Source organism: Clostridium sp. UBA5119 (assembly GCF_002414285.1).
In the GTDB taxonomy this organism is placed as follows: Bacteria; Bacillota; Clostridia; order Clostridiales; family Clostridiaceae; genus Clostridium_J; species Clostridium_J sulfidigenes.
On sequence record NZ_DHYX01000056.1, the window covers coordinates 16,427 to 74,097 of the forward strand.

57 protein-coding genes and 2 pseudogenes (1 of these 59 cut by a window edge) are annotated in these 57,671 nt (G+C 29.3%); 9 read left to right on the top strand and 50 right to left on the bottom strand.

Annotated elements, in window-relative coordinates; genetic code table 11:
* Positions 1–324: 324 nt before the first annotated feature.
* The 4 genes from B2671_RS09135 (at position 325) to B2671_RS09150 (ending at position 4,270) form a co-directional block, all read left to right on the top strand.
* Positions 325–1,185, top strand: a complete 861-nt coding sequence (locus B2671_RS09135; protein WP_346870139.1) for a DMT family transporter — start codon at positions 325–327, stop codon at positions 1,183–1,185.
* Positions 1,186–1,422: 237 nt separating this feature from the next.
* The gene (locus tag B2671_RS09140) at positions 1,423–2,517 is read left to right on the top strand and encodes an MGDG synthase family glycosyltransferase (protein WP_346870140.1); all 1,095 of its coding nucleotides are present in this window, start codon (positions 1,423–1,425) and stop codon (positions 2,515–2,517) included.
* The gene (locus B2671_RS09145; protein ID WP_346870141.1) at positions 2,517–3,221 is read left to right on the top strand and encodes a polysaccharide deacetylase family protein; all 705 of its coding nucleotides are present in this window, start codon (positions 2,517–2,519) and stop codon (positions 3,219–3,221) included. The genes B2671_RS09140 and B2671_RS09145 overlap by 1 nt, the downstream gene beginning before the upstream one ends.
* 2 nt (positions 3,222–3,223) lie before the next feature.
* Complete coding sequence (locus B2671_RS09150) at positions 3,224–4,270, top strand: lysylphosphatidylglycerol synthase transmembrane domain-containing protein (protein ID WP_346870142.1); 1,047 nt, start codon at positions 3,224–3,226, stop codon at positions 4,268–4,270.
* Positions 4,271–4,417: 147 nt separating this feature from the next.
* On the opposite strand, the gene B2671_RS09155 is transcribed toward B2671_RS09150, so the two are convergent.
* From B2671_RS09155 to B2671_RS09245, 19 genes and pseudogenes are all read right to left on the bottom strand, one after another.
* Positions 4,418–4,888 (bottom strand): cupin domain-containing protein, encoded by a 471-nt coding sequence (locus tag B2671_RS09155; RefSeq protein ID WP_035130623.1) that lies wholly within the window; start codon positions 4,886–4,888, stop codon positions 4,418–4,420.
* 2 nt (positions 4,889–4,890) lie between these two features.
* On the bottom strand, positions 4,891–5,985 hold the full coding sequence (gene eutH, locus B2671_RS09160; RefSeq protein WP_346870143.1) for an ethanolamine utilization protein EutH: 1,095 nt from the start codon (positions 5,983–5,985) through the stop codon (positions 4,891–4,893).
* 81 nt (positions 5,986–6,066) lie between these two features.
* Complete coding sequence (locus B2671_RS09165) at positions 6,067–6,612, bottom strand: BMC domain-containing protein (protein ID WP_346870144.1); 546 nt, start codon at positions 6,610–6,612, stop codon at positions 6,067–6,069.
* Positions 6,605–6,877: a EutN/CcmL family microcompartment protein gene (locus tag B2671_RS09170; RefSeq protein WP_346870145.1), complete on the bottom strand. Its 273-nt coding sequence runs from the start codon at positions 6,875–6,877 to the stop codon at positions 6,605–6,607. Before B2671_RS09170 ends, B2671_RS09165 begins: the two co-directional genes overlap by 8 nt.
* A gap of 11 nt (positions 6,878–6,888) precedes the next feature.
* Positions 6,889–7,575, bottom strand: a complete 687-nt coding sequence (locus tag B2671_RS09175; RefSeq protein WP_346870146.1) for a TIGR02536 family ethanolamine utilization protein — start codon at positions 7,573–7,575, stop codon at positions 6,889–6,891.
* 22 nt (positions 7,576–7,597) lie between these two features.
* Positions 7,598–8,224, bottom strand: a complete 627-nt coding sequence (gene eutD, locus B2671_RS09180) for an ethanolamine utilization phosphate acetyltransferase EutD (RefSeq protein WP_346870147.1) — start codon at positions 8,222–8,224, stop codon at positions 7,598–7,600.
* 16 nt (positions 8,225–8,240) lie between these two features.
* Positions 8,241–9,020, bottom strand: a complete 780-nt coding sequence (locus tag B2671_RS09185) for a cobalamin adenosyltransferase (RefSeq protein ID WP_346870148.1) — start codon at positions 9,018–9,020, stop codon at positions 8,241–8,243.
* Between the two features lie 72 nt (positions 9,021–9,092).
* The gene (gene eutM / locus B2671_RS09190) at positions 9,093–9,383 is read right to left on the bottom strand and encodes an ethanolamine utilization microcompartment protein EutM (protein ID WP_150846126.1); all 291 of its coding nucleotides are present in this window, start codon (positions 9,381–9,383) and stop codon (positions 9,093–9,095) included.
* 48 nt (positions 9,384–9,431) lie between these two features.
* Entirely contained in the window at positions 9,432–10,910 is a 1,479-nt protein-coding gene (locus B2671_RS09195) for an acetaldehyde dehydrogenase (acetylating) (protein ID WP_346870149.1), read from the bottom strand.
* Complete coding sequence (locus B2671_RS09200; RefSeq protein WP_346870150.1) at positions 10,910–11,590, bottom strand: BMC domain-containing protein; 681 nt, start codon at positions 11,588–11,590, stop codon at positions 10,910–10,912. The genes B2671_RS09195 and B2671_RS09200 overlap by 1 nt, the downstream gene beginning before the upstream one ends.
* 15 nt (positions 11,591–11,605) lie before the next feature.
* Positions 11,606–12,259 carry an ethanolamine utilization microcompartment protein EutL gene (gene eutL, locus B2671_RS09205; RefSeq protein WP_035130583.1) on the bottom strand — a complete coding sequence of 218 codons (654 nt, stop codon included), beginning with the start codon at positions 12,257–12,259 and terminating at the stop codon, positions 11,606–11,608.
* 17 nt (positions 12,260–12,276) lie between these two features.
* Positions 12,277–13,136 (bottom strand): annotated as a pseudogene (gene eutC / locus B2671_RS09210) (ethanolamine ammonia-lyase subunit EutC).
* 12 nt (positions 13,137–13,148) lie between these two features.
* Positions 13,149–14,513: an ethanolamine ammonia-lyase subunit EutB gene (locus B2671_RS09215; RefSeq protein ID WP_346870151.1), complete on the bottom strand. Its 1,365-nt coding sequence runs from the start codon at positions 14,511–14,513 to the stop codon at positions 13,149–13,151.
* A 17-nt stretch (positions 14,514–14,530) separates the two neighbouring features.
* Complete coding sequence (gene eutA, locus B2671_RS09220) at positions 14,531–15,964, bottom strand: ethanolamine ammonia-lyase reactivating factor EutA (RefSeq protein WP_346870152.1); 1,434 nt, start codon at positions 15,962–15,964, stop codon at positions 14,531–14,533.
* A gap of 129 nt (positions 15,965–16,093) precedes the next feature.
* On the bottom strand, positions 16,094–17,518 hold the full coding sequence (locus B2671_RS09225) for a sensor histidine kinase (RefSeq protein ID WP_346870153.1): 1,425 nt from the start codon (positions 17,516–17,518) through the stop codon (positions 16,094–16,096).
* Entirely contained in the window at positions 17,511–18,083 is a 573-nt protein-coding gene (locus tag B2671_RS09230) for an ANTAR domain-containing response regulator (protein ID WP_346870154.1), read from the bottom strand. The genes B2671_RS09225 and B2671_RS09230 overlap by 8 nt, the downstream gene beginning before the upstream one ends.
* A 21-nt stretch (positions 18,084–18,104) precedes the next feature.
* On the bottom strand, positions 18,105–18,536 hold the full coding sequence (locus B2671_RS09235; protein ID WP_035130567.1) for a EutP/PduV family microcompartment system protein: 432 nt from the start codon (positions 18,534–18,536) through the stop codon (positions 18,105–18,107).
* 8 nt (positions 18,537–18,544) lie between these two features.
* The gene (locus B2671_RS09240; RefSeq protein ID WP_346870155.1) at positions 18,545–18,892 is read right to left on the bottom strand and encodes a BMC domain-containing protein; all 348 of its coding nucleotides are present in this window, start codon (positions 18,890–18,892) and stop codon (positions 18,545–18,547) included.
* A 245-nt stretch (positions 18,893–19,137) separates the two neighbouring features.
* Positions 19,138–20,271: a 1-propanol dehydrogenase PduQ gene (locus tag B2671_RS09245; RefSeq protein WP_346870156.1), complete on the bottom strand. Its 1,134-nt coding sequence runs from the start codon at positions 20,269–20,271 to the stop codon at positions 19,138–19,140.
* Positions 20,272–20,764: 493 nt separating this feature from the next.
* Between B2671_RS09245 and B2671_RS09250 the strand changes: the two genes are divergently transcribed.
* Entirely contained in the window at positions 20,765–21,883 is a 1,119-nt protein-coding gene (locus B2671_RS09250) for a hypothetical protein (protein WP_346870157.1), read from the top strand.
* Positions 21,884–21,941: 58 nt separating this feature from the next.
* Here B2671_RS09250 and B2671_RS09255 read toward each other — a convergent pair whose 3' ends face one another.
* The 3 genes from B2671_RS09255 to B2671_RS09265 form a co-directional block, all read right to left on the bottom strand.
* Positions 21,942–22,211: a hypothetical protein gene (locus tag B2671_RS09255; RefSeq protein WP_346870158.1), complete on the bottom strand. Its 270-nt coding sequence runs from the start codon at positions 22,209–22,211 to the stop codon at positions 21,942–21,944.
* 27 nt (positions 22,212–22,238) lie between these two features.
* A complete protein-coding gene (locus B2671_RS09260) occupies positions 22,239–22,631 on the bottom strand; it encodes an SHOCT-like domain-containing protein (protein WP_346870159.1) in 393 nt (130 codons plus the stop codon).
* Between the two features lie 69 nt (positions 22,632–22,700).
* The gene (locus B2671_RS09265; RefSeq protein ID WP_346870160.1) at positions 22,701–22,997 is read right to left on the bottom strand and encodes a DUF2089 domain-containing protein; all 297 of its coding nucleotides are present in this window, start codon (positions 22,995–22,997) and stop codon (positions 22,701–22,703) included.
* 423 nt (positions 22,998–23,420) lie between these two features.
* Here B2671_RS09265 and B2671_RS09270 point away from each other — a divergent pair, with 423 nt between their 5' ends.
* On the top strand, positions 23,421–23,792 hold the full coding sequence (locus B2671_RS09270; protein WP_035130245.1) for a hypothetical protein: 372 nt from the start codon (positions 23,421–23,423) through the stop codon (positions 23,790–23,792).
* Positions 23,793–23,873: 81 nt separating this feature from the next.
* Here the strand turns inward: B2671_RS09270 and B2671_RS09275 are convergent, their stop codons facing one another.
* From B2671_RS09275 to nagA, 10 genes are all read right to left on the bottom strand, one after another.
* Positions 23,874–24,146: a hypothetical protein gene (locus B2671_RS09275; protein WP_346870161.1), complete on the bottom strand. Its 273-nt coding sequence runs from the start codon at positions 24,144–24,146 to the stop codon at positions 23,874–23,876.
* A 76-nt stretch (positions 24,147–24,222) separates the two neighbouring features.
* Positions 24,223–24,978, bottom strand: coding sequence for an exodeoxyribonuclease III (locus B2671_RS09280; protein WP_346870162.1), 756 nt, complete (start codon positions 24,976–24,978; stop codon positions 24,223–24,225).
* A gap of 154 nt (positions 24,979–25,132) precedes the next feature.
* Positions 25,133–26,161, bottom strand: a complete 1,029-nt coding sequence (locus tag B2671_RS09285) for a hypothetical protein (RefSeq protein ID WP_346870163.1) — start codon at positions 26,159–26,161, stop codon at positions 25,133–25,135.
* Between the two features lie 92 nt (positions 26,162–26,253).
* A complete protein-coding gene (locus B2671_RS09290; RefSeq protein WP_346870164.1) occupies positions 26,254–27,687 on the bottom strand; it encodes a HAMP domain-containing sensor histidine kinase in 1,434 nt (477 codons plus the stop codon).
* 4 nt (positions 27,688–27,691) lie between these two features.
* Complete coding sequence (locus B2671_RS09295; RefSeq protein ID WP_346870165.1) at positions 27,692–28,375, bottom strand: response regulator transcription factor; 684 nt, start codon at positions 28,373–28,375, stop codon at positions 27,692–27,694.
* Between the two features lie 124 nt (positions 28,376–28,499).
* Complete coding sequence (locus B2671_RS09300; protein WP_346870166.1) at positions 28,500–29,510, bottom strand: substrate-binding domain-containing protein; 1,011 nt, start codon at positions 29,508–29,510, stop codon at positions 28,500–28,502.
* Between the two features lie 142 nt (positions 29,511–29,652).
* Positions 29,653–30,927 carry an MFS transporter gene (locus B2671_RS09305; RefSeq protein WP_346870167.1) on the bottom strand — a complete coding sequence of 425 codons (1,275 nt, stop codon included), beginning with the start codon at positions 30,925–30,927 and terminating at the stop codon, positions 29,653–29,655.
* A 90-nt stretch (positions 30,928–31,017) separates the two neighbouring features.
* Complete coding sequence (gene truA / locus B2671_RS09310) at positions 31,018–31,758, bottom strand: tRNA pseudouridine(38-40) synthase TruA (RefSeq protein ID WP_346870168.1); 741 nt, start codon at positions 31,756–31,758, stop codon at positions 31,018–31,020.
* A gap of 125 nt (positions 31,759–31,883) precedes the next feature.
* Entirely contained in the window at positions 31,884–32,195 is a 312-nt protein-coding gene (locus B2671_RS09315; protein WP_346870169.1) for a hypothetical protein, read from the bottom strand.
* Between the two features lie 34 nt (positions 32,196–32,229).
* Positions 32,230–33,339 (bottom strand): N-acetylglucosamine-6-phosphate deacetylase, encoded by a 1,110-nt coding sequence (gene nagA / locus B2671_RS09320; RefSeq protein ID WP_346870170.1) that lies wholly within the window; start codon positions 33,337–33,339, stop codon positions 32,230–32,232.
* Between the two features lie 360 nt (positions 33,340–33,699).
* On the opposite strand from nagA, the gene pdaA reads away from it, so the two are divergent.
* A complete protein-coding gene (pdaA, locus tag B2671_RS09325) occupies positions 33,700–34,716 on the top strand; it encodes a delta-lactam-biosynthetic de-N-acetylase (RefSeq protein ID WP_414632629.1) in 1,017 nt (338 codons plus the stop codon).
* A 225-nt stretch (positions 34,717–34,941) separates the two neighbouring features.
* Positions 34,942–36,492 (top strand): PLP-dependent aminotransferase family protein, encoded by a 1,551-nt coding sequence (locus B2671_RS09330; protein ID WP_346870171.1) that lies wholly within the window; start codon positions 34,942–34,944, stop codon positions 36,490–36,492.
* 53 nt (positions 36,493–36,545) lie between these two features.
* Here the strand turns inward: B2671_RS09330 and B2671_RS09335 are convergent, their stop codons facing one another.
* From B2671_RS09335 to B2671_RS09370, 8 genes are all read right to left on the bottom strand, one after another.
* Positions 36,546–38,207, bottom strand: coding sequence for a SulP family inorganic anion transporter (locus B2671_RS09335; RefSeq protein ID WP_346870172.1), 1,662 nt, complete (start codon positions 38,205–38,207; stop codon positions 36,546–36,548).
* Positions 38,208–38,448: 241 nt separating this feature from the next.
* On the bottom strand, positions 38,449–39,639 hold the full coding sequence (hydF, locus tag B2671_RS09340) for a [FeFe] hydrogenase H-cluster maturation GTPase HydF (RefSeq protein ID WP_346870173.1): 1,191 nt from the start codon (positions 39,637–39,639) through the stop codon (positions 38,449–38,451).
* A 21-nt stretch (positions 39,640–39,660) separates the two neighbouring features.
* Positions 39,661–40,710, bottom strand: a complete 1,050-nt coding sequence (gene hydE, locus B2671_RS09345) for a [FeFe] hydrogenase H-cluster radical SAM maturase HydE (protein ID WP_346870174.1) — start codon at positions 40,708–40,710, stop codon at positions 39,661–39,663.
* Between the two features lie 282 nt (positions 40,711–40,992).
* On the bottom strand, positions 40,993–42,369 hold the full coding sequence (locus B2671_RS09350; protein WP_346870175.1) for a hypothetical protein: 1,377 nt from the start codon (positions 42,367–42,369) through the stop codon (positions 40,993–40,995).
* Positions 42,370–42,566: 197 nt separating this feature from the next.
* Positions 42,567–43,601, bottom strand: coding sequence for a M42 family metallopeptidase (locus B2671_RS09355; protein WP_346870176.1), 1,035 nt, complete (start codon positions 43,599–43,601; stop codon positions 42,567–42,569).
* A gap of 182 nt (positions 43,602–43,783) precedes the next feature.
* A complete protein-coding gene (locus B2671_RS09360) occupies positions 43,784–44,206 on the bottom strand; it encodes a GNAT family N-acetyltransferase (RefSeq protein ID WP_346870177.1) in 423 nt (140 codons plus the stop codon).
* A 339-nt stretch (positions 44,207–44,545) separates the two neighbouring features.
* A complete protein-coding gene (locus B2671_RS09365) occupies positions 44,546–45,058 on the bottom strand; it encodes a ferritin-like domain-containing protein (protein ID WP_346870178.1) in 513 nt (170 codons plus the stop codon).
* 97 nt (positions 45,059–45,155) lie between these two features.
* The gene (locus B2671_RS09370) at positions 45,156–45,848 is read right to left on the bottom strand and encodes a Crp/Fnr family transcriptional regulator (protein ID WP_346870179.1); all 693 of its coding nucleotides are present in this window, start codon (positions 45,846–45,848) and stop codon (positions 45,156–45,158) included.
* A gap of 94 nt (positions 45,849–45,942) precedes the next feature.
* Here B2671_RS09370 and B2671_RS09375 point away from each other — a divergent pair.
* Positions 45,943–46,633, top strand: a pseudogene (locus B2671_RS09375) (YjjG family noncanonical pyrimidine nucleotidase).
* A 170-nt stretch (positions 46,634–46,803) separates the two neighbouring features.
* Here the strand turns inward: B2671_RS09375 and B2671_RS09380 are convergent.
* The 10 genes from B2671_RS09380 to B2671_RS09425 form a co-directional block, all read right to left on the bottom strand.
* Entirely contained in the window at positions 46,804–47,181 is a 378-nt protein-coding gene (locus tag B2671_RS09380) for a PH domain-containing protein (RefSeq protein WP_346870180.1), read from the bottom strand.
* A 161-nt stretch (positions 47,182–47,342) separates the two neighbouring features.
* Entirely contained in the window at positions 47,343–48,326 is a 984-nt protein-coding gene (locus B2671_RS09385; RefSeq protein WP_346870181.1) for a lipoate--protein ligase, read from the bottom strand.
* A gap of 53 nt (positions 48,327–48,379) precedes the next feature.
* Positions 48,380–49,759 (bottom strand): dihydrolipoyl dehydrogenase, encoded by a 1,380-nt coding sequence (lpdA, locus tag B2671_RS09390; protein ID WP_346870182.1) that lies wholly within the window; start codon positions 49,757–49,759, stop codon positions 48,380–48,382.
* 159 nt (positions 49,760–49,918) lie between these two features.
* Positions 49,919–51,373, bottom strand: coding sequence for an aminomethyl-transferring glycine dehydrogenase subunit GcvPB (gcvPB, locus tag B2671_RS09395; RefSeq protein ID WP_346870183.1), 1,455 nt, complete (start codon positions 51,371–51,373; stop codon positions 49,919–49,921).
* Positions 51,373–52,713, bottom strand: a complete 1,341-nt coding sequence (gene gcvPA / locus B2671_RS09400) for an aminomethyl-transferring glycine dehydrogenase subunit GcvPA (RefSeq protein WP_346870184.1) — start codon at positions 52,711–52,713, stop codon at positions 51,373–51,375. Before gcvPA ends, gcvPB begins: the two co-directional genes overlap by 1 nt.
* Before the next feature lies 1 nt (position 52,714).
* Positions 52,715–53,110: a glycine cleavage system protein GcvH gene (gene gcvH, locus B2671_RS09405; protein ID WP_346870185.1), complete on the bottom strand. Its 396-nt coding sequence runs from the start codon at positions 53,108–53,110 to the stop codon at positions 52,715–52,717.
* A gap of 2 nt (positions 53,111–53,112) precedes the next feature.
* Positions 53,113–54,228, bottom strand: a complete 1,116-nt coding sequence (gene gcvT / locus B2671_RS09410; RefSeq protein WP_346870186.1) for a glycine cleavage system aminomethyltransferase GcvT — start codon at positions 54,226–54,228, stop codon at positions 53,113–53,115.
* 231 nt (positions 54,229–54,459) lie between these two features.
* Positions 54,460–54,942, bottom strand: a complete 483-nt coding sequence (locus B2671_RS09415) for a flavodoxin family protein (protein WP_346870187.1) — start codon at positions 54,940–54,942, stop codon at positions 54,460–54,462.
* A 90-nt stretch (positions 54,943–55,032) separates the two neighbouring features.
* Complete coding sequence (locus tag B2671_RS09420; RefSeq protein WP_346870188.1) at positions 55,033–56,460, bottom strand: potassium/proton antiporter; 1,428 nt, start codon at positions 56,458–56,460, stop codon at positions 55,033–55,035.
* Positions 56,461–56,645: 185 nt separating this feature from the next.
* Positions 56,646–57,671, bottom strand: partial view of an ABC transporter substrate-binding protein gene (locus B2671_RS09425; protein WP_346870189.1) — the 3' portion only. Its footprint extends 24 nt past the window's final position; only the last 1,026 of its 1,050 coding nucleotides appear in the window; its start codon lies beyond the right edge, outside the window; it ends in the stop codon at positions 56,646–56,648.

The following is a 57,671-nucleotide window of genomic DNA, read 5'->3' on the forward strand; positions in this document are numbered from 1 at the left end:
TAACCACTTTCCCTATTAAACTTAATGTACCTTAAACTATTATTCATTTAACTTAAATTATATACTACTAGCATAACTTATTCAACAATCTTTATGGACTCCATATTAAATAATACATATATAACTTTAGGTTATTAACTATAAATATAAATTAAATTTACATAACATTCGTAAATATCCTTATTCCCTTGAAAAATTTATAAAATAGTGGATAATTATAATTGATAAGTAATATCATTTGAATTACATTTATAACTTTACTATAATACATAAACTGTATTTTAAAATAGTTTATAAAAATTAACTTGAGATTGGAGACGTACTATGAGTAATAGAATTAAAGGAATAATATTAATTATTTTATCTGCCTTTGGCTTTGCAATAATGTCTGCCTTTGTAAAGCTATCTGGAGATTTACCCTCTATGCAAAAGGCTTTTTTTAGAAACATAGTTTCTTTTGTCATAGCTCTTGGTATGATTATATATCACAAAGAAAGTTTCTTTGGCAAAAAAGAAAACCAAAAGCTTCTTATTATGAGATCCACTTTAGGCACATTAGGAGTAATATTAAACTTTTATGCTATAGACCATCTTATTCTTTCAGATGCTAATATGCTTAATAAGCTAAGTCCTTTCTTTGTAATACTTTTCTCTGCTATCTTTTTAAAAGAAAGATTACAGCTAAGGCATATTACTATCATTGCTGTTGGTTTCCTTGGATCACTACTTATTATAAAGCCTGCTTTTAGTGTAAATGTAATTCCTTATCTCATAGGACTTTCATCTGCCATATTTGCTGGCTCTGCCTATACCTGCCTTCGAACCATTGGAAACCGTGAAAAGCATTATACTGTGGTGTTTTATTTTTCTTGCTTTTCTGTAGTAACAATTTTCCCATTTATGATATTTTCTTATACACCTATGACTTTGATTCAATTTACCTACTTAATATTAGCCGGTATCTTTGCAACTATAGGACAATTTGGAATTACTCTAGCCTATAAGTATGCACCTGCAAAAGAAATATCAATTTTTGATTACTCTAATATAATCTTTTCAGCTATTATAAGCATGGTAATATTTAACCAATCCCCTGATATCATAAGTATTTTAGGATACATAGTTATATTTTCTGCTTCGCTTTACATGTTTATGTACAATAAAAAACTAGATAACCTTAAATAATATTTTTAAAAGGGTTGTCTCAAAGTTAATTCTTTTGAGACAATCCTTTTTATTATATATCTAAGGTCTTTCTTTCTCTATTTCATATAGTAATTTATTTTAAATTTATGTTTAGCTTAATAATTCCCTCCAAATCTTTAATAAATCTTAAGATTTATTAAAGGTATTTCTTAAGATTTACCATGTAAAATAAAACCATAGTAAAAATTATGTAGAATTAATGGGGGGTTTTAAAATATGAAAATATTAATTCTTACAGGAAAATTTGGTATGGGCCATTATTCAGTATCTAAATCTTTATGTGAACAAATTCAGTCTAATCACCCTAATGCATCAGTAGTTATAAAGGATGTTTTCGATTATGCATTACCAACTTATTCTAATGCAATTTATAAGGCTTTTAATGTTATGGTGAATAAAGGTAGTGTATTTTATAATCAAGTTTATAAAATTACGGAGAATAGAAAGTATAATATGAATCCTATATTTTTAAAATACTTTCTTCCTAAGCTTGATAACCTAATTAAAGATATAGAACCTAATATTATTATTTCTACTCTACCCTTTTGCTCTCAACTAATATCAAGATATAAGATGAAATATAATCCAGCTCTTCCGCTTATAACTTGCATAACGGATATTAGTAGCCATTCAGAGTGGCTTAATGATAATACTAATTGTTATTTAGTTGGAAGTAACTCTTTAAAAAAGGACTTAATTTTAAAAGGTATTCCTGAAAACAAAATATTTATTAATGGAATACCTGTAAAAGAAGAATTTAAAAAATCTATAACTAATAGTTCTTCTAATGAAAAACAGCTCCTTATTATGGGCGGTGGATTAGGGCTATTACCCAAGTCTATGGAATTTTATAACCAGCTTAATTCTTTAGAAAATGTAAAGACTACAGTTATTACAGGAAATAATACTGAAATCTTTAATATGCTTTATGGAAAATATGAAAATATTAATGTACTTGGATATACTGATGAGGTTTATAAATATATGCAAAAAGCAGATTTGATACTTTCTAAACCTGGTGGAATAACTTTATTTGAAAGTATTTTCTCAGAAACACCTTTAATTGCCTTTAAACCTTTTCTTCAACAAGAAATTAATAATACTAACTTTATATTAAATAATGGTATTGGAAAGGTCCTTGAGACAAGTCCTGATAAATGTTTTGATAAAATAAAAAAAATTATTTTTGATGATGCAATACTAGATAATCTTTCTAATAATATAAAAAATTTTAAAAAACAATTTGATTGTACATCAATTGAAAAAGTATTGCTTACTTTAGAACCTAATATGGATGGAGCGTGTGCTTAATGTACTTTACTACTTTAACAGCTATTATTATAATTATTTTTCTAATTCACTCAATTATACCAACTTTATACAATAAATATATAAATTCAAATATTATTAAACTTACTAATAAAGATAATGAAATAATGCTAACCTTTGATGATGGCCCTGATGAAAGATATACTAATAATCTTTTAGATGTGCTTAAAGAAAATCAAATTAAAGCTACTTTCTTTGTTGTTGCAGAGAACGCTAAGAATAATCCTGAAATAATCTATCGTATGCATAAAGAAGGGCACACTATAGCACTACATTCTTTAGCGCATAAAAATGCTCTCTTTTATAGCTATAAATATACGAAAAAAGATTTTAAGAATAGTATAGAAATCATGAAAAACTTCAATTATCAAATCAACTATTATAGACCTCCTTGGGGACATAGTAATATCTTTACAAACTTTTTTGTTAAAAAGTATAATTTAAAAATGATTTTATGGGATGTTATGGCAGAAGATTGGAGTAAATACGCTACAGTAGATTCTATATCTTCAAAGTTAATACTACGTACTGATAGAAATTCTATTATATGTCTACATGATTCAGGAGAGAATTCAGGGGGTGCATTCGATGCTCCTCTTAAAACCATTGAAGCATTATCTACAGTTTTACCTAAGTTAAAGTTAGTAGGTTATAAATTTATAACACCAGAAAGGTTAGGACAATAATTGTGCAAAAATCTATTAAAAAAAACAAGTTTAACAACTACTATGGAAGTTTAATTTTTATGTTCTTACTCATTGCTATTACTTTTTACTTACTTTTTAAAGATACTTCGATAACTTCACTAATCTCTGTAATAAACACAATTAATCCTATTTACTTATTCATAGCATTTTCTATGATGTGTCTATTTATAATTTTTGAAGCTTATGTTATTTATATTATACTTAAAAATTTAAATAAAAAAGTACCTTTTAAAAAATGTATTGGTTATTCCTTTATTGGATTTTACTTTAGTTCTATTACTCCTTCATCATCAGGTGGTCAGCCAGCACAAGTATACTATATGAAAAAGGATAATATAAATATATCCTATTCTTCTTTAACTTTATTAATAATTGCCATAGTCTATCAATCAGTAATGCTTTTATATGGACTACTTATGTATCTTTTTAAATATACTTTTATAATAAATAATGTACGTGGCATTAAATGGCTGTTAATTTACGGAGTTATAATAAATGTATTTATAATAGGTTTTATATTTGCAGCTATATTTTCTAAAAATTTAGTTGGTAAGTTTATCAAATTTATTGTTGAACTCTTATCAAAATTTAAGATTATAAAAAATACAGAGTATACTCTATCTAAAATTAATGTTCACCTTGATGAATACACTAATGGTGCTAATTATATTAAAAATAATCCTTTACTAATTGTTAAGGTTTTAATAGTTACAGTTTCACAAATCACAGCTATGTATTTAGTTCCATATTACATATATAAATCTTTTGGATTAAATACTTATACCATTATAGATGTACTTTCTATACAAGCCTTATTAACTATAGCAGTATCTTCTTTGCCTTTGCCTGGTGCAGTAGGTGCCACTGAAAGTAGTTTTATGATATTATTTAAAATATTCTTTTCAAAAGAATTATTGCTTTCTGCAATGTTATTAAGCCGTGTAATTAGCTTTTATGCATTTCTATTATTGAGTAGCATAATAACAATAATTATTCATATTAAAGCTAATGGTAAACATAAAATTTAACATAGTCATCTATATTAGTAATAAGCTCTGTTAGAAATTACAGTAATAGAATATTTAATATTCTATTAGTTTATATTTAAACTAAAAATACAGACTACATCTAAATAAAATTTAGATATAGTCTGTATTGGTATGTTAATTAATTTATTAGTTTTGAGTTGCCCAATCTGCTGGATATGTTACATATATGAATCTAGCATAGTTTGGAACTGAGAATTTAATTGTGCTTCCTTTTGGTATTAAAATTAATTCTCCAGCATCTGCTGATACAAGTCTTCCGTCTATTACTATGTCTAGATGTCCTTCTATAACATAATCTATTTCATCATAATTTAAAGTCCAATCGAAGGTTGTTTCTTTCATCTCCATTATTCCACAACCTAATCTCTTACTTTCTTCAAGAGTGAATAAATCTTTTGTATATACTATATCACTGCTATTTCCAGTATCAAGTCTATTTGACTCATCTACTCTAACTGTTGGTAGTTTAACAGAGATAATGCCGCTTGCATCTTTATTTCTTACAAAGTCTACAGAATCATTAGACGCTCCTGTAAGTTTTTCTTCAATTATTTGTCTAACTAATTTTTCTAATAAACTTTTATCTATATTTTCCATCATTATTTAGCCTCCTCATTTTTAGTTGCATTGTTTGCAATGAATATAGCTACAAATATTGCTGTAATTCCTGCAACTAATTTACCTACTATCATTGGTAGTATCATTTCTGAATTAAACCCTGCTGTAAATCCTAAGTGATCTCCAAATACAAAGGCTGCAGATACTGCAAAAGCAACGTTAATTATTTTACCTCTGTTATCCATATCCTTCATCATGCCAAACATTGGAATACTATTAGCAAGAGTTGCAACCATACCAGCTGCTGCTATATCATTCATTTTTAAAACTTTACCTAATCCCATTAATGGTTTTTGGAATACTTTCGTAATCACATATACTAGTGGGAATGCTCCAGCAAGAACTATTGCTATTGCTCCAACGGTTTCAATACCATCAGAAATTGGTGCCATTCCTGGAATTATAACTAGACCTGTTAATTCTTCAATTACTGCTGCAGCTAATCCTAAAGTTATAAGTATAACTACAAATTTTCCAAAAACTGTAAATCCTTTAATTATTGCATTTTCAAATTTCCAAAGTCCTAAAGCTATAAGTGCTGCAATTATTACTATTGGAATTAAGTTTTTTAGCACCATAATTATTGGGAATCCAGCTACAAGACCACCAACAAAAGCTCCTAATGGAATTGTAATAACCCCTGCTAATACTCCCATAGCTAAGAATTTGTGATCTTCTTTTTCTATTATTCCAAGGGCAACTGGAATTGTAAATACTATAGTAACACCCATCATTGAACCAACTATTAATCCACCAAACATTCCTGCTTGAGAATCTACTGCAAGAGCTTGAGAAAGTGAAGCTCCTCCCATATCGTTCGCAAGTAATGTACCTCCGAACATACCTGGGTCTGCTCCTAAGAAATTAAATACTGGTACTATTACTGGTTCTAATATATTTGCAAGTACTGGTGCAAGACAGATAACTCCTATCATTGCAATTGCAAGAGAACCCATAGCCATGAAACCTTCTTCGAACTTTTCTCCAAGTCCAAACTTATTTCCTAAACACTTATCTATGGCTCCAAGGGCCATAAATACAACCATGATATATACAATTATGTCGTTAATTTCCATTGTTTCATCTCCTTAATAAGTTAATTCTTTATTTAATCAATTTATTTATACTGTTAACTGTGTAAACTAAAGTTTAAGCTTTTATGTTAAATACTTAATGATAAGTTCATCTGGTGAAGGTATTACTGATGCATGAACAATTCGTTTTTCTTCTATAGCTTCTTTAGCTATATTTATTCCATGATCTACATCACTAAGCCCACCAGAAATAATATAAACAAGTTTACCACTTATTCCAGATGCCACTTGTAGTTTTACTAAATTTAAATTGGCTCCCTTAAGAGCAATATCTAAAGCTTTAAGACCACTACTTACACTATTGGTCTCCATTACTCCTATGGCCCCATTAGCCTTAGTTACAAACCTGCTTTTCAAAGCTTGTATAATATTATTATGGACACCATTTATAATACAGCTATCTATTATATGCCCCTGACCAGAGATAATCCCGTGGTCAAGGGTTGTTCTTATAGCACCTTCATCTCCTGTTAATATAACCAAAAACCTTCCAGGACATATAGTTTTAAGATATAGTACATCAACATCAGCTTTTTTCACCATTTCATCTGCAACTTCAATGCCTTTAGCTATACTTTTAAAATCAATTGCTCCAATACTTTTACTCATTTTCCACCTCTATTGAATCAATTATTCCTATTATAGTTGCATCCACAGGTACATCTCTTTCTCCTAGTGAAACTCTAGCTGAACCACCTCTAGTTATAAGTACATTATCACCAGTACCTGCACCTACACTATCCGCCGCTACGAAAAAGCCTGTTTCTTCCACATCTACATCTTTTAGTAACCTCACTATTAAAAACTTTTGACCATTTAGCTTTTCATCTTTTCTAGTTGCCCATAATTTACCAACAACTCTACCAATAACCATATTATCCTCCGCTAAACTCTTTTAACTTTCAGATTATGAATTCTTATAAAGTCGTTAGCCAATGGAGTGATTATGCTCTTTTTATCTATTACCACAGATTTCATTCCATTCATAAATGGCTTTCTAAGATCCATCTCACTAATAAGTTTCTTATTTCTAATTTCGAAACTCATCTCTTCTGATATAAAATTTGAAGTTTCTAATATACTAATATCTTCAATTTTTTTATACTCTTCTTTTCTTGTGGTTTTATCTTCAACTTTTTCAATAAACTCAACTATATCAATTCCATACACTTTAAGCTCTCTTTCAAAGCTTAAGTACTTATTATATAGTGCTCTCGGAGCAGTATTTTTATACTTTCTATACTCTAGACCATTTTCAAAGACATATACCTTCTTACCTGCTAATAGCATGTTAATGATAAAGTTTTCTTCTTCATTAATACCAGTTAGCGTAGCTATATTTGCCATGGACTTTATAGATAGTGTAGAAACTATAGCTATGTCAGCTTCTAGTTGTTCTTCATTATATGAAGTCACAGTATATTGTTCATCTAAATTAGATTTAGTAATAGGATCCAGATCTACATCTCCAACTATTACAGCTGTCTTATGTTTTATAGTATTTTTATTTGTTTCTTCTAACTTTTTATAAACTTCTTTTACTATTAAGTCCACAAGTTTATCATAGTTCATTTATATACCTCCCTTTTGAGGCCTACTTAACTATTCTACAAAGAGTTCCCTTCGTAAATCCACAAGCATTAGCCTCATCATAGTCTATATGCATATATGTTCTAAAATCTGGGCTTACTCTTATGACAACATCATCAAATATTAGAGGTCTATTACCATAAACCTTTGCTTGAATGATTTCTTTATCTTTCACACCAAACTTCTCTGCATCTTCTGGAGTTATGTGTATGTGCCTTTTAGCAACAATTACTCCTTTATCTATTGTAAGAGTAGCTCGTTCTGTAGAAATTGTAATTCCAGGAGTATCTTCTATTTTGCCGCTCTCTTTAACAGGAGCCTTAATTCCAAGAACTGTTGCATCAGTTAATGAAATTTCTACTTGCGTAGATTTCCTTGCAGGTCCAAGAACAACAACATTCTTTAGTGAACCCTTAGGTCCTGTTATAGTAACTCTTTCTTTACATGCATATTGACCTGGTTGTGATAAGTCTTTAACCTTATTTAACTGATAATTACGTCCAAATAATATGTTTATATGATCTTCACATAGGTGAACGTGTTTTCCTGAGGCTTCAACTTCTATAAAAGCTTCTTTTTTTACCCTCTTTATTACTTCATCTATGACATCTTCTACTAAAAGATTATTCATATTTCATCCTCCCGCTTTAACTGTATTCTCCAGTTCTATATTTAAATATCATTATCCAAAACAAGGATGATAATCTATTTAACGCCTTTATTATATCCGGCCTTTGAACATCACCATACTCCCCTTTAAATGCGGTATAAGCTAAAAGTTCAGTTTCTCTTATAGTTGTTCTACAGGAATTTAAAGCAACAACAGCCTCACCCATGGAAAACTTTACTGGCTCATGACCAATACCATAGTATTTCTTTGGATAATGAGATTTTTCTCTCAATTCTTCTGGAGTCATACCAAGAAGTTTAAATTCTCCTACTGGTTCATTAACTACTTCGCATCTAAGGATACCTCTTACAAACTTTAAAATTTCTTCAAGGTCTTCTGTTAGCTTTGAAACTCCTAATTTATGAGTAATAACTTGAGTTTCTAATATCTTAGACTCAAGAGAATCTAACTTACCTCTCAGTGCTATTATCTTATGATCTTTAAACACTAATAAGTTTCCATGTAAATGTGTCATATGCTCAGGCTTTTCCATTAATTCAGCACCAAATACAGTTATATATTTACTTTTTTCTTCTTTCATTTGTAACTTTACAGGTACTTCTTCTTTTGCTTCTTTTACTTCATGTACTACTTCCTCTAAAGAATCCACATACTTTAATTTAATATTATTTTCCGACAAAAATGATTTTGCAGATGGTGTTACTATTTGCCCTTTTAAAACTCTAAATTCCGTATGTTCCTTAAAGTCTTTTCCCTTTAACTGTCTTCTAACTTCACTTTCAGTTAATACTGACATATCTTCACATCCCTCATTAGATGTAAGAGACGTATTGCTTATTTTAGCAATACATCTCTACACAAATCTAAATTAAACTGTTTCTGGTGTTTTTGGTAAAACAGTATCTACTTCAAAGTGTGGTCTTGGGATTACGTGAACTGATATTAATTCTCCAACTCTTTCAGCAGCTGCTGCTCCAGCATCTGTAGCAGCTTTAACAGCTCCAACATCTCCTCTTACAAGTACAGTTACAAGACCACCACCAACTTGTTCTTTTCCTACTAGTTGTACGTTAGCAGCTTTAACCATTGCGTCTGCAGCTTCTATTGCTGCTACTAATCCTTTAGTTTCAATCATTCCTAATGCATTTGCGTTTGCCATTATAAATTCCTCCTTAAATTTAACCTATATACTTTGAATTTTATTTTATTATCTTAATTCACTTATTATTTTCTTAACAAGTAAATTGACAAGCTCTTCTGTTTCTACAGATGAAAGTGAACTATTATTTCCATTAACTGAATTGCTACTTCCACCTCTAAAATGTTCAATTTCTCTAACTCCATAAGCTACTTTTTTGATATTTACAAGGTGAAGTGGTCCTACATTATCAGATGTTGCACTTCCACCAATAGCTCCACAACCTAAAGTTAAAGCAGGTACTATATTTAGAGAAGCACCTATTCCTCCTAAAGTACTTGGAGTGTTTACTGGTATTCTTGATACCGGCATACTAAGAGCAAATCTTTTAACTAGTTCCTTGTCTTCACAGTGCATTGAGAATGTGTGACCAGCGCCTTCATTAATAAGTATTTCTCTACACTTAGCTTCTATATCATCTACACTCTTTTCAACATAGAATCCTAGAATTGGAGCTAGTTTTTCTCTCGAATATGGAACATTGTGTCCTACTTCTGTTTCTTCAGCAATAAGTACTCTTGCTGAAGAAGGTACGTTAGTTAAATTAGCAAGTTTTGCAATAGTTTCTACACTCTTACCAACTATTTGTGGATTCATACTTCCATTAGCTCTCATTATAAATTTACCAAGTTGTTTTGCTTCTTCTGGGCTTAAGAAATATGCTCCTTGATTTTTGAATTCAGCCACTACTCTATCTTTAATAGATTCTTCTATAATTACTGATTGCTCAGAAGCACAGATTGTTCCATTATCAAAAGTTTTAGAATCCATTATTCTCTTAACCGCAACTTTAATATCAGCACTCTTATCGATAAATGCTGGACCATTTCCTGGACCAACTCCAAGAGCTGGTGTACCTGAAGAGTACGCTGCTCTAACCATTGCTGAACCACCAGTTGCAAGTATCATAGCTGTATCTTTATTTTTCATTAATTCATCTGTAGCTTGAAGGGTTGGAATTGTAATACATCCAATAACTCCTTCTGGGCATCCAGCCTTTACAGCTGCTTCATTAATAATTCTAACTGTTTCTAATATACTTTTTTTAGCATTTGGATGTGGCGAAAATACTATTGCGTTTCCACATTTTAATGATATAAGAGCTTTATACATAGTTGTTGATGTTGGATTAGTTGAAGGAATTAATCCTGCAATTACTCCCATAGGTACTGCAACATCCATAACTTTTTTCTCTTCATCTTCTGCAACTATACCAATAGTTTTTAGATCCTTGATATAATCATAGATATATGTAGACCCAAAAATATTTTTAATTACTTTGTCCTGCCATATTCCAAATCCAGTTTCTTCAACTGCCATTTTAGCTAGCTTTTCTGCATTTGCTGCAGCAGCCTCAGCCATAGCCTTAACTATTCTATCAATCTCTTCTTGAGATTTTTTAGCCAATTTTGCTTGAGCAGCTTTAGCTGTTTTAATTAGATTTCTAACCTCTTGTATAGACGCTAAATCTTTATCTGTAAGTTCCATTATTTTTCACCTGCTTTGTTATATTCTAGTATAGTTTTAATAAGCACATCCTTTTTGGCAAATTTAATTTGTTTATTTGTCATATTCGGAATTTTTAAAGTTCTAACTAATCTTCTTAACTCTTCCACCTTCATAGAGTTAAAATCTATATGATCTTTGAAATCATTTTTTACAATTTCTTCTATATTGTTTATTTGAGGCTCTTCTTCTTTTGTTTCTTCTTTTGTTTCTTCTTTAGCTTCTGATTTTTCTTCTGTAACTTTTTCTACAATCTCCACTTCAGAAGTTTCCACTTTTTCCTTGACTAAAGCCTCTTCTTTTTTCTTAACTTGAGTTTCTATTTTTTCCTTATCTTTTGTATCACTTTTTTCACTGTATGATTCTATAGATACCTCTTGTGATTTTTTATGTCTTTCAAAGAATAAATCTTCAACTTGTGAATCTACTCTTGGTATCACATGAGCAGTTCTAAAAGTACCTAAACTTTCTACAGAAGCCTTGGCTGCATCAACTGCAGCCTTTACCGCTCCTACATCTCCAATAATTTTAATAGTGGTTATTCCACCTTTTATTTTCTCTAGTCCAATCAAAGTAACATTTGCAGCCTTTAGAGCAGAATCTGCAGCTTCTACTGCTGCAACGTATCCTCTTACTTCTACTAGACCTAATGCTTTACTCACCTACTAAACCTTCGCCTAAAAGTTTACTGGTTGTTGAGCAACTGATTTGACAGCTTCTGCAAAAGCGTCACATGCTGCCTTACATGCTGATTGACTACCTGTAAGTAATCCACCGCCATAGTTTGTTTCAGTTGGAGGTCCAAAGAATTCTTTCATCTCAACATCTGCTGCCTTAAGAGCTGCATCTAATCCATAAATAGCTTCAAGTGGTGGAGCTACAAGATAAGCTATTGCTTCTCCTTCTTTAACTCCTGCTACTTTTGAAAGATAAGTTCCAGTTCTTGAAACACAGTGTGCATAGTAAGCTATAGAGTTATCGTCATTAGCACTTACAAAGTGTGATCCATTTTCCATGAAGTCTATAGTAGCATTTAAACCACTTCTTACTTCTGCTGGACTTGGTCCAGCTATTATTCCAATAACTTCACCAGCAAGTTTTGTAGATGCATTTGCAGCACCTGCATACATTGACCTTGCATATACTACATCAACTTCAGCAGCTTTTGTAGCTTCATCAAGAGCAGTGTAAGTTACGTCATCACTATCAGCAGTAATGATACCTAAACTTTTGTGATGAGGTTGTAATTCTAATTTTTTAACTAGTTCTGGGCTTACATTTGAAATTATTTTAACGCTTAATACGGTTGGACGTAATGCTTCATTAATCACAATAAATTCCCCCTAAATTATATTTTTAAGTTTATTCCTGATGCTTTTTTATCAAGCATTGTCTTTATAAGTTCAGCTATATGTGCTCCAGCTTCAACTGCAGTAGTACCACCTTTATGGATGTTTGATATAACTGTTCTGTTAGCCTCTGGCATGTTAGCTGTTGGTCTATAAGCTATATAAGCACTCATTGATTCAGCAGTAACAAGACCTGGTCTTTCACCTACTAGCATACAAACGACCTCTGCTCCTGTTGCATCACCAATAGCATCCATAGCTCCAACTCTACAATGTTTAATGAATAATATATCTCCAATTTCAATTCCATACATTTTTAATCCTTGTTTAATTGAAGGAACTGAATCTTTTAGGTTAGCTTCAATAGCTGCAGAAGAAAGTCCATCTCCAACTACTACTAACACTTTTTGACCTGAGAACTTATCTTTTATAAACTTAGTAGTTTCTTCGTCAAATTTTCTTCCAAGGTCAGGACGAGTTATATATTGATCTTTATCAACACACATTGTATTTACTGGTATTAAATTATTTTCTTTTATAAAGTCTTCAGATACATAAGAGAATACGGAGTCTTGTGCAGCAGCATGGTCAGCTCTAACTCTTAATTGAGTTATTGTTTTGTATCTTGGACCTGATCTTCCAATACCTATTCTTGCAGGAGTTCTTTCCTTCATTTTTAGGTATCCTTCTCTATCATGAGGGTTTTCAACTAAAAGTTGTTTTTTTAGGTCAATTTCTGTAATATCTGGAATACATCCATTTTTATCTACTGAACCTATTACAGCACTCATTTTATNNATTTTTCTACCATTTCTCCTAATAACTTTTCAACCATTAATTTTAATTCTTGTTCGTTCATCAGTAGTCCCCCTTATCCTAAGAATATTGAAGCGTCGCCAGCTCTTCTGGTTAACTTGCCATTTTCTATAATTCCCATTTTTTCCATCCACTCTTCAAAAGGTTTAATAGGTTTTACTCCTAATAACTCTCTCAATGTAGCTGTTTCTTGATATCCAGTTGTTTGATAGTTAAGCATTACGTCATCACCATGAGGAATTCCCATGAAGTATGTACATCCTGCTGTAGCAAGTAATACTGCTAAGTTTTCTATATCATTTTGATCAGCTTTCATGTGGTTTGTGTAACAAGCGTCACATCCCATTGGAAGTCCTGAAAGCTTACCCATGAAGTGGTCTTCAAGACCAGCTCTTATAACTTGTTTTGCATCATATAGGTACTCAGGTCCTATGAATCCAACAACTGTATTTACTAAAAATGGTTGGAATCTCTTAGCAAATCCATAACATCTAGCTTCCATTGTTACTTGGTCAGCACCATGGTGTGCATCTGAAGAAAGTTCTGAACCTTGACCAGTTTCAAAATACATTACATTTGGACCTGTAGCAGTTCCTTCTTTAAGTGCAAGTTGTCTTGCTTCTTCTATTGTTGCAGCAGTAAATCCAAATGCTTCATTTCCTTTTTCAGAACCAGCAATTGATTGGAATATAAGGTCCGCTGGCGCACCTTTCCTAATTGCTTCCATTTGTGTAGTTACGTGTGCAAGTACGCAAGTTTGAGTTGGTATTTCCCATTTTTCTTTAAATTCATTAAATCTCTTTAAGACTTTTGTTACGCTCTCTACAGAGTCATCAACTGGGTTTAATCCAAGCACTGCGTCTCCAATACCATAGCTTAACCCTTCCATTAAAGATGCAAGTATTCCATCTGGATCATCTGTTGGATGGTTTGGTTGTAATCTAACAGATAACGTGCCTGGCTCTCCTATAGTTGTATTACAATGAGCTGTAACTTTTATTTTCTTAGCTGCGTATACTAAATCCATATTAGACATTATTTTTGCAACAGCAGCCACTATTTCTGATGTTATTCCTCTTGAAGCTCTTCTTATATCTGCTCCTGTAGTATTATCATCTAGTAGCCACTCTCTAAATTCTGCTACAGTCCAATTTTTGACTTCTGCATATATTTTTTCATTTACGTCATCTTGTATTATTCTAGTAACCTCATCTAATTCATAAGGTACTGCAGGATTATTTCTTAAATCAGACAATGTAAGGTTAGAAAGTACAACTTTTGCTGCAACCCTTTCCTCTGCTGACTGTGCAGCTATTCCTGCTAAGTTATCTCCTGATTTCTCTTCGTTTGCTTTTGCCATAACTTCCATTACTGAATTAAACTGGTATACTTTTCCGAATAATTTAGTTTTTAAAATCATGATAATCCTCCTCTCGGTTAATTAAATACTAATGTTTTTATAACTACAGGTAATACTTTACCTTCCGCTACGGGTTTTCCTATATCTATATAATCTCCATTTTCAACCTTGATACCATCAATACAAACTATATCCTTATCAAGATGTAAAAGGGAGTAAATAGCCTGACCTAATACCTTTGCCATATCATTTTCAACAATTATAATAAGTGGAAGCTTTCTATCAATAAGTTCTTTCATCCCACCTACTAGTCCCTTTGCCATGTCTTGTATTTCTGCAAAAGAAGGATTCTTCTTTCCATGTAGGGCTATTGCAATACTCTGAAGTTCATTTTCATATTTAAACCAATTAATTTTTTCTGACATAGCCTTTTCTAAAATTTCAGAACCTCTATTCTCATCTTCTAAACTAAGCTTTAAAATTGGTAAATTTTTTATAGGGAAATTGTCATGGGTATATGTAATTGTACTTCCACTAATATCCATAGTGTGAGAGCCAGCTCCAACTACCGTTGCTCTTATAGTTTCTATTGATCTGACCAATTTTAATTTTTTACATAAGTCTGAGTTTTTAATAGCTTCTCCAAGAAGTATTCCTATATCTCCATACTTAAAGTAATCTTCTATAGGAGATTCGTTATATATATAGTCAGCTACTCCTCCTGAAAAAGATATACACTTAATCTCCTCATTTAAGGCAATAGACTTATTAGTAACTATCATTTCAAAGATAGATGTTTGAGTCCTAATTCCTACGCTTTCCTCTAAAAGCTTTACCATTTCATCAATAACTGGTATCAACATTTCTTTAGTTGCTTTATATCCAACTTTTATATCAAAATTATTTTCATTTATAATGTTTTGTATTTTAGGAGCAATATATACTATATTATTTGTGTCTTTATCAAGTTTTATAAGTCTTCCACCTATATCTAGGCATCCAGTTTCCTTTAAATCTCCTCTAGTAAACACAGCTAAATTTGTAGTCCCTCCACCAATATCTAGATTAACTACACTTGTAGAATGTTCACTGGAGTAAATGTGAGCTCCTGCACCTTTAGCCGCTATAATGCTTTCAAGATCTGGACCTGCTGTAGCAACTACAAAGTCTCCTGCAAATCCACTTAAAGTATGAAGTACTTCATTGGCATTTTCTTTTCTAGCAGTTTCACCTGTTATAATTACAGCTCCTGTTTGTATTTCATCCTTATTGATACCAGATTTTTTATATTCTAAAGACACTATATCTTTAACTTTCTCAGCATCAATCTCTGTCATAGATTTAAGTGGCGTAAAATAAACATCACTTCTATAAACTACTTCTTTATCAACTATTGATATTCTAGGTACTGAAAAACTTGAAGCAGTGTTTTCTATGATTAATTTCGAAAATACAAGTTGAGTTGTACTAGTTCCAATATCAATTCCAACACTTAAAAGTTCTTCTCTCATTAAATCACCTCCAAATACAAATATAAAAAGGCTTAAAGCTACAAATTAATCTTTCAAATAACTATGAAAATTAATTTTTTAACTTTAAGCCTCTTTGCTTAAATCAAACTACTTCAATGTAGCTCTATTTTATTCAAGTTTTATAGGAAATCTAAATTTAATTCTAGTTCCCTCATCATTAGAAAATATATCTATATCACCTTTTAATTTATCAGATATGTAGTTTTTTACTATAGACATTCCTAAGCTAGAAGATTTATCTATGGAAGTATCAAAACCAACTCCATCGTCAGCTACTGATATTTCTCTAAACTCTTCCTGCTCAATCACAATAATTTTTATAGTTCCACATTCTCTATGATTAAAAGCATGATCATAACAATTTTGTATTAATTCATTAATTATAAGAGATATCGCAGTAATTCTATCTGTATCAATATAAAAATCATCACCTGATACTTCTATGTTAATTTCCTTTTGAATGTTTAAAAAACATCTTTTAGCATTATCTACTATAGCATTTATAACCTTCATAATCTTTACCTCATCACTTATATCCTTTGATAAAAGTTCATGAGTTGCTGCGATAGCTAGAATCCTATTCACACTTTCTTGAAGACTTACCTTTGCTTCCTCACTATCACATCTTCTCCCTTGAATACGTAAAAGTGAAGCTACAGTTTGTAAGTTATTCTTTACTCTATGATGAATTTCTCTTATAGCAACAGATTTAGAAATTATTTCAGCTTCTTTATTCTTTATATCTGTTATATCTTGAACTATTTCAATAACTCTCAAGTCTTCTTCCTTAATCAGTATTCTTTTTATTCCATAATAAAAATTACCAACTTTTATTTCCTTTGTTATTACTTTATTATCTTCTGTAATCTCTAAGATTTTATTAATATTAGTAAATAGGGTATTATCTAAGGACAAGTCATCATAATGCATTCCTTCAAGTTCATTATATCCTCTACCTATGTAAATCATATCAGCTTTTCTATTTTTAATTCTTAATATTCCATTTTCATCATAAACTAAAATGGCAGATTCTAAGTTATCATTTATCAATCTATTGGAATTTATCAAGTTCATAAGCTGATGTGTCTTTTGTCTTTTGCTTTTAGAGCCATCATTAGGAATAGTAAAATCTTCTTTTATCTCATTACTTATATCATCCTCAACAATAATTACTCCTATTATTTTTTCTTTATTATAAATCGGGTATACCTTTTGCCTTACAAATCTATTTTCTTGTGTTAAAGCTCTTACTCCTTTAAAAACCTCACCGGTTTTTAGAGTTCTTATTACACCAGGTTCATTAATTCTTAAAGCTTTTTTCCCTACTACAGAATTAGTATAAATAGATTCTTCTTTTCTTCCTTCTGAAACCACTATAGCTTCTTCTGGATTTTTTGATGGCACATCTATAAAAGCATCACATTCCTCTAAATTAGCTATTAATTCTATGGAACTAGAAATTTCTATGATTTTATTAACATCTTCATCAGTAAGATTAGTATAAATATTACATAATTCTTTTATCTTATTCATAAGCCACTATTAAAGTTTTTGCAATATCTATCATAGAGCATCTTCTATCCATACTCAATTTTCTAATGTATCTGTAAGCTTCTTCTTCATCGGAATTTAATTCTTTCATAAGTATACCTTTTGCTTTTTCTATTAATTTTCTTTCATTTAACTTTGATGTAACTTTCTCCAGGTTACTTTCTAACTCTTCAAATTCTTCTACTTTAGCTAAGCACATTTCCACTGTTGGTATAAATGATTTTTCATCTAAAGGTTTTACCAGATATCCATATGCTCCTACACTTTTAGCCTTTTCTATAAATTCAGTATCATTAAAGGCTGTCAATAAAAGTATTCCACCTGCAAGATGCTCAAGTCTAATTCTTTTACTAGCTCCTATGCCATCAAGTATAGGCATCTGTATATCCATAATTACTAAATCAGGTTTATGCTCTTTACAAAGTTCTACAGCACTAAACCCATCTGAAGCTTCTGCTACTACATTGTAACCCTCTGCTTCTAAGATATCTCTGATATCCATTCTAATAATAGGCTCATCGTCGACTATTATGATTTTTTTACTCATATTTAATTATTCTCCTCTATATTATGAACTTAAATATTTAATTAATTCCTCTATGCCAGTTCCATCTAAAGTATTTACTTCAAATATTCTAGATACTCCAGCCTCATTTAAGATTTCCTTAGCATATTTTATTCTATCTTTATTTTGAGCAATGTCTATCTTTGTCACTATACCAATACATTCTTTAGCAAACATACTACAAAAACCTGGTGCTATGTACGATTCTTCTGAAGTACAATCATATACTAGTGCAATTACATCTGCATCTGCTGATGTTACTATCAAAGCTTTGTAGTAAGATCTATTTTCTAGATATTCTCCTGGAGTATCTATAGACTCATCATAAATTTCTACCGATTGAGTCTTCTTATATTCTAAATCTAAATCGTGAATCTTTTGACATAAAGTAGTTTTTCCACTTCCAGTCTTTCCTATAAATATTACTTTTTTCATGTTACCTCCTAGGTTTTAGTAATTTTTGTAGAGGTAAATTGTAATAATCCTTCAAGTACAGAAGTAACTTCCTTCAATGCTGATTCTACAGAACTAATATCTCCTGTTATAACAAGTGAACCACTAAATCTATCTACAAATCCAAGATTAACTCCAGCAGCTTTTGTAGCTACATCAGCAGCAATTATAGAACCTTCACTTGGAGTTATAGTTAAAATACCAATAGCATCTCTAGTGCTTGCTACAAGACCTAGCTTTTTATAAAGCTCTTCTGTAGGATTTGCTATTATATGTGCAAGGGTTACTTGTTTTCCTGGAACAAACTCCTGTATAATCCTTTGCTTATCGTCACTCATATACTCACCTTACCTTTGCATTTAGAGACAACACTAAAATAATATTTTCATATAAATTATTAGTCTTAGTATTACCTGTGTTTTAACAACTATTCTTAAATAAATCTATAATTTTATAAAAATAATAAAGGCTCCTCGAAAACATAATATTTTCAAGAAGCCCCTTTGCTTAAAACCATTACACTACTTTGTGTATATTTCGATTATATATTCAAAATTTTATACTGTCAACCCATTTTTTAATGTTATTCTTTAATTTTTCCGATAATTTCAATAACATTAAGAGGAGTAGGTATTTTAGGGTTAGTTGCAGTACATGCATCTAATAATGCACTGTTTGCAATTTCTTCTTTAAGCTTTTCTAATTCTTCCATAGATACACCACAAGCTTTTAAAGTGGTAGGCATCTTCATTTCCTTTTGTAATTTTTTAATTTCATTTACGAGGCTTCTAACTCCTGCTCTAGCATTACTACAAGGTAATCCTAATAATTTTGCTATATTAGCATATTTAATAGCAGCTCTAGAAAACTCATTATTTTCATATCCTATTATGTCAGCATTAAATTCAACTATATAAGGTAATAATAAAGCATTAGTTCTTCCATGAGGTACATGGAATTTCCCGCCTAGAACATGGGCTATCCCATGATTTAATCCAAGAGAAGCTGAATTAAACGCAATTCCTGCAAGACATGATGCATTATGCATTTTTTCTCTAGCTTCTATATCTTCACCATTACTATATGCTCTTAAAAGATATTTAAAGGATAGTATAAGTGCTTTTTCAGCTAAAGCATCTGAAAAATCAGAAGCATTTGTAGATACATAAGCTTCAAGAGCGTGAGTTATTACATCCATACCTGTATCTGCAGTAATTGATCCAGGTACACTTTTTACTAGTTCTGGATCTAATATAGCCACATCTGGTAATAGATCATCTGAAACTAATGGATACTTTGTTCCCTTAGTTTTATCTGTTATTACTGAGAAGGATGTAACCTCTGAACCTGTACCGCTTGTAGTTGGGATAGCTATAAATTCCATATCTGTAACAGATGTAATTTTCTTCGCAAAATCCATTATTGCTTTAGCTGCATCTATTGAAGAACCTCCGCCTAGAGCGATCAACACTTCTGGCTTAACTTTCTGAAGCTCTTCTATACCTTGAACTATGAGCTCTATAGGTGGATCTGGAACTATATCACTAAATATAGTTATGTTAGCACTTTTTAATTTTTCTGTTATGTTATTAATCATTCCTGATTTCACCATGAAAGGATCTGTAACTACAAAAACTTTTTTATTTCCTACTTCCTCTAACCGTTCTAAAGCTCCTTGACCAAAATAAATCTGAGTTTTAATTTTAAAATTGTTCATCTTAAACTCCTTTCAAGACTATCTTATTTACAATATAGTCTTTAAAATTAATTAACTATTTATGCAGTAAGTTTATTAAAAGAAAATTCATTATTAAATTTACCCTAAAAACAACCACAAAAAGCTCCATAGGAATAATCCTATGGAGCTTCACTGCTCTTTAAGTACTTCATTGTACATATTTTCAATATACTATTTTAAAAAATAAAAGTCAATAAATATTCAATTAATTTAAATGTGAACTTATTAATTATTAATTGAACTTTATATTTACACTATAATATTTATCTATTAAACTACTATTTTCTACAGTATTTTTATTTATATTAATAAATATTAAAAATTTTTCCGTTTTAAATATTTTTTATGATAAAATCCTCTAAATTTGCCGTTAAATATTACATTTTCTAGAGTCTATTATACGTTTACATATAACTATTTTTAAAATATAATATTTGTATAACATTATAACCCTTTATACTAGGAGGACAGAATGAAAAACTTTTCTTATAAAACTAATGTAAAAAATAATATTATTACTTTATATCCTAAAGAATCTAAATGTAATGTTTGGTATATTATTTCTATAAGTTTTCTCATTGCTTTTATGATATTTAATCTATTCTTTTCAAATCTACTAGTCCTAGATGGTAAATTTCCTTTGCCATGGATTGTATTATTATGTATAACTGTAATTATAACTATTACTAATTTTAATGAATTTCACTCTTCTAATTATATTATTATCAGTTATATTATAACCATTCCTATGATTTTAAATTATTTATTGTTTAAATTATACATATACATACCTAGTCATATAATTCTTATATTATCTTTAAGTATGTCTATAATCTATAGAGTTACAAAAGAATTTCATAGTAAAAAATATCTAAGAATTATTATAGTGATTTTATCTATATGTACTTTCTTTTCAATTAATTATTACATATATTCTAAGAGAATTATAAAAGATTCTAACCTTAACACTACTGTAAAAAAAGCCATAGGTATGAATTTATATTCTCTAAATTCTTTGAATAAAACTAATCTTTCAAATGTAAATATACTTAAAATAAAAAATGTATCTAATCTAAAAGGCTTAGAATATATTGAAAATTTAAACACCTTGGAAATTAATGATAATGGATTAATTTTAGATTATTTACCTATTACTAAGTTGTATAATTTAAAGACTTTAAGTATACACAGATGCAACTTAAATGTTTTAAGTGAAGTAACCTTATTTGATAAAATAGATACTTTTAAACTTATATATCCTAAAACTGATTCTATAAATAGTCTGCCATTATTCCCAAAGGTAAAAAAATTAACCATTAACTTTAGTAGTGATTTTCAGCTTTCAACTTTGAAAAATTTTCCTAATGTAGAGGAATTCTCTCTATGTTTAGAAGGTCCTTTAATCGTAGATGGAATAGAAGTTATAAATAATTTAAAAACCTTGAATCTATCCTACGCTTACATATCAGATTATTCTAAACTTTTTGATATACCTACACTGAAAACTATTAGTTTGAACAATTGTTATATTGTAAATTTAGAGGATTTCATAAAACAAGCTGAATCTAAAGGTATTAAAGTCATTATGTAGTTTTACATAATGACTTTAATCAAACTGATAATCTCTTTAAATTGCATACATATATTATCTATATAACTATTTTTACACTTTCTCCTTCATTGGTTTTTATATCCACAAGAACTAAGCCTTTATAATTTTTATTAAGATACTTAATTGCTTTTTTTAAGTTCTTCATTTCGTTATTATTAATTGCTACCTTAGTTTTACTATTGTTTTTTTTCTTATACATAGATTTTAATGCTAAAGGTAGTACAAATATTCCTAGTGAAATACAAGCCCTTGGTATACATATATTTTTACTCTTATTTTCCCCCGGTTCTTTTATATTGATAATCATTTACTCAAATCCCCTTAATATATTATTTTAAGCTATTTCTATCAATATTTTATCTCCCTCATCTGTATCTACTTGTACAATTGGTCCTACAACACCTTTATCAATAGCTTCTAATATCATATCTATTTTGATATCATATTTGTCCATACTTTCAATTACATTACTACCAGCTGAAGCCATTATTTTTATAACCTCTAGTGGTATTGTTACTTTAACATTTTCTCCATCGTGAGATTTAATCCTTATATAAAGCATTCTAGTCCCATTGGTTGATTTTGGTACTTTAAAGAATTCATCATCATCTTCGCCTTTGACTTTATCCCCATCGTTCTTTTCTAAGGTTTCTAAAAGTTTACTTGCTTGCTCCCCTGTAAGCTTTCCTTCCTCTACCATTTTTAAAATTCTTAACTTATCTTCCATGATTACTCCCCCTAATTTATATTTTATTTAAAAGTTCGATAGCTTCATCTGAAGTTATCTCACCATTTTCTAACTTTGTAATTNNATTTCAAGCTGTTTTTTACTAGATAGCCCTAATACTTCATTTATTTCATCTAACTTACCCCTTACTGTTGGATAAGAAATCCCTAATGCTTTCTCTACATCTTTTATATTTCCTCTATATTGTAAAAAGGTTTCCACAAACCTTAATTGGTCATGATTTAACTTCTCAAATTTTGAGAAAGTAAAGTTATTTTCAATTACAGTATTACATTCATCACACTGTAACCTTTTTATATTCAATTTTCCTGAACAAACAGGACATCTGGTTAATGCCTTATACATTCTTGTCACCTCCTAAATAAAATTATACAGCATATTCTTTTAATTGTAAATATATACATTAAAAATAATTAATATCATTATTCAAAAAATTAATTTTAAATGTATATTATATTAATATAATTAATTTTAATATTAATATAATTAATTATACTCATTTATTCCTAATATATAAAAATCTTATTATAAAATATTCATTACAAACTTTAGAATAAATATCCAAAGATCTAATAACATAAATTTTTTTAAATTGGTAATCATAATTACTGATAAATTTAATATATCTATTAATGTATAATCAATAAATATTATATACAAACTATAAATAATTTAAATACTCAGTAAATTGATTGAATAATTTTCAAAATAATGGTACAATAATAATTAAAATATATGAGAGTTAAAATTGAGAGGGAGTGAATTTTTATGATGGTAAAACTTACTGTAAGAAGCATTATGAATTTAGGACTATGGGGTAGACTTTGTGAATATAAAGGGTGGGATAAACTTATAGTTAGAGAAGGTTTAATCTCTCTTGATAGTGAAGTTGAATTTGATGATGAATTTTTAAAGAAAGACGTTGTACCAATAGAGAAATTAAATGTATTCTTGTTTAATGTGGATACTGAAGATGCTAGATACTGTGGAACATTATTAGCAAGAGACTTAGAAGATGCAAAAATTAGAGTTGGTATGATCCACAATGTAACTAAGATTACAACTATTCAAGAAATCACTAAGGAACAGTTATATAATATGAAAAATAAACATATGGTTCTTGCAAGAATACCTCTTTAATCATAAATGGTACTAAAATAAGAAAAATCCCCAGTTAAGTTGAGAATTCTCAATTTAACTGGGGATTTTTCAAACTATAATTTAAATTTCTTTAAACTGCACATTATGCGCATAATGAAGTAATAGATCTCTTTGTACTTCTATTATAGATGTATTAATATTTTCTCCATCAACCATTAAAGTTACATCACTATGGTCTCCATATCTTTTTAGAAATTTATCCATATCTGAACGTTTAATACTGATTGGTAAAGTATCTCCATTACTTCTAAGTATCATTCCCACGGTTCTTCCTTGATTTCTAAATTTTCTTCCCTTGATTTTTAAATCTCTTAAACTAGCATCTATTATCATAGTAACCCCTCCATATTTACTTAAGTATAATTTTATATATTATATTTAAGTTTATGGAATAATATTACTTTAAATGTTAAATATTAATTTCAAGTTCTACTGGACAATGGTCTGAACCTAATATTTCTGTATGTATCTTAGCTGAAATTAAATTTTCCTTTAATCTTTCTGAGGTACAGAAATAATCAATTCTCCATCCTGCATTTTTCTCTCTAGCTTTAAATCTATAGGACCACCAAGAATATGTTCCTTCTAAATCAGGATAGAAATTTCTAAAGGTATCTATAAAACCAGATTCTAATAATTCAGTGAATTTATTTCTTTCTTCGTCAGTAAATCCTGCATTTCTTCTATTATTTTTAGGATTTTTAAGATCTATCTCCTTATGAGCTACATTTAAATCTCCACAGACTATCACGAGTTTATCTTCATCTAATTTTTTAAGATGTTTTCTAAATTCATCTTCCCAAACCATTCTATAATCAAGTCTTTCTAACTCCGACTTAGAGTTTGGAGTATATACTGTTACAAGATAAAACTTTTCAAACTCTAAAGTAATTACTCTACCTTCTTTATCATGTTCTTCTATTCCAATGCCATAGGATACATTCATAGGTTCTATCTTTGTAAATATAGCAGTTCCTGAATATCCTTTTTTTTCAGCATAATTCCAATATTGATGATATCCTTCTAAATCAAGTTCTATCTGTCCCCCTTGAACTTTACTTTCTTGAATACAAAACATATCTGCATCTACATCTTTAAAGAAATCTAAAAATCCTTTTTGAACGCAAGCTCTAATTCCATTAACATTCCACGAAATCAACTTCATATATACTACCTCTTTTCCAAAATAAATTTTAAGTTATAATAGCTTATAACTTAAAATTTATTTTATTATTAGCTATAGCTTATCACTATAAGATTAATGTAATTCTATTATCTTACTAATTATTGTAACATATAGTATATACTTATTTACACTACTATGGAGTATATTGTCTACTAATTAATGCAACTATATTATTTTTCATATCCACCTTACATAGTAAAGCTCTTTCTGTAGAGGCGTCCTTCTTATACTTATCTATATGCTTTTTAAAAGTATCATAATTAACTGTTTGAAAATCAATCGTATTATTATCTTGGTTTACTTCATATGCTAATAAGTTTATAGCTACATTCTTAGATACTTCATAAACCTTTGTTTCAACTACAGAATTTCTAATATAATAGCCATCATAAACTATATAGGTTCCATCTTCTTCTTTTATAGCTTTATTATCCTTTTTAGCTTCTACTAAGGCATCTTCTCCAGTATAAAACTCTACTTCATCGAAGGATATATAAATAATATTATTATCTGTGTAAATATTTTTCACATATCCCATTCTACTATCATACACATTCTCTTTTATATTTAAGGTAACATGAACATTTCTTCCATACTCCTTTGTCACCCCATTGTATGAATATTGTCCAGGTTGATTTAATATATCTATCTTTGATTTTTCCCAAAGGACATAATCCTTTATCTTATTGTTATCTACAATTATTTCTACCTCTTCTGGTAAATCAAATGAAAGGTCATCTTCATATATGTCATAAAATAACTCCACTCCCTCCATTTTCTCCCTTATATTAGCAAGAATCTTTTCCATATTTTCTGTATCAACCTTATTATCAATAGCTAATTTTATAATATAGTACGCATCATCGTACCTCTTTTTCTTTATATACTTATCCTTTATATCTGTATATATCTGCTTATCATTCTTTCCTTTTGTTATTGCAGTTTCATAGGACTTTCTAGCCTCTGCATATTTTTTTTCTTCTAGAAACTTATTGCCCTCCTTTATATACTTTTCTATTTCATTTTCCTCAACTTGAATATCTTCGGCTACATTTTCAGATAAAACAATCTCTTTATCTTTATTTTTACATCCTCCAATTATAATTGTACCAGTGAACATAATAAAAGCTACAGAACACAATAGAAATTTATTTATTTTCATTTTCAAGCACCCCTTACTTAATAACTTTAATATAAATATATGATTAAAATTTTAACAACTATAGTAAAGTTATTTCCAAGTTATTAACAAGGTTATTTTATACTTAATGGGATATCTACTCTTATAATAACCTTTTCTCCATTTATAATATCTATAGAACCTCCATGATCTTTTATAATTTCACTGCATAGGTATAATCCGAGTCCTCTACTTTCAGATTCTGAAAACTTATTAGATTTTATAAAAGGTTCAAAAATATGATCATATATTTCCTTAGAAATAACTCCTGACATACTCTCTACTTCTAGAATATAGTTCTTTCCTTCTATTTTTCCATTTATATAAAGAGACTCTTGTAATTTAGAATACTTTATACCATTGTCAATTAAATTTATAATAAGTTCCCTAATCCTGTTACACTGTGCTGATACTATACCATTTTCTAAATTTCTTATAATTTCCATAGAGTATTTTTTAGCTTTTATACTCATGTCATCACTTATCTCATCTATAAGCTTATCTATTCTAATATCCTTAAATTCTTCTGTAGTACAAGATAATCCCTTGGATATTTCTATTAACTCTAAAATTAAGTGATGCAATCTTTCACTTTCTAGATAGATTCTTTCTATAGCTCTTTTCTTGAAGGCTTCCTCCTTTACCATACCATTATTTATCATCTCTGCATATCCAGAAATAGCAGTTAACGGTGTCTTCATTTCATGAGTCACATTATCAAAAAAAGTTTTTCTACTTTTCTCTAATTTCTCTACTTTTTGTTTTTCTTCTTTTATTGTATTTATTTGTTCTTTTATTTTTTCTTTCATACTATTAAATTCTCTTGACAATATAGCTATTTCATCATTTCCATGAGTATCTATATAAAAACTATAGTCTCCTTGTCCAACTTTTTTTATGCCTTCTGTCAATGTTATTATAGGCTTAGTAACTTTAGTTATTATGAAAAAGCATAAGCTAAATATAAAGAATAATATAATACCTTCTACAACAGTTATAAATAAAAGCATTCTATTATTTTCACCATAAACCTCACTATAATCTTTTATTATACTAAGTACCCCTAGACTATCTTCATTCACAAAAATAGGATAGGACAGAATTCCGTAGAGTTTTTTATCTTCATATTTAAGATTAACAATAGCAGCTCCAGATCCAGCATTTTTATTTCCACTATTTAATATTTCCCTAAAAGATTCATCTACGTTCTCACTTAATACCTTGCCATCTATATCACTTATTTCTACAGTACACTGGAAGTTAGATGATATATATCTATTTAAGTAATTGCTTTCTTTAACTAAGCTATCTTTTTCATACTCTAAATCTGTAGCTAGCAGTCTATATTTTATAGCTTCTCTAGTACTATACATAATTTCATTTAGTGAATTACCTATGGATGTCTCCATTCTAATAATTAATATATGCCTTATGGATAAATTTAATATTACTCCAAAAGTTATAATTATAGATAGTATAGAAAATATAAATTTTACTCTTATTTTCATATTATTACCTCATCACATATCCTACCCCAAATACTGTATCTATGAGAGATCTCTCATTTTCATTATCTAATTTACTTCGAATTCTTCTTACATGAACATCTACAGTTCTAATATCTCCATCATAATCATATCCCCAAACTTTATTAAGAAGTTCTTCTCTTGAAAATACTCTATTCCTATTCTTCACTAAGAATTCAAACAAATCATATTCCTGTGGTTTCAATCTGACTTCTTCTTCATCCTTTAATACAATTCTACTATCTATATTTATTTTTATACGATTTGAAACTTCTAAAAATTCACTTTGGCTCTTCACTTTGTATTTTTCTACACATCTAAGAGCAGTTTTAACCCTTGCAAGGACTTCCTTTATATGAAATGGCTTAGTTATATAATCATCAGCTCCTAGCTCTAACCCTAAAATTTTATCTACTATATCATTTCTTGCAGTTAATATTACAATAGGAATTAAATACTTACTATTAATTTCTTTACATAGCTCAAAGCCGCTTTCATCTGGTAAATTTAAGTCTAACAAAGCTAAATCAGGTTTATAATTTTTTACTAATTGTCTTCCTTCTTTAGCCGTAAATCCACATCTTACATTATATCCTTCACTTTTTAATGCAGTATACAATATATCACTTATAGATATTTCATCTTCTACTATTAAAATCTTTATACCCATATCTCTCTCCCAAATAAAAAATTATCCACTAATTATAATATGCAGCTTCATATTATATATGGCAAATATATGAAACAACTGACTCAAATAAAAAATCCCCATCTATATTAGATAGGGATTAAAACTATATTCTTTCTACACTTTCTCTTATAACTAATTCAGATGTATACCTATACTCTGATTGTTCTCTTGGTTGTCGTAAAATTATAGATATCAACTCTTCAGTGGCTTTCCTAGCCATTTCTTTTATAGGTTGTTTAAACGTTGTAAGTGCTGGCGTTATAATTTCAGAAAAAGCCAAATCATCAATACCTATAACAGATAAATCATATGGTATAGATATCTTAACCTTATTAGCAACTTTATAAATTCCATAAGCAATAACATCAGAACAAGCTACTATGGCTGTAACCTTATTATTACAATTTAAAAGTTTTTCCGCTCCCTTAATACCAGTTTCTACATCATGCATAGAAGAGTATGTCCATTCATCATCTATTTCTAAGCTATGATCTTTCATAGCTTGTCTATACCCTTCCATGCCATCTCCACAATTTGATAACCAAGGTGTTCCATTAATACATCCTATATTTTTATGTCCTAATTCAATAAGATATTTAGTTGCTTCATAACCGTCACTATAACTATCCAGATACACATTGCAAACGTCTTCACTGTTACTAATGCTACGATGAATAGCTACCATAGGATACTTAATTCTTAATAAATCTTCAAATTGCCAACTCTCTTTTATTAAACTAGGTGCAATTATAATACCATCTACACAGTGCTCTCTCATTAGGTTAATATACTTATGTTCATTTTCTGCATCATTATATGTACTACAAACTAATATGCTGTATCCATGTTCCTCTGCCGTTTCCTCAATACCCTTAATTATTCGTGAAAAATAAAAGCTAGAAATATCTGGCAAAATAACCCCAATAAGCTTAGTTTCTCCATTAACCAAACTCCTAGCCATGGCATTCGGTTTATAGTCAAGCTCCTTAATTAAATTTAATATTCTCTGTTTTGTCTCCTCTGTAGTTTTTGTTGTCTTTCCATTAATAACATTAGAAACTGTAGTTGCCGACACTTGGGCAACCTTCGCAATGTCCTTTATTGTAACCCCCATACAGATTCCTCCTACTTTATGTCATTTATTAAGCTATAAATATATTATATATGATACTCTATTAAACTACAATAGACCATATGCTCCCCAATATTTATCAAAGTAAGCACATGGTCTATGTTGATTATTTTATCAATTTCTACTATTTCTTATATTCAATATGTCTAGCCTTAAAATTACAGGAACAAGACCTGTTTATTGTAGTACTTGTCATATATATTCTAACCTTAAGATAGAAAAATATAGTAGCACAAATAAGTATAATAAAACCGTATAAATAATTATATCTATATCCCAAATTATTCAAAATAGTTCCACCAAGAAAATTCCCTATAGCTATTGAGAATCCATTAGATAGCATCTTTAATGATGCAAATATATCTCGATGCTCTATGGCTATATTACTCATCATCAGACTATCTAAAGAGTAAATTATAAGACCAACAGATATACCTCTAATAACTAAAAAAAGTATAAACAATTCACTGTTAGAAACCACTGCTAACATAAAACAACTGATAATTGCAATTATAAATACAGTCAGGTTAAATTTCTTTACCCCCATCCGTTCTATAATTCCAGGCATTAAAATAAGCCCAAACATACTTAAAATAGTTAATGAAAAAGTTATATAAGATATTATATTATTTCCTAAACCAAAATAATTCTTTAATATTAAATTATTATAAGGTGCTACACCACTAAATCCTATGGCGTTAATAAATAAAAGCATAGAAAAAAGTCTAATTTGCTTATCAGACTTTAAGCATTCTATTGTTTCCCTCATACTTTTCTTTACTTCTTCATTTTCTACTACATTAGTTATATCCTTAGGTAGTAAAAAGCATCTAATAGTTGAAGTCACTATTAGAATTACGGCTGCTAATAGAAACAACTTTTTATATCCTATTCTCGCAAAATATTCTATGCCTGTTATGTTTCCAGCTACTAGTGCTCCTACAGCTCCGGCTATTAAATTTACAGAATACTTATAGCTATAGGCACAACATTCCTTTTTGCCTATAGTATATGAATACAACAGTTGTAATTCTGTAACATTTATAAGACATGTACCCATATTTATAAGAATTTGACCAAACATAAGAATTATCATTGCTCTAAACCCCATATGAAACCCAACTCCTATGGCACAAATTATTAATCCTATACATAAAATTCTCTTTCTTCCAAGTATTTTAATAAATGGTCCTACAAAAAAGCCTGTCAAAGTAAATAGGGAGCCTAGAGAAAATATTGTTCCTATAGCTTCAGCTGATAAGCCTATAAAATCATAATATAAAATTTGCAAGAAGAAAAACATTCCCATGGCCAGAGCGAATAAAGCTTCACTTGCTACCATTATATGTATGTTCCTAGGAAATGTCTTTATTATTTGTAACATCTTTAATTTACCCATTTTATGTCCACCTTAAATAATCATTCTCTATTTAGGGTAAACAAAATTTCAATACTTATACAAAAAGAGAGCATTATTTCTCTCTTAAAATTAATTATATTCAACTTCTTTTAAGCATAATCCTTTAGCTTGAGCCATTGGTCCAGCTTGCGCTCTCTCTTTTGCCTCTAAAATTTTAGCAACATCACTTGGCTTTAACTGACTTTTTCCAACTTCTAAAAGAGTTCCAACTATTATTCTAACCATATTTAAAAGGAATCCATCTCCATTGACCTCTATTTTAATAATCTCATCATCCTTTGTTATATCAATATAATTTATAGTTCTAACAGTGGATTTATTATCTGATTTTAAGCTTGTAAAACTCTTAAAATCATGGGTACCAACCAAAACATCTGCTGCTGCCATCATAGCATTTAAATTTATTTCTTCTTCAATGTGGTATGTAAATTTTCTATTAAATACATTTCTATATTTTCCATTGTTTATAGTATACTCATAGGTTTTTGCCTTTGCATTATATCTAGAGTGAAATCTTTCGTGAACATCAGTTACTGATTTTACAACTATATCCTCTGGTAAAAATTCATAAAGATAGTTCAAAATATCTTCATTGGTAAGGGTAGCTTTAGTATGAAAATTAGCTATATAGTTCTTAGCATGTACCCCTGTGTCTGTTCTCCCACAACCTATAACTTGAATATCTTCATTAGTCATCTTACTTAATACATTTTCAATTTTATCTTGTATAGTAGCAACATTATCCTTTTGCTTTTGCCATCCTTTATATCTAGTTCCATCATATTCTATTACCATTTTTAAATTTCTCATAAAATCTCCTTTATTATCTCTGCTAGTTAAATTCTCTATAGAATAAACAGAGTTCTACCTCTTAGCTCATTCCAATTAAGTATATACTCTTTACTAAAATAAAGCTATAAAATTATGTAGTTATATTATTTAACTGTCTTGCAATTTTTAATTATCCCTTGGTAGAGGTATTCTAAATACTCCACATCCACATTTTCAGCCTTTAAACTATCAATTCTTTCTCTAGCCTTTTCTAGAGCCTCTTTTGATTCTGCATAATCCCTTTGTTTTATAGCATTACTTGTATATTGAAGCAAATAATCTACCTTTAATACAATTTTGGCTAAGTCTTCTCTATCATCATTTACTAAATCCAATAAAAGAGAATATATCTTAGGGGATGAGCTATTTCTATGAGTATTTAAAAAGTCATTATTTTTGCTATTTTTCTTTGTCATAATATTATTTCTCCCTTCTTAATCCTTAAAATTTTTATCTATTTTCAAATACTACCTTTCCTTTACATAGAGTCTTTACAATATTATACTTATTGTCTAATATTACTATATCACAGTCCTTGCCTTTATCTAAACTACCCTTCCTATGAAGTATATTTAAATTCCTAGCTGGATTTGTACTTGCCATAGTGACAGCGTCTTCTAATGTACATCCAGTGAATTTTATTATATTCTTTACCGCATCTATCATAGTTAAACAACTTCCAGCTAAGGTTGTATCTTCAAGTCTAGCTTCATTTCCAATCTTAATAACCTTTTGTCCACCAAGTTTGTACTCACCATCTTTTAATCCTTTAGCTTCCATAGAATCTGTTATTAATATTATTTTTTCCCTTCCCTTTATTTTATAAACAGCTTTTATAGTGTCTTTGTGAAGATGTATTCCATCACATATTATTTCTACACCTAATTCATCAAAAGCAAAACCAGCAGTAACTACTCCAGGTTCTCTGTGATGATGAGGGCTTTGTCCATTGTGAAAATGTGTAACACTGGAAAGACCCCTTTCTACTGCTATTTCTATTTGAGAAAAAGTTCCATCACTATGACCTACTGATGGAATAATATTATTATTTGTAAGACATTTTATAAATTCAAACTTATTGTCTAATTCAGGAGCATAAGTAACTTTTTTAATGTTATTGTGAGAATGTTTTATAAGCTCCTTCATTATCTCACTATCTGGGGTTAAAATATAATCCTCAGGTTGAGCGCCCTTATACTTTTTATTTATAAAGGGACCTTCCAAATGAAGTCCAATTATTTCTGCTCCAACTACTTCATTATTATCATTATGATTTTTAACCTTTAAAGTATTATCAATAGCTTCTCTTATTTTTTTCAAACTTGCAGTCATGGTGGTTGGAAGAAAAGCTGTAACTCCTTCTCCTGGCAATTTATTAGTTAGATTTCTTAAACCTTCATAATCAGTGTCCATGATATCTATTCCGTATCCACCATGGGTATGTTCATCTATAAAGCCAGGTACTGCATAACATCCTTTTTCTATAACTAAAGACTCTCCATGGTCTGAAATTTTTCCATCTTTAATATATATTGTTGTATCTGTTAATACCTTTATCATTACCATTGCCCCTTAAATCTTTATTTTTCACTAACAAAGCAACTATTAATATTCATATTAAATATATTTCCAATCTTACTATTTAAATGAAAAAACCTTGAAACCCGCATGAATAGAACAAATAGTTAAATAGTTAAATAGTTTCCTATATAGCTATTTGGCTATTTACCTATCTAAATAGTGAACTATGGAAATAGTACGATATTCTACATTTCATTATAAGATAATCTTACTAAAGGTTAAACATATTTTTATTACTATAGTAGAAAAACTTTTTGTATTTTTTATTAACTATAAACACATGCTATTCGTATATTAATTACTAAAGTCACTAATGATATTTTTAAAAGGAGGATTAAAATGAGTAAAAAATTTATACGTAATTTAAGTTTAGTCCTTGTAATTATAAGTTCTTTTATGTTTGTTGGATGTACTTCTATCACAGGGTATACCTCAAACTCAACTACAGACAAGGATGAAAATAAAAGTGTATTTAATACTGTGAAAAAAGTTGATGATAAAATAATTAAAGGAACTTCTCAAAATAATCAGGGAAATCCTTCATCCTTAAAAGATGATTTAGCAGTTAAGCCATCAGAGGTAAATGAAAATATACCCAATGATAGCTCTAACAGTCCATCTAATGAAGCTCCTGCTCCAACAGCTTCAAAAATAGATACTACTAATCTTAGCAATGAAAAAATAGCATGGTGGTTTAAACCAAATAAACAACATGTAACACCAGAAGTAAATTTAAAGTTAAATTTTGATTTAAATAAATATGATGCTCATTACGTAGGAGATACTAGTAAAAAGGTGCTTTATTTAACCTTTGATGAAGGTTATGAAAATGGATATACCACTAAAATTTTAGATATACTAAAAGCAAATGATGTTAAGGCTATATTCTTTGTAACTTCACCCTATGTAAAGGATAATCCAGATATTATAAAGAGAATGGTAGAAGAAGGGCATATTGTTGGTAATCACACAAATCATCATCCTTCTATGCCAGATGTTACTAGATCAGATGAGAAATTTAACAATGAATTTTCAGATGTAGAATCAAAGTTTAAAGAAATTACTGGTGAAAATATGCCGCTTTATTTCAGACCACCAATGGGTGAATATTCCGAGAAATCTTTAGCTATGACAAAAAATCTAGGTTATAAAACATTATTCTGGAGTTTTGCATATCATGATTGGGATATAAACAAACAACCTGATCCAGTTAAAGCAAAGGATACTATAATGAATGGATTACACAATGGTGCAATTCTTCTTATCCATGCAGTTTCTAAGACTAACACAGAAATCCTTGATTCTGTAATAAAAGAAGCCAAAGCACAAGGCTATGAATTTCAACTATTCCAATAGAGTATAAAATATATTTCTTTAAAGATGCTCTTAAAATATATTTTCTAATGCATTCTTCCTAAAATACAATAAGCAAGAAAAGGAGTATTAATACATTTATAATCAGTATTGATGCTCTTTTTTTATAATTATCTTCAATCTTTTCTTTACAATGTCATTACTTAAATATATAATTATTGTAACGATACAATAATTATATTTAGAATAATGAAAGGAGTATTAATAATGAACTCTATTTCAATAGAATTAGATAAATCTTCAACAATACCTATGTACCTTCAAGTAGCTAATAAAATTGAAGCATTAATAAAATCTAACACTTTAAAAATTGGTGATAAGCTTCCCCCTATTCGTAAATTAGCTAATGAATTAGAAGTTAATAATGTAACTATAGTTAATGCCTATAAACAACTTGAGATAAACGGATACGTTAACGCTATAAAGGGAAGTGGATATTATGTATCAGAGCAAGATAATATCTATATGAGTTATGATATTTCATCCTCCCCCTCCAATAGTAGAGATATAAATTCTGAAAATCTAGAATCACATAATACCTATGTAGCTTCTCCTAACTACCAGGAAGACTTTAAGCTTATGTCTAATGGTCAAATTGCTATGTCTTCAACTACTATTAACTTTGCTAGTGCTACTCCTGATCCAGGTATCTTTCCTTTTGAAGCCTTTAAATCTGCTTTAAATGAAGTCCTAGATAGAGATAAAGGTTACGCATTTGGATACCAAGAAAGCAATGGTTATGAACCTCTTAGGTCTTCTTTATGTGATTATTTTCTTCAAGAGTCTGGAATAAATGCTACTCCAGATAGCATTCAAATAGTTTCTGGTGCTCAACAGGGTATTGATATAATTGGTAAAGCTCTACTAAGTCCTGGTAATTATGTTATTACAGAAAATCCTACTTATACAGGAGCTGTTGCTGTATTTAAATCTAGAGGAGCCAATATCATCGGTGTACCCATGGAAGTTGATGGCATAAACTTAAAGTTGTTAGAAGCAAATATTAAAATATATAAACCTAAATTAATATATGTAATGACTCAATTTCAAAATCCTACTACAGCCTCTTATTCTGAAGAAAAACTTAATCGGCTATTAGCTCTAGCTGATAAATACGATTTATATTTGGTGGAGGATGATTCTTTATCTGGACTGTCCTATGATAATTCTTTTAAGAGTAAAACCCTTAAATCTATGGATAGTAAAAATAGGGTTATCTATATCAAAAGCTTCTCAAAGCTTTTAATGCCTGGACTTAGAATAGGATTTATAATTTCTCCTGAAGCCATAAAAGATGAACTTTTAGCAGCAAAACATACTACTGATATTTCCTCTTCTGGATTAATTCAAAGAGCACTGCAACTTTATTTTAAAAATGGTTACTGGGAAAAACATCTAAAATATATGATAGAGATGTATAAAATAAAATATGATGCCATGAAAGCAGAACTAAAAAAACTTAAAATATATGGCATAGATTTTATAGATCCCAAAGGTGGTCTTAACTTTTGGGTAACACTTCCTAAGGGGATTTCTGCTAGTGAGTTATATGTTCAATGTTCAAAAAAAGATGTATTAATTGTTCCTTGCAATGTATTCTATGTAAATAAAAATAAAAATATAGATAACACTTTAAGACTTAGTTATGCTGCCACTGATTTAGAGGAAATCCAAGTTGGCATGAATATAATAGCTGACTGCCTATCAATGCTTATAAATAAAGGTAAAAGAACCTCATATATGAGTCCTCTTATATAAGAAAAATAGGTTCTGTATGCAAATAGTAAACTATTTATACAGAACCTTTAATTTTATCCCAAAAGCTTTTCTTCTATATTTATATACTCATGTGCAGCCTTTAATCCTTCTTCTCTCGTATTAAACACCGCTTCTTCACCTAAGGATTTTACAAACTCCATTTTAATAAGTGCTTTTTTAGGTTGTAATTGTAGATTGGATATTATCAGTTTTATATTGTGCTTATTACAATGATTGTGTAACCTTTCTAGAGCTGAAATTGCACTTGCATCTAATGCTTGAGTGTGCCTCATGTCTAACAATAATACCTCTGCCGCAGTCTCAATTTTACTTATCATCTTAATAAAATCTTGAACTACTCCAAAGAAGAAAGGTCCATTTACTTCATATATTAAAATTTTATTATTATCAATCTGTATTACTTCTCCATCTTTATTTCTTTTGCTTTTTATTCCTTGAACTTTTTTAATATCTGTAGTTTCAGCTAATCTTCTTATCCATAAGAACATAGCTAGAATCATTCCTATCTCTATAGCTACTACTAAATCAAATACTATAGTAAATACAAAAGTTAAAAGTAAAATTACAATATCACTTTTTGGTGCTTTAAGAAGGGATTTAAAGGTTGACCACTCACCCATATTATAAGAAACTACAATTAATACCGCTGCCAAAGTTGTCATAGGTATCATTTTAGCTAAAGGCATAAATAATAGCATTATCAATAATAAGGTTATAGCATGTACCATTCCTGAAATTGGACTTCTACCACCATTTTTAACATTAGCTGCTGTTCTTGCAATGGCTCCTGTAGCTGGAATTCCTCCAAATAAAGCTGAACCTATATTTCCAATACCTTGAGCAATGAGCTCCATATTGGAATCATGACTATCATCTATCATTCCATCTGCTACAACTGCTGATAATAAGGATTCTATAGCTGCTAATATGGCAATAGTTATAGCTGGCTTAAATAAAATTTTTATTGTTTCTATTTCAAACATGGGAATTGACGGCACAGGTATACTAGATGATATTTGTGCATATCTACTACCTATTGTTTCTACTGGTAATTTAAATAACTGAACTGCTAGAGTAGATACAATAAGTGCTATAACGGAACCAGGTATAGTTTTATTTACCTTTGGCCAAAACACCATTATTAGTATACATCCAACTCCAACTAAAAGTGCAGCAATATTTAAAGTGCCCATATTAGAAAAGTAGCTTTGCCACTTAGGTATAAACTCTGCTGGTACATTTTCAATATTAAGTCCTAAAAAGTCTTTAACCTGTGTAGATAATAAAGTTATAGCTATCCCACTAGTAAAACCTACAGTTATAGTATGCGGAACATACTTTATAAGATCTCCTAATTTTAATACTCCCATTATAACAAGCATAATTCCAGCCATAAGGGTTGCTATTATAAGACCATTAATACCATACATTTCTACTATAGTATAAACTATAACTACAAAAGCTCCGGTGGGACCTCCTATTTGCACTCTACTTCCACCTAAAAAAGAAATTATAAATCCAGCAACTATAGCAGTGATGAGTCCTTTTTCCGGAGATACTCCAGAAGATATACCTAGTGCAATGGAAAGCGGTAATGCTATTATAGCTACTATAATTCCAGCCATAACATCCTTCATTACTTGCTCTTTAGTAATTTTTTTCTCTTTAATAAGAGTAAAAATCTTTGGTGACATCTTTTCTCCATCCTTTACTTTAGCTTTAGTTACTCAACAATATTCTATTTTAATACTTATTTCTACCACTAAGTACTAAAGTAGAGTATCGTGGCAACGAACATAGCCTCAGTGGAAGATTATCGTCCTCTGAAGCTTAATGCTTATGCTATTATTTATGGGTGCAAAATATGTTTTACACCCATAGATATTTTATACCTTGCTATTTGAATTGTCAAATTTATATTTTATATGGAATAATTTACATTTTGTAAATCGATAAGGTTCTATCTAAAATACTTGTTAAATACGCAAGTATAACTCCATAGTTAGTTATAGAAACCTTCTTATCTTTGCACTGATTTATTCTGTTAATAACAGTTTTTCTGTTTATCATACATGCTCCACAATGAATTATCAAATCATATTTTTCAATATCCTCTGGGAAATCATGGCCAACTCTATATTCATAATTAAGATCAAATCCTACATGCTTATTTAAAAGCTTTGGAATCTTAACTTTTCCTATATCTTCATGAGACACATTATGAGAGCAGCTTTCTGATATAAGTATTCGTGAATTTTCATTAAGGTCTTTGATTTTATTAGCCCCCTCTACAAATACAGATAAGTCTCCTTTATGTCTTGCAAAGAGCATAGAGAAACTAGTTAATTTGATATTAGATGGAACTATTTTATCTACCTTCTTAAAAGCTTGAGAATCTGTTATTACTAAGTCTATATCTTTAATATCTTCTAGAGCAGATTCCAATTCTGTATCTCTTACTACATAACTTTTTATTCCATAATCTAAACAATCTCTTATGCATTGAACCTGAGGTAATATTAATCTTCCTTTAGGCGCTTCTGAATCTATAGGTACCACAAGAACAACCTTGCTATTATAAGGTAATAAATCACCTATTATGGGAAGTTCCTCTTCATTCTCTTGTACCATAGCTATAATTTTTCCCTTTAAAGTTTCAAACCCTTCACCAGTTATGGAAGATACAAATACACCTTCAGAAAACTCATTTTTTAAATTTTTTATTTCATTATTATTTAAAACATCAATTTTATTAATGACAAGAATATGTGGCACATTGTACTTTTTAAAATTTAACTTTACTTCTTCGTAAGATTTTATGTCTATATCATTAGAATCCATAACATATAGAGCTAAATCTGTCCTCTTAACTATTTCAAGAGTTTTCTCAGTCCTTACAGCTCCAAGCTTAGTATCATCCCAAAGTCCTGCTGTATCAATAAATAGTACTGGACCAATTGGAATTAACTCCATTGCCTTTGAAACTGGGTCTGTAGTAGTTCCCCTTACATCTGAAACTATAGAAATTTCTTGTCTAAGAATTTTATTTAATAATGATGATTTTCCTACATTAGTTTTACCGTATATGGCTATATGAGTTCTATTAGAATTCGGTGTAGTATTCATTCTCTCTCTCCTTCTAATTCATTACTTACGTATCCAGTCTAGATTATCTCCTCTAGTAATATCTAACTGGAATCCTGCATTTTTTATTCTATTTTCAATACAATATCTACATTCTGCTGCTTCATCTCCAGTGCATATCTTTCCATCATAAAGAGAATATTTCTCTCTCACGCTTCTTGGTGATAGGTTAGGCATAACTACATTTGCTCCAGCTTTAATTCCCATCTCCCTTCCCAAAGGATTAATACTACCTAGTGCTGTAGTAGCAGGTAATAAAATATTGGGAACTAAAAGTCTTACTAAAGCTAGCATAGTGATAGTTTTTTCTAAAGTACCTGATTTAAAATCCTTTAATACTGTGTCCTTATGAGGTATAAAAGGACCCAATCCACACATATGAGGAGATAGTTCCTTTATAAATCTTAAGTCATTAACTAAATCCTTATTTTCTTGTCCAGGTAACCCCACCATAAATCCTGCGCCTATTTGATATCCTATTTCCTTTAAGTTGTATAGGCATTGTCTTCTATTCTCAAAGGTAGCACCTGGATGAAATCTATCATAAAGCTCTTTTGTAGCAGTTTCATGCCTTAATAAGTATCTATCTGCACCTGCGTCATAAAGTTTCTTATAGGATTCATAACTTCTCTCTCCTAAAGAAATTGTTATAGCATTTTCAGGATATCTTTCTTTTATAGCTTTAATAACCTGTACTAATCTTTCGTCTGTATAATATGGATCTTCCCCACCTTGTAATACAAAAGTTTTATATCCTAGTTCATCTCCCATGTCTGCACATTCTAATATCTCTTCTAGAGTAAGTCTATATCTATCTGCATTTTTATTTTCTGCTCTAATTCCACAATAAACACAATTCATGCTGCAGTAATTAGTGAATTCAATGAGACCTCTTATATATACTTTATCACCATATACTTCCATCCTAGTTTCATGAGCTTTTTCTATTAAATATTTTTTACTTTCTTTATCCAAATTATCTAAGATGTACAATAACTCCTCTGAAGATAAATCATTAGCCAAAGCCAACTTATCTATTAAATCTCTTATCATAATTTTCCCCTTCACAATATAATTCTATAATATCCTTAACCTAAAATAAAAGTCTAGCCATCTTAATATAGAAAGAAAGCTAGACCCATAATATATAGTAATACCTATGGTTCTGGTTTTATAGTTTTCTTTCAGATTAGACTATTTTATCTTTTCCGTTAGATTTTTAAACCTTTACATTTATTTTTATGAAAATTTAAATTTAGTACTCCATCTTTAGAATAATACTTTATTATAATAAATTCAAGCCATTTATAGCAGTGACTTGAATAAAACAATTATTTATTTATTATTATATAATCTATTATAATAAGTTTCATCTATAGAAGGATTCTTTATAATAATTACTCCTTGAAAATAATCAGTAGTTACTCCCGGTTTTTTTCCTATAATTCCTCCAATTTCTTCTCCAGCTACATTTTCTTGTGGATATAAGGCATCATCTGGAAATGGAAAATATATAGGAGTAAATTTTCTTCTATATGGACTTCTTGAATTGTTTAAATCTATTACCATATCATCTTTATCTAACTCTGACTCCTGAAGTAAGGTATTTAAATCTTCTCTTGCTGCATTTATTTGTATTTGCGTATTATCAAAATCAAATTTACCTTTTTGATATATAACATTAATTCCTAAAACCTTATCCTTAAATTTCTTATCCTTTGCAATTTTGGCTCCTAAAAAATCTACATCTAAAATTTTATGTTGATAGCTATATATCTGGTATACATGAACATAACATCTTTTCATATTCATATCTTTATAGAAACTATTCAAATTATCATATAAATATTGAGAATACTTTTCATTTCCATTTGTATTATTTGAATCATCTTGATAATATGTTTTCATAATTTCTTGCAAATTTTTCATATTATCTAAAACAATTTTTATGTTATTTAAATCATCATTTAAAGCTTCTTTATATTCTTCCTCATTGACATTAGTATCACTATAAAAATTATCTATATGCTTTAAAATTATTTCATTTCTTTTTTCTAAATCCTCATCATTACTTATATTTGTTATAGTCTCTTCACTTTTTAAATTTTCCAAAAAATTATTTATATTTTCTATTTGCTTCTCTGTTAAATCTGGATTTCTATTAATTATTCTTTTAAAATATAAATCAATAAATTCATAGGATTCTCTTATACCTATTCCAACAATATTTAATTTTTTATTGTCGGGAAGCTGACTATTTTTTAAATATAATCTTTTAAACATGTTCACCGTTGAATCTCCAATAAATGCATATCCCATAGAACTATTATTATATGATTCTAATAAGGCTTCATCTCCAGTCTGCAAGTATTCATTTATAATTGCAGCTTCTGCATACCCTACATCAACTAAAAAATATTTTAACTTCCATGTATCCATTAAGTAAGATATAAATTTATATTGAATTTGCTCATTCTCCTTTATTCCACCTTCTTCATTAGTTAAAACTATTTTTTTATCCTTTATACTGCTATCAAAAATTCCCAATCCAGAATAATCCTCATAGTTAGTGAAGTCTATAGTAGAAGAATTTTTACCTATATAACTTTTCTCATTAGCTGGCAATGATATGTACATTCCTCCTATTAAAAGGATAAATCCTATTACAAAGGACAGGGTAATAATAATTTCTTTTTTTATTTTAAAATTCAATATGTCTCCCCCTTTTTATCGTAAAATTCATATCCATAATATATCTAAATTATACTTAATATTGAATTATATGTAAACCCAATTATATTTTACTTATATGTTGTTATAGATATTTCAATATCCTTAATCATGGGGAAAATTTCCTTTAAAAATAAGACTCAACCTACCATATCTAATGATAAATTGAGTCTTAATAACTATCTTGTTAAGTAAGCATATAATAATTTTATTGTTCCTTCTAAAGCTGTATAGTGAGTTCTTTCCATTCCATGAGAAGCATGAACTCCAGGTCCTATTAGTGCACCTTTAATATTATTTCCACCACTAAGTGCTGCTCCAACATCTGAACCATACATTGGATAAATGTCTACAGCATATTTTATTTCGTTGCTTTTAGCAAGACTTACTAGGTCTGTAGTCATATTAAAATCATATGGCCCATTAGAATCCTTAGCACAGATAGAAACATCATATTCTGTACAAGATAAATCTTCTCCAATACATCCCATATCTACAGCTATCATTTCTGTTATATCCGACGGTATATAGGCTGAACCATGTCCAACTTCTTCATAAACAGATATAAATACTTTAGTAGTATAGGTAGGAACTATCTTTTCGCTACTTAATATATGAAGAAGATTCATTAAACATGCAACGCTACCTTTATCATCTATAAATCTAGATTTTAAAAATCCACTTTCTGTTATAGTAGTTTTAGGATCTATAAATATAAAATCTCCAGGGCATATGCCTAGTTTTTCTACATCTTCTTTAGATTTTACAACTTCATCAAGTCTTACTTCCATATTCTTTGGATCACGAGCTTTAGATTTTGCATCTTCATACACGTGAATAGCAGGACTAGTGCTTAAAAATGTTCCATTATATATTTTTCCATCTCTAGTTCTAACCTTACAATATTCAGCATCTAAAGTAGGAACTATTGGTCCTCCAATTAAAGTAAACTTTAAAGTACCTTCACTAGAAATAGATCTTACCATAGCTCCTAATGTATCTACATGTGCAGATAACCCTATTACTTTGTCATTACTCTTTCCAGGAACAGTTATAACTCCACAGCCTTTAACAGTCTTTTCAAAAGTATAACCTAGCTCTTCTGTAATTGATTGGATTTTATCCATAACTTCATAACAAAATCCACTTGGGCTATCAATAAGCAATATTTCTTTTGCTGTATTTAAAACCTTTTCTTTGTTTACTGTTATCATTTTTCGCCCTCCCAATAATATAAATTTCATATTTCTATTATTCTGTAATCTTAGATATAAAGTAATTAATTTTTAAAATATCTAAATAATTATAATAGTCATATAATTTAGTCTCTCTAAATATTATAATATTCATCTATAAATTATTAAAGGGTTTATAAAAATATTTTTTGTAAAGTTTTCTATTCAATAAATCCCTTTTCTTTCATTTTTTCAGCATTATTAAATAAAGCCATGCCAGTTTTCATCTTTCTAAAATTAAAGCTATTATAAAATCCTTCTTTTCCCTTAGCAGCATATAAAATTACATTACATCCTGGCAATGACTCAAGTATAGTGCTTACAATTAATTTTCCTATCCCTTTACCTTGATACTGTGGCAATATAGCTACATCATAAATTGCACCTTGATAAACTCCATCTGATAATGCTCTTCCAAATCCAATAAGCCTATTGTTATCATATACAAACACAGTAATATAACTATTTTCAAATGCTTTCTTATGGGTAGCTTCATCAAAATACCCCATACCTCCCAGCTTTAATATTTCTGGTATCAAGCTCCAATCCACGTTAGCACAGTCTTTTTCTATTTTTATATTCATAATATCACTCCCAAGTTATGTTGTTTTATTCTAATTATTCATTCTTATATTTATCAATTTTTAAGGTTTTATATAAGCATAGCCTTCTTCTTCTTTCTTTACAATTTCAGCTACTCCACCAGATACTACTTATATAAAATCTTATATAATAATGTTTAATCATTGCTATGAATTATTTTTTCTCAGTGTATTAAGTTAATAATATCTATATTAAAATAAAAAGTCCACCTCTCTTATATTAAATTTTCTTTCTTAAAAATAAAATAATCTGTGCCCCCCATTAATATAAAGATAATAATATTCTCCTTATTGGGTTTACACAGATTATTTTATACATTCTTACAATGTTCCATATTCGTCTTTATCTAAAATAATTAAAGCTCTCGTTAATTCTTCCACATGCTCCTTTTCATCCCTAGTTATTTCATTTATGATTTTAATTAAAGTATCGTTATTTATATTTCTAATAAATTGTTCATAAAGTAAAATAGCCTCTAGCTCTCCTTTTATTCCTTCTCTAATAGTTACAAGTAGATTAACATCCTTATCATATTTATTAGTATAGTCTTTATACTTCTCTTTAGATGATATATTTACATGTTCTTTGGCTTCTTCCTGTAATTCCGCCTGCTCTGGATCAACACATCTTAGAGCATTTAAAAACATTGCATAATGCCTTTTTTCATCTTCCATAATATGATGAAATAACTCTTTAAGTTCTTTGTTTTCTGTAACTGCTATAAAATGACTATAATCATTTATTGCTACAACTTCTGCAACAAGTCCTTCTCTTAAAAAATCTTCAACACTTTTTGCAATGCCTTGTGGTTGTCTTTCAGTAGTATAACTCATAATAGCCCCCTTAATTATTTATCTACATCGTATATATATTAAAAATGATTTTATCTTATGAGTGGTTCTTCTACATTTACATATATTACTTCTGTATCTAAAGAGATTTCATATACACATTTTTAGATAACTCACTAAGTCTATCCTCATCTAATATATATATTTTTTTATTATCACATTTTATAATTGATTTTGATTCAAGCTCTTTAAATGTTCTCACTAAATGCCTATAAGTTGTTCCTAAAAATTCAGCAATCTCTTTAAATGATGAGTTTAAAAGTATATAATTTTTATTATCTTTTAAATGCTCAACTAGGTAGCTAGCTAGCCTATTTACAAGGGGATATACAAAGTTATATGAACTATTATTAATGGTTTCATGAAGTTTTTCACTTAAAGAACCTACTAAATGATGTAAAAAGTTCACATTATCAATATAATTTACTCTAAGTATAGTTGATGGTATGGCAATTAAAAAAGTATTTTCTATAGCTTCAACATTACATTGTATAGGCTTATTTTTTAAAAACTCTAAATCTCCTATAGTATTAAAGTCTTTATAAAACTTTAATAGCATTGATTTACCATTTTCAAAAAGATAGGATATTTTAATTTTCCCATCTACAAGCAAATAGTAATATTCAAGTTCATCCTCCGCTTCTAATATAACTTCATCTTTTTCATAAAAATGGAGTTGAGCATAGTTTACTATATCCTCATCAAATAGCTCTTCTATATTATACTTAACAAAATACTTGTTTAAGAGTTGTTGGTTCAAAATTTTTTTCATAAATTCTCCTTATCATGACATATGTCCTATAGCTATATATATCAATATGGTAACTTATGAATTAGAGGATGTAAAGTATAGATGGAGGTTTATTATGAATTACGAAGTTATAATATTTGATGCAGATGAAACCTTATTTGATTTCAAAAAATCCGAGAAATATGCTCTTAAAAATACTATGATTGAGTTTGGCATAGAGTATGATGAAAATTATCATTTAAAAGTATATAAGGATATAAATACACTTATATGGAAAGATTTTGAAAAAGGACTTATCATTCAGAGGAATTTGAATATTGAAAGATTTAAAAGATTATTAAGTAAATTAAATATTAAATTTGATGAAGTTAAATTTGCAAAATCATATGTAAAACATTTATCCTACGCATCATTTTTATACGATGATAGTATAGCTCTTATAGAAAGTCTACATAAAGTNNTTAGACTATAGACTTATTATAATTACTAATGGTCTTAAAGATGTCCAAGATAATAGAATAAGAAAATCTGTTATAGGAAAATATTTTGAGGATGTAGTAATATCTGATGAGATTGAAGTATCTAAGCCGGATCCAAAAATATTTCAGCATGCTTTAAAAAATATAAATCATACTGATAAAACAAAAGTATTAATGGTAGGAGATAGCTTAACTTCAGATATACAAGGTGGAATAAATTTTGGTATAGATACCTGCTGGTTTAATTCTAATAAGATTATAAACAAAGGTGCTATAAAACCTACATATGAGATTACTAATCTTATGGAACTTAAGAATATAGTTTAAAAATAGATAATATTAATTCTTAGCTAACAATATAAAATTTATATATTTATTTTAACAGCATATGCAAAAAGTGGATTCACCAAGAATCCACTTTTACATATTCAAACTATTTTTTCTTTAACTTTAATCTTAGCTTCTAATACTCACTATCATGCACTCTTATGTTTATACTATCTACTACAATATTCTGCTAATATTGATTGTACTTCATAAATGTTACAACTACTGCTAAAGGTCTTTTCTATAGGCATGCTCATTCCTGAAACAAATATTTTAAGTTCTGCATCTAAATCAAAATGTCCTGATGTTTCCACTTTGAAATTAGTAATTGCTCTATATGGTACTGAATGATACTCTACCTTTTTACCAGTAACCCCTTGCTTATCAATAATAATTAATCTTTTGTTTGTAAATATAATCATATCTCTTACTAGCTTGTATGCTTTTTCCATTTGTTCATTAGAACCTAATAATTTCATATAGTCTTCCTTGATTTTATTGATATCCACCTCTGACGCATTTCCTATTACACTACTAAATAATCCCATGACCACCACTCCCTTTATAAAATTAATTTAATTATACCCTAAATAACAAATATTAGTAAATACTTTTATATAGTTTATCTTCCCTTAAATATGTTTTTATGTGTCCTTATATTTCCTTTATATATACTGTAATTAAAATCTATCACTTAATTTAAACAATTTTATAAAAAAAACAATTCGATAAAATCTTCTTTTTTTATGTTGCCAAAATATTTTTTCATATTAATATTATCTATTACGCTGTGAATTTCTTCAGTATTATGCTTTTTACCTATAAGCGCTTTTTCAATATTTTCAATATTTCCTTCTCCAAAGAAATCTCCAAAAATTTTTATGTGCTGCATTATACCCTTTTCAACATCAATACTTAACTCTATAGTACCAATAGATAATTTTTTCTCATTATAAAAATTATATTTGGGCGACTGTCCAAAATTCCACTGCCAAGTTTCATATTTAGTTTTGACTAAATTTTTAACCTCTTCAATTTCCTCATTATCTAAAGTAGTTATAACCTTATCTTTTTCTTCTTTACCGATATACTCAAATATTTTATTTTTAAAATCTATAACACTAAAGGATTCCTGTAAATGTTCACTAATATTTGTAATTCTACTAGATACAGATTTAACTGCTTTATCTGAAAATTTTATGGGTTTAGAAATTAAAGCATCACTTAAGTTAACTATGTCAGAAGAAAATAATAAAGTCCCATGATGCATTACTCTATTTTTATATTTACATTGAGCATTTCCAGAAAACTTTTTACCATCTATTAAAAGATCATTTCTCCCTGAAAACTCTGCCTTTACTCCTAATTCATTTAATACACCTATGATTGGAATAACAAAGGTCTTAAAATCATTAAACTTTTTTCCATCATCCTCAACTATAAATGTAAAGTTTAGATTCCCAAGATCATGAAAAACAGCTCCGCCTCCACTTTGTCTCCTTACAACTTTTATATCATGCTTTTTAATATATTCCTCATTAATCTCTGATAAAGTATTTTGATTTTTTCCAACCACTATACAAGGTTCATCTCTCCAAAGCACAAAATATTCACCATTCACTTCTCTTAATAAATACTCCTCTAGAGCTAAATTAAAATAAGGATCTGTGCAATTATTATCAATATATCTCATTTTTTCTCCTTTTTATTTTGAATATAATATAATGCATATTTTAAAAATAGTAGTTACTTATTTATACTGTGTATAGCTTCTTTATTTAATCCTAAGACAGCTTCATGTAGTGCCTCGCCTAACGTTGGATGACTATGAACCACTTCTTTAAGCTCTGATACCGTCATTTTCTTTTCAACCATTATAGTGCCTTCTAGTATTAGATCTGACCCATGGGGTCCAAGAATGTGCACACCTAGAATCACATTATTTTCATCACTTATAACTTTTACCAAACCTTCACCTTCACCTAAAGCTAAAGCTTTTCCATTGGCACCAAACAAGAATTTATTTTTTTTATAGTTTATTCCCTTTTCTTTAGCTTCTTCTTCTGTAATTCCTACTACTGCTATTTCAGGGAAAGTAAAAATACAAGAAGGAATCACTGCTTTATGACAAGGTTTATTTAATAATATATGTTCCACAGTTTCTACCCCTTGATGAGAAGCTGCATGAGCAAGAAGTGAAATCCCATTAACATCCCCAACAGCATATACACCCTTTAAAGAAGTTTCATAATTTTCGTCAACCACTATGCCTTTTTTATATGTGTCTATTTCTAATCTATCTACATCAATACCTTCAAAATTAGGTTTTCTTCCCTTTGCAAGAAGTACTTTCTCTCCTCTTACTTCAAAGTCACCTTTCTTACCCTGACATTGTATAACTATTTCTTCAGCCTCTCTAAAACTCATAACTTTAGTTGAAGTAAGAATCTCTATTCCAGACTTTTTTGCCATGGCTGAATATCTCTTTGAAATATCTTTATCTATATCGTATAGTATAGAATTTCTCGCAACTATTACTGTAACTTTACTTCCCATAGCATTAAAAATGCTGGCAAACTCCATTCCAATTACTCCACCACCTATAACTACTAAGGATTTAGGTATATGATTAAAATCTAAAAGTTCAGTGCTTGTTATAATATTTTTACTATCATATACTCCTTCAATGTATGGGATTTCAGCTTGAGATCCAGTAGCTATAATTACATTTTTGCCTTTAATAGTTATTTCTTCTTCGTTGCATACTATTACAGTATTTTTATCAATTAATGTAGCTTTACCTCTTATAAGTTCTACATTATTTCCCTTTAAAAGAGATTCTATTCCAGTTACTAAAGTTTTTATAATGCTTCCTTTTCTTTCTTGAATTTTATCTACATCTATTTCAGGATTATATGCTTTAATACCAAAGTCTTCAATATGCCTTAAGTTATTAAAAAGTTCTGCAGATCTATATATGGTTTTAGTTGGAATACACCCATAATTTAAACATGTCCCACCTAAACTTTCTTTTTCTATAAGACACACTTTTGCTCCTAATTGCGCTGCTCTAATGGCAGCCACATAACCACCAGGTCCTCCACCTATTACAATTATATCTTTCATAACTACACTCCTCGTCTTAATATGTTCTGTATGAATTACTATGTTAACTTTATATACAAGCTTATTTTAGTTAAAATTTTAACAAATCTGTATAAAAAGGCATTAATATAATCTTTGACATTATTATATTAATGCCTATAAAATTTAATTCTTAAAAAGTTACTTACTCCACTTTAAGATTGGTATTCTGGCTGCTTTAACTTGATCTAACCTTCTTACTAAGGCATTTTGAGGAGCTTCATGTAAAACTTCTGGATTCTCCTTAGCTTCTATAGCTATTATCTTCATAACTTCAACAAACTCATTTATTGACTCTAAACTTTCACTTTCAGTTGGTTCTATCATAAGAGCATCTTCAACTATTAAAGGAAAATAAACTGTTGGTGGATGTACACCATAGTCAATCAATCTTTTAGCTACATCTAAAGTTGATATATGATTTGGGTTATCTTTTAAACCCGCAAAGATAACTTCATGCTTACATACCTCATCTATAGCTACCTTATAATAATCTTTCAAGGCTTCTTTTATATAATTTGCATTTAATACAGCATTCTCTGAAGCAGCTTTCAGTCCTTCTCTTCCCATAGTTAGTATATAGGTATAGGCTCTAACTAACACTCCAAAATTCCCATAAAAACTTCTTACTTTTCCAATAGAATCAGGTCTATCATAATCAAATACAAACTTCTCTTCTTCCTTTTTTATAATTGGAACCGGAAGAAACTTAGAAAGTTTACCACATACGCCTACTGGACCTGCTCCTGGACCACCACCACCATGTGGTGTTGAAAATGTTTTATGAAGATTTAAATGACACACATCAAATCCCATATCACCAGGACGAGCTTTTCCCATAATAGCATTTAAGTTTGCTCCATCATAGTATAAAAGTCCGCCTGCTTCATGAACCAACTTACTTATATCCTCTATATTTTTCTCAAACAAACCTAAAGTATTTGGATTTGTAAGCATCAGTCCCGCTATTTCATCATTTAAAACTTTTTTAAGTTCTTCTATTGAAATCAATCCATCCTTATCAGATTTAATTTCAACTATTTCAAAACCTGCTACTTTTGCACTTGCAGGATTTGTACCATGAGCTGAGTCAGGAACTATTATTTTTTTACGTTTAAAGTCATTTCTATTTTCATGATATGCTTTTATTAATAAAAGTCCTGTGAATTCACCATGAGCTCCAGCAGCTGGTTGCAATGTAAAATCATCCATACCTGTAATTTCACATAACTTTAAGGAAAGGTCATAGATAAGTTCTAAGGCACCTTGTACATTTTCTGATGATTCTTTCGGATGAATTTTACTAAAACCAGAAAACATAGCCACATCTTCATTAATTTTAGGATTATATTTCATAGTACAAGAACCTAGAGGATAAAACCCCTTATCTACACAGTAGTTTTTATTAGAAAGAGCAGTATAATGCCTAACTACATCAACTTCACTTACTTGTGGAAGATATGCATCCTCTTCTCTTAACATATTTTTAGGTATAACAGACTCTATATTTATATCCTTTACATCTATTTGTGGAAGCCTATAACCTACTTTACCCTCACATGATAGTTCAAAGATAACTTTATTATAACTTTTCATTATATCTCCTCCATCACTTTAACTAATTTGTCTATTTCATCCTTTGATCTTTTTTCTGTTACACAAAGCAGCATAGAATTCTTATATTGAGGGTAATCTTCTTCTAATATATATCCACCTAAAATATTATTATCTAATAATTTGTTATTTATTTCACATAGGCAAGTATCAGATTTTACTGCAAACTCTTTAAAAAATGGTTTATTGAATAAAGGCTTATATTTACCACTCTCTATTAATTGATTAAAAGCATAGTGAGACTTTTTGATGCATTGAGCTCCTATTTCTTTTATACCTTCTTTTCCTATGGTAGCCATATATACAGCAGCACCTATTGCCATCAATGTTTGGTCAGAACATATATTAGAGGTAGCTTTTTCTCTTCTTATATGTTGTTCTCTTGCTTGAAGGGTTAATACATATCCTTTGTTACCATGACTATCATCAGTTTCTCCAACAATTCTACCTGGCATTTTTCTCATAAGCTTTTTAGTAGTATTTAGAAATCCTAGACCCGGTCCTCCAAAGTTAATATTAGCACCAAGACTTTGACCATCCCCTATAGCTATATCTGCCCCTAATTCACCAGGGCTTTTTAAAATACCTAAAGATAATGGATCCACACTCATAATAAATAAAGATTTATTTAAATGGATATCCTTCTCTAGTTCTTCTACTTCTTCTATAATTCCAAGGAAGTTCGGACTTTGTATAATAACTCCTGCTACATCTTTATTTAATAATGATTTTACCTTTTCAATATCTGTAACTCCATTACTTTCATCAACTTCTAGTAAATTGTATCCTTTATATTTTAGATAAGTTTTTAAAACTTGTCTTGTATCCGGATGTACTGTTTTTGAAACTATTATGGTATTTCGCTTCGTATTTTCTATAGCCATTACAGAAGCTTCTACTGCTGCTGTAGCTCCATCATACATAGATGAGTTTGAAACTTCCATACCTGTTAAGTTGCAAATCATAGTTTGATACTCAAAAACTGCTTGTAAAGTTCCTTGGCTAATTTCAGGTTGATATGGAGTATAAGCTGTATAAAATTCTGTTCTTCCGGTTAAGTGTTTACATACAGAAGGAATATAATGATCATACATGCCTGCACCTAAAAAACAAATTAAATCTTCTATAGATTTATTTTTATTAGCTAAGTTAGTCATGATTTTCTCAACTTCTAATTCAGATAAACCTTTATCAATGTTTAATTCTCTATTTAATTTTAAATTATCCGGAATATCTTTAAATAAATCCTCTATTGATTTTACGGAAATAAAATCAAGCATTTGATTTTTTTCTCTTTCTGTAATAGGAATATAAGGAAACATATTATTCACCTTCTTTACATAAGTCTTTACATAACTCTTCATACTCTTCAGCTTTTAATAAATTTTTTAATTCATCTTTATTTGACAACTCTACACAAATCATCCAAGCATCATATGCATTTTCATTTACTAGAATAGGATTATCAGTTAATTCTTCATTAACTTGTAGTACACTACCACTTGCAGGAATGAAAATATCTTCAGCAGCTTTAACAGATTCAATTGTTGAAAAAGCTTCTCCCTTAGAAAACTTATCATCTTCTGATGGTAAATCTACAAAAACTATATCCCCTAATAATTTTTGTGCACAATCTGTAACTCCTATATAAGCCTTATCTTCCTCTACTCTTATCCATTCATGATTCTTTGTATATAATAAATTTTCCAATACTAACATGATTAATCCTCCTTATTTTTGAGTTTTTTGCTATAAAACTTTTTATTGACAACTATTGCCTTTAACTCTTTATTTCTAACTTTTATAAAGATTTCTGTACCCAATGCTGCGTATTTAGCATCAACTAAAGCAAATCCTATTGTTTTATTTAAGGTAGGAGACATATACCCAGTGGTTACATGTCCTATTTCTTTATTATCCTTAATTACTATATAACCATGTCTTCCTATACCTCTATCTAGCAATTCATATCCTACTAATTTTCTGGTTACTCCATTTTCCTTTTGTTTTATTAAAACATCTTTACCAATAAAATTTTCTTTATTAAGTTTCACAAAAAATCCAAAACCCATTTCTAATGGAGTTATAGTTTCATCCATTTCATTTCCATACAATGGAAGTGTAGCTTCAAATCTTAGTGTATCTCTAGCACCAAGTCCAATAGGTTCAACCCCTTCATTTTCTCCTGCTATAAGTATTTCTCTCCACAAGACTACTACATCCTCCGGTTTTGCATATATTTCAAAGCCATCTTCACCAGTGTATCCTGTTCTTGAAATTAAAACTTTTTTATTACATATGTCTATATCATCTTTAAACTGGAAAAATCCTATCTCTGATAAATTAAGTTGTGTTAATTTCTGTAATACCTCTTGAGCTTTTGGCCCTTGAAGTGCCAATTGAGCAATACTATCAGAAATATCTTCAATGGTTACCTCAAAATTATCTTTGTTATCTAACATCCATTTAAAGTCTTTTTCTTTATTGCTTGCATTTACAACTAAATAATAATAATCTTCTGAAAATTTATACGCTAGTAAGTCATCTACAACACCACCATTAGGATAACACATGAAACTGTATATAACATCTCCATTTTTCAGTGTTTTTACATCATTTGTTAAAAGATAGTTAACAAATTTTTCAGCATCCCTTCCCTTTACTAGTACTTCACCCATATGAGAAACATCAAACAAACCTGCTCTTTCTCTTACGGTTTCATGTTCATGTAGAATTCCCTTAAATTGAGTAGGTAATTCATACCCAGCAAACTCTACAATTTTTCCACCATCCTTCTCATATTCTCCTCTTAAAGGAGTAACTTTTAAATTGTCCAATTAACTCCCTCCTTAAATTAAAAATAATGTATACAAGTCTATTATAACTCTAATTTATTTATATGCAATATTTTACTCAAAATACAATATTTAAGAATAAAATAATTCATAACTTTTTAATATTTATACTAATCGTAAACTTTATATTATTTTAAGTAATAAAATAAAAGTCATAAATATAATTATGACTTTTATTTAACCATCTCATAAACATTGATAAGCTCAGTGAAATCACTTGAATACTTCACTGTTAGATAACCAGTTTTTCACTTTTTTCCGCTTTTCTTTTTCATCGCTAGAATCTACAAAATCAACTGTTCCAATTATATTATTTTCTTTTAAAATACCTTGTAATTTTTTAAAACACTTTTCTGCACCGCCACCAGCATGAGAAGCAAAAATTAAAATATTTTTCCCCTTTATTTCATTGTCAATAATAAAAGTATTTACTGGTGGTGCATAACTGCTAGCCCAAATAGGTGTTCCAATAAATATGGTATCATATTCCTTTAAGTCAGGATTTTTGTTTTTTAACTTTGGTTTTTCCTTAAATATTACACTCTTTCCACCCCATAAAAACTTTCGAAATCCTCTTTTAGGAATTTCTTTTTCTGGTTTCAATTCTAAGATGTCACATCCCAATTCATCTCTAATAATATTTGCAATAAGCTTGGTATGACCTTCTAATGAATAAAAAACTATTAAACTCTTCATTTTTTCACTCCTTACTAAAATATTCGTTCTGTTAAGTTATAAACATTTAAAGTGGCTAAAATATTTCATAGCCACTTTTCACAAAATTTATTAACCAATATTTTTTTCTAATAAATATTCTATATTATTTCCACTTAAAACTAATATATCACCTTGCTTAATTAGTGTAGAACCTTTTGGAACTATTATTTCAATATCTCTTTTTATCATTACAATAAGTATCTCCTCTGGAATATCCGCCTCCATTATAGTCTTTTCTTTCCAACTACTGTTAGAGTCAACATTATACTCTATTAATGTTGTAGACCTATCTTCTTGATAGTCGGTAAATGTTTTTAATACTGTTTTTGTATCATCTACTAAATCTAACTTTCTAGCTACTTTAGGAATTAATGTTCCTTGAATAGCTACTGATAATAAAGCTATAAAAAATATTATATGAAATATATCATTTTCTAATGGTATCCCTGATGTTATTGCATATATTGCAAAAACAATTGAAGCTGCTCCTCTTAATCCTACCCAAGAAACAAACAACTGTTGTTTAAATGGTATCTTAAACCAACTTAAAACACCAAAGGTTGCGATTGGACGTGCAATTATTATCATAAATATTGATATTAATATAGAGCTTCCTATAACACTTGGTAATTCAGAAGGAAATGCTAATAAACCTAATACAAAAAATAGCATAATTTGCATTATCCACGATACTCCATCAAAGAAATGAACTAAGCTTCTCTTGTGTGGAATTTTGCTATTTCCAATAATAATACCAGCTATATAAACACTTAAATATCCATTACCCCCTACCCATTCACTTAATGCATAAGATAAAATAGCAATTGCCGTTATAAATATTGTATAAAATCCATCTACTTCAAAATTTGCATTTCTCATTATATAAACCGTAAGTTTAGATAATATCACTCCAATTAATATACCAAAAATTATTTGTCCAATTACTATAGGTACTATTGAGCTGATACCCCCATTATTCATTAATGTTAAGACTATTAATGTTAGCATATATGCAATAGGGTCATTACTTCCACTTTCAACCTCTAGTATAGATGCAATTTCTCCTTTTAAGTTTAATTTCTGTGAACGTAATATAGAAAATACTGATGCTGCATCTGTAGACCCAACTATAGAGCCTATTAGCAACCCTTCTAAAAGACTTGTTTTAAGGACAAAATAACAGAATAATCCTGTCAATCCTGATGTGATTATTACCCCAAATGTAGACATTAAAATGGATTCTCTTGCAACAGGTTTAGCTTCTTTCCAATTGGTACCAAACCCACCATAGAACATTATAAATACCAAACCAAAGGAACATAATTCTCTTGTAAGCTCATAATTATCAAAATATATTCCTACTACACCATCTGAGCCAAATAACATTCCTAAAATGATGAATATAAGTAGCATTGGTACACCAAACTTATATAATACTTTACTGGATGTTATGCAAATTAGTAATACTAATCCACATATAATCATTAACTCAAGCATATTACCTCCTTAATTTATATTGTTTATTATAATTAATTTTTTTAATTTCNNGATACATAAAAGTTCCTTACTAATCAAATTATATTTGTGTAAAATCTATTAAATTTAACAAAATTTTTAATGAATCTTCATTATGATATAAAAAATAGTAGCTTACCATAAATAGGTTAGCTACTATTTTTATACTATTTAGATTTTATTTCAATCCATCTTTCATCATAAAGCTTAATGTTGTCACCAAGGTCTATGAATGATTCACATTTATCAAGAAGAGTCTTATCTGGATAAGCTACTGGGTTAGACTTAACGTCTTGTGAAAGCATTTCAAGAGCTGCTTTATTTGGTGTAGAATACCCTATATAATCTATGTTTTGGACAGCATTTTCCGGCTCTAACATAAAGTTTATAAATTTCTCTGCATAATCTTTATTTTCCGCATCTGTTGGTATGCATAGTGCGTCTACCCATTTATTGGTACCTGTTTTAGGAATTCCATAAGCTAGATTTTCATTTTGGTCCATAAGAGTTACTGCATCTCCAGAATAAACTATTCCCATAGCAGCTTCTTCTCCTAAAAGTCTATCTTTACCTTCATCATTAACATAAGCACGAACTAAAGGCCTTTGAGCTATTAATTCAGCCTTAGCTTTATCTAGTTCTTTTTCATTTATGCTATTTTGAGAATATCCTAACTTCATTAAGGCAATAGCCATAGTATCTCTAACTGAATCAAGCATTAGGATTTCTCCAGAGTATTTCTCATTCCATAAAATGTCCCAACTATCTACAGGATCACTTACCATATTTTTGTTATACAAAATACCAAAAGTTCCCCAGAAATAAGGTACACTATATTCATCATTTTCATCATAGCTAGGCTTTTTAAAGCTTTCATCTATATTTTTATAGTTAGGAATATTAGAATAATCTATCTTCTGGATTAATTTCTCATCCTTCATCTTTTCAATCATATAATCTGATGGAACTATTAAATCATATTTTGATCCACCACTCTTTATCTTTTGATACATGATTTCATTGGTATCGTAGGTTTCATATACTACCTTTATACCAGTTTCTTCTTCAAATTTTTCTATTAGAGATTCATCTATATAATCTCCTACGTTATAAATATTTAAAACATCATCAGAAGATTTTGTCCCACAACCTGTAAGCATAGCTGTAACCATTACCCCTGTACATACTAGAGC

Bases quoted from the DNA above. Each gene is read 5' to 3' on its own strand.
- B2671_RS09245 (WP_346870156.1), bottom strand. From the start codon at position 20,271: ATGAACAATTTTAAAATTAAAACTCAGATTTATTTTGGTCAAGGAGCT.
- B2671_RS09250 (WP_346870157.1), top strand. From the start codon at position 20,765: ATGAAAAACTTTTCTTATAAAACTAATGTAAAAAATAATATTATTACT.
- B2671_RS09380 (WP_346870180.1), bottom strand. From the start codon at position 47,181: ATGGGATTATTTAGTAGTGTAATAGGAAATGCGTCAGAGGTGGATATC.
- B2671_RS09260 (WP_346870159.1), bottom strand. From the start codon at position 22,631: ATGGAAGATAAGTTAAGAATTTTAAAAATGGTAGAGGAAGGAAAGCTT.
- B2671_RS09330 (WP_346870171.1), top strand. From the start codon at position 34,942: ATGAACTCTATTTCAATAGAATTAGATAAATCTTCAACAATACCTATG.
- B2671_RS09195 (WP_346870149.1), bottom strand. From the start codon at position 10,910: ATGGAACTTACAGATAAAGATTTAGCGTCTATACAAGAGGTTAGAAAT.
- B2671_RS09240 (WP_346870155.1), bottom strand. From the start codon at position 18,892: ATGAGTGACGATAAGCAAAGGATTATACAGGAGTTTGTTCCAGGAAAA.
- hydF (WP_346870173.1), bottom strand. From the start codon at position 39,639: ATGAATACTACACCGAATTCTAATAGAACTCATATAGCCATATACGGT.
- B2671_RS09135 (WP_346870139.1), top strand. From the start codon at position 325: ATGAGTAATAGAATTAAAGGAATAATATTAATTATTTTATCTGCCTTT.
- B2671_RS09355 (WP_346870176.1), bottom strand. From the start codon at position 43,601: ATGATAACAGTAAACAAAGAAAAGGTTTTAAATACAGCAAAAGAAATA.
- B2671_RS09165 (WP_346870144.1), bottom strand. From the start codon at position 6,612: ATGAGTAAAAGTATTGGAGCAATTGATTTTAAAAGTATAGCTAAAGGC.
- pdaA (WP_414632629.1), top strand. From the start codon at position 33,700: ATGAGTAAAAAATTTATACGTAATTTAAGTTTAGTCCTTGTAATTATA.
- B2671_RS09255 (WP_346870158.1), bottom strand. From the start codon at position 22,211: ATGATTATCAATATAAAAGAACCGGGGGAAAATAAGAGTAAAAATATA.
- B2671_RS09315 (WP_346870169.1), bottom strand. From the start codon at position 32,195: ATGACAAAGAAAAATAGCAAAAATAATGACTTTTTAAATACTCATAGA.
- B2671_RS09420 (WP_346870188.1), bottom strand. From the start codon at position 56,460: ATGCTTGAGTTAATGATTATATGTGGATTAGTATTACTAATTTGCATA.
- B2671_RS09280 (WP_346870162.1), bottom strand. From the start codon at position 24,978: ATGAAGTTGATTTCGTGGAATGTTAATGGAATTAGAGCTTGCGTTCAA.
- B2671_RS09270 (WP_035130245.1), top strand. From the start codon at position 23,421: ATGATGGTAAAACTTACTGTAAGAAGCATTATGAATTTAGGACTATGG.
- eutA (WP_346870152.1), bottom strand. From the start codon at position 15,964: ATGAGAGAAGAACTTTTAAGTGTTGGAATTGATATTGGAACTAGTACA.
- eutD (WP_346870147.1), bottom strand. From the start codon at position 8,224: ATGAATAATCTTTTAGTAGAAGATGTCATAGATGAAGTAATAAAGAGG.
- B2671_RS09170 (WP_346870145.1), bottom strand. From the start codon at position 6,877: ATGGTTATTGGTAGAGTTGTTGGTAAATTATGGGCAACTAGAAAAGAT.
- B2671_RS09275 (WP_346870161.1), bottom strand. From the start codon at position 24,146: ATGATAATAGATGCTAGTTTAAGAGATTTAAAAATCAAGGGAAGAAAA.
- B2671_RS09365 (WP_346870178.1), bottom strand. From the start codon at position 45,058: ATGAGTTATACTACTGAAAGACAACCACAAGGCATTGCAAAAAGTGTT.
- nagA (WP_346870170.1), bottom strand. From the start codon at position 33,339: ATGATAAAGGTATTAACAGATACAACAATATATATTAAAGATGGAAAA.
- gcvPA (WP_346870184.1), bottom strand. From the start codon at position 52,713: ATGTTTCCTTATATTCCTATTACAGAAAGAGAAAAAAATCAAATGCTT.
- eutM (WP_150846126.1), bottom strand. From the start codon at position 9,383: ATGGCAAACGCAAATGCATTAGGAATGATTGAAACTAAAGGATTAGTA.
- B2671_RS09230 (WP_346870154.1), bottom strand. From the start codon at position 18,083: ATGAGTAAAAAAATCATAATAGTCGACGATGAGCCTATTATTAGAATG.
- hydE (WP_346870174.1), bottom strand. From the start codon at position 40,710: ATGATAAGAGATTTAATAGATAAGTTGGCTTTGGCTAATGATTTATCT.
- B2671_RS09215 (WP_346870151.1), bottom strand. From the start codon at position 14,513: ATGATTTTAAAAACTAAATTATTCGGAAAAGTATACCAGTTTAATTCA.
- B2671_RS09360 (WP_346870177.1), bottom strand. From the start codon at position 44,206: ATGAATATAAAAATAGAAAAAGACTGTGCTAACGTGGATTGGAGCTTG.
- truA (WP_346870168.1), bottom strand. From the start codon at position 31,758: ATGAGAAATTTAAAAATGGTAATAGAATATGATGGAACTAGATATAAA.
- B2671_RS09140 (WP_346870140.1), top strand. From the start codon at position 1,423: ATGAAAATATTAATTCTTACAGGAAAATTTGGTATGGGCCATTATTCA.
- B2671_RS09370 (WP_346870179.1), bottom strand. From the start codon at position 45,848: ATGAAAAAAATTTTGAACCAACAACTCTTAAACAAGTATTTTGTTAAG.
- B2671_RS09145 (WP_346870141.1), top strand. From the start codon at position 2,517: ATGTACTTTACTACTTTAACAGCTATTATTATAATTATTTTTCTAATT.
- lpdA (WP_346870182.1), bottom strand. From the start codon at position 49,759: ATGAAAGATATAATTGTAATAGGTGGAGGACCTGGTGGTTATGTGGCT.
- gcvH (WP_346870185.1), bottom strand. From the start codon at position 53,110: ATGTTAGTATTGGAAAATTTATTATATACAAAGAATCATGAATGGATA.
- B2671_RS09285 (WP_346870163.1), bottom strand. From the start codon at position 26,161: ATGAAAATAAATAAATTTCTATTGTGTTCTGTAGCTTTTATTATGTTC.
- B2671_RS09175 (WP_346870146.1), bottom strand. From the start codon at position 7,575: ATGAACTATGATAAACTTGTGGACTTAATAGTAAAAGAAGTTTATAAA.
- gcvPB (WP_346870183.1), bottom strand. From the start codon at position 51,373: ATGAAAAGTTATAATAAAGTTATCTTTGAACTATCATGTGAGGGTAAA.
- B2671_RS09295 (WP_346870165.1), bottom strand. From the start codon at position 28,375: ATGGGTATAAAGATTTTAATAGTAGAAGATGAAATATCTATAAGTGAT.
- B2671_RS09335 (WP_346870172.1), bottom strand. From the start codon at position 38,207: ATGTCACCAAAGATTTTTACTCTTATTAAAGAGAAAAAAATTACTAAA.
- B2671_RS09185 (WP_346870148.1), bottom strand. From the start codon at position 9,020: ATGTCAGTATTAACTGAAAGTGAAGTTAGAAGACAGTTAAAGGGAAAA.
- B2671_RS09155 (WP_035130623.1), bottom strand. From the start codon at position 4,888: ATGGAAAATATAGATAAAAGTTTATTAGAAAAATTAGTTAGACAAATA.
- B2671_RS09290 (WP_346870164.1), bottom strand. From the start codon at position 27,687: ATGAAAATAAGAGTAAAATTTATATTTTCTATACTATCTATAATTATA.
- B2671_RS09305 (WP_346870167.1), bottom strand. From the start codon at position 30,927: ATGGGTAAATTAAAGATGTTACAAATAATAAAGACATTTCCTAGGAAC.
- B2671_RS09385 (WP_346870181.1), bottom strand. From the start codon at position 48,326: ATGAGATATATTGATAATAATTGCACAGATCCTTATTTTAATTTAGCT.
- B2671_RS09300 (WP_346870166.1), bottom strand. From the start codon at position 29,510: ATGGGGGTTACAATAAAGGACATTGCGAAGGTTGCCCAAGTGTCGGCA.
- B2671_RS09415 (WP_346870187.1), bottom strand. From the start codon at position 54,942: ATGAAGAGTTTAATAGTTTTTTATTCATTAGAAGGTCATACCAAGCTT.
- B2671_RS09225 (WP_346870153.1), bottom strand. From the start codon at position 17,518: ATGAATAAGATAAAAGAATTATGTAATATTTATACTAATCTTACTGAT.
- B2671_RS09235 (WP_035130567.1), bottom strand. From the start codon at position 18,536: ATGAAAAAAGTAATATTTATAGGAAAGACTGGAAGTGGAAAAACTACT.
- eutH (WP_346870143.1), bottom strand. From the start codon at position 5,985: ATGGAAATTAACGACATAATTGTATATATCATGGTTGTATTTATGGCC.